Origin of the sequence: Lysinibacillus fusiformis (assembly GCF_002845985.1) — a bacterium.
GTDB lineage: Bacteria > Bacillota > Bacilli > Bacillales_A > Planococcaceae > Lysinibacillus > Lysinibacillus fusiformis_D.
In genome coordinates this window covers 1-57,671 of the sequence record NZ_PDFK01000007.1, presented here as the reverse complement: position 1 = coordinate 57,671, position 57,671 = coordinate 1, and the positions used below count along the sequence as shown (strand labels likewise).

General features: G+C 38.6%; 54 protein-coding genes, 1 rRNA gene and 1 riboswitch (1 of these 56 running past the window's edge). Of the genes, 8 read left to right on the top strand and 47 right to left on the bottom strand.

Annotated features, from left to right (window positions below; translation table 11 throughout):
• Nucleotides 1-192, top strand: the 3' end of a protein-coding gene (locus CRI88_RS18380; protein ID WP_101966923.1) for a ribonuclease J. The gene continues 1,482 nt to the left of window position 1, outside the view; only the last 192 of its 1,674 coding nucleotides appear in the window; its start codon lies off the left edge, out of view; its stop codon occupies nt 190-192.
• A gap of 55 nt (nt 193-247) precedes the next feature.
• Here CRI88_RS18380 and CRI88_RS18375 read toward each other — a convergent pair whose 3' ends face one another.
• Nucleotides 248-922, bottom strand: coding sequence for a restriction endonuclease subunit S domain-containing protein (locus CRI88_RS18375; RefSeq protein WP_257982956.1), 675 nt, complete (start codon nt 920-922; stop codon nt 248-250).
• Nucleotides 923-1,108: 186 nt separating this feature from the next.
• On the opposite strand from CRI88_RS18375, the gene CRI88_RS18370 reads away from it, so the two are divergent.
• Nucleotides 1,109-1,498 carry a helix-turn-helix domain-containing protein gene (locus CRI88_RS18370; protein ID WP_004225641.1) on the top strand — a complete coding sequence of 130 codons (390 nt, stop codon included), beginning with the start codon at nt 1,109-1,111 and terminating at the stop codon, nt 1,496-1,498.
• Nucleotides 1,499-1,528: 30 nt separating this feature from the next.
• On the opposite strand, the gene CRI88_RS18365 is transcribed toward CRI88_RS18370, so the two are convergent.
• Nucleotides 1,529-2,404 carry a radical SAM/SPASM domain-containing protein gene (locus CRI88_RS18365; protein WP_058844185.1) on the bottom strand — a complete coding sequence of 292 codons (876 nt, stop codon included), beginning with the start codon at nt 2,402-2,404 and terminating at the stop codon, nt 1,529-1,531.
• Nucleotides 2,405-2,599: 195 nt separating this feature from the next.
• Here CRI88_RS18365 and CRI88_RS18360 point away from each other — a divergent pair, with 195 nt between their 5' ends.
• Nucleotides 2,600-3,019, top strand: a complete 420-nt coding sequence (locus CRI88_RS18360) for a hypothetical protein (protein ID WP_101966921.1) — start codon at nt 2,600-2,602, stop codon at nt 3,017-3,019.
• A 55-nt stretch (nt 3,020-3,074) separates the two neighbouring features.
• Here the strand turns inward: CRI88_RS18360 and CRI88_RS18355 are convergent, their stop codons facing one another.
• The 3 genes from CRI88_RS18355 to CRI88_RS18345 all read right to left on the bottom strand — a co-directional run bounded on the left by CRI88_RS18355 (nt 3,075) and on the right by CRI88_RS18345 (nt 7,751).
• On the bottom strand, nt 3,075-4,478 hold the full coding sequence (locus CRI88_RS18355; protein ID WP_036123402.1) for a SpoVR family protein: 1,404 nt from the start codon (nt 4,476-4,478) through the stop codon (nt 3,075-3,077).
• 33 nt (nt 4,479-4,511) lie between these two features.
• A complete protein-coding gene (gene yhbH, locus CRI88_RS18350; protein ID WP_036123405.1) occupies nt 4,512-5,669 on the bottom strand; it encodes a sporulation protein YhbH in 1,158 nt (385 codons plus the stop codon).
• A gap of 186 nt (nt 5,670-5,855) precedes the next feature.
• Nucleotides 5,856-7,751, bottom strand: coding sequence for a PrkA family serine protein kinase (locus tag CRI88_RS18345; protein ID WP_036123495.1), 1,896 nt, complete (start codon nt 7,749-7,751; stop codon nt 5,856-5,858).
• A 202-nt stretch (nt 7,752-7,953) separates the two neighbouring features.
• Between CRI88_RS18345 and CRI88_RS18340 the strand changes: the two genes are divergently transcribed.
• Nucleotides 7,954-8,949 (top strand): M23 family metallopeptidase, encoded by a 996-nt coding sequence (locus tag CRI88_RS18340; RefSeq protein WP_089934616.1) that lies wholly within the window; start codon nt 7,954-7,956, stop codon nt 8,947-8,949.
• Nucleotides 8,950-9,214: 265 nt separating this feature from the next.
• On the top strand, nt 9,215-10,909 hold the full coding sequence (locus CRI88_RS18335; RefSeq protein WP_101966920.1) for a methyl-accepting chemotaxis protein: 1,695 nt from the start codon (nt 9,215-9,217) through the stop codon (nt 10,907-10,909).
• Nucleotides 10,910-10,965: 56 nt separating this feature from the next.
• Here CRI88_RS18335 and CRI88_RS18330 read toward each other — a convergent pair whose 3' ends face one another.
• The 4 genes from CRI88_RS18330 to CRI88_RS18320 all read right to left on the bottom strand — a co-directional run bounded on the left by CRI88_RS18330 (nt 10,966) and on the right by CRI88_RS18320 (nt 12,971).
• Nucleotides 10,966-11,640 carry a hypothetical protein gene (locus CRI88_RS18330; RefSeq protein WP_089934622.1) on the bottom strand — a complete coding sequence of 225 codons (675 nt, stop codon included), beginning with the start codon at nt 11,638-11,640 and terminating at the stop codon, nt 10,966-10,968.
• Between the two features lie 84 nt (nt 11,641-11,724).
• Entirely contained in the window at nt 11,725-11,859 is a 135-nt protein-coding gene (locus CRI88_RS23035; RefSeq protein ID WP_257982955.1) for a hypothetical protein, read from the bottom strand.
• A 281-nt stretch (nt 11,860-12,140) separates the two neighbouring features.
• The gene (locus CRI88_RS18325) at nt 12,141-12,335 is read right to left on the bottom strand and encodes a hypothetical protein (protein WP_036123412.1); all 195 of its coding nucleotides are present in this window, start codon (nt 12,333-12,335) and stop codon (nt 12,141-12,143) included.
• Between the two features lie 141 nt (nt 12,336-12,476).
• Nucleotides 12,477-12,971 carry a YehS family protein gene (locus tag CRI88_RS18320; protein ID WP_036123415.1) on the bottom strand — a complete coding sequence of 165 codons (495 nt, stop codon included), beginning with the start codon at nt 12,969-12,971 and terminating at the stop codon, nt 12,477-12,479.
• A 186-nt stretch (nt 12,972-13,157) separates the two neighbouring features.
• Between CRI88_RS18320 and CRI88_RS18315 the strand changes: the two genes are divergently transcribed.
• Nucleotides 13,158-13,361, top strand: a complete 204-nt coding sequence (locus CRI88_RS18315) for an alpha/beta-type small acid-soluble spore protein (protein ID WP_004225662.1) — start codon at nt 13,158-13,160, stop codon at nt 13,359-13,361.
• A 74-nt stretch (nt 13,362-13,435) separates the two neighbouring features.
• Here the strand turns inward: CRI88_RS18315 and CRI88_RS18310 are convergent, their stop codons facing one another.
• The 6 genes from CRI88_RS18310 to CRI88_RS18280 all read right to left on the bottom strand — a co-directional run bounded on the left by CRI88_RS18310 (nt 13,436) and on the right by CRI88_RS18280 (nt 21,490).
• On the bottom strand, nt 13,436-14,632 hold the full coding sequence (locus CRI88_RS18310; RefSeq protein WP_101966919.1) for an MFS transporter: 1,197 nt from the start codon (nt 14,630-14,632) through the stop codon (nt 13,436-13,438).
• Between the two features lie 302 nt (nt 14,633-14,934).
• Nucleotides 14,935-16,296, bottom strand: a complete 1,362-nt coding sequence (locus CRI88_RS18305; RefSeq protein ID WP_101966918.1) for a trypsin-like peptidase domain-containing protein — start codon at nt 16,294-16,296, stop codon at nt 14,935-14,937.
• A 443-nt stretch (nt 16,297-16,739) separates the two neighbouring features.
• Nucleotides 16,740-18,236 (bottom strand): glycerol kinase GlpK, encoded by a 1,497-nt coding sequence (gene glpK, locus CRI88_RS18295; RefSeq protein ID WP_101966917.1) that lies wholly within the window; start codon nt 18,234-18,236, stop codon nt 16,740-16,742.
• A gap of 19 nt (nt 18,237-18,255) precedes the next feature.
• Nucleotides 18,256-19,059 (bottom strand): MIP/aquaporin family protein, encoded by an 804-nt coding sequence (locus tag CRI88_RS18290; protein ID WP_036123422.1) that lies wholly within the window; start codon nt 19,057-19,059, stop codon nt 18,256-18,258.
• A gap of 162 nt (nt 19,060-19,221) precedes the next feature.
• Nucleotides 19,222-19,779, bottom strand: coding sequence for a glycerol-3-phosphate responsive antiterminator (locus CRI88_RS18285; RefSeq protein ID WP_036123424.1), 558 nt, complete (start codon nt 19,777-19,779; stop codon nt 19,222-19,224).
• A 67-nt stretch (nt 19,780-19,846) separates the two neighbouring features.
• Complete coding sequence (locus CRI88_RS18280; RefSeq protein ID WP_101966916.1) at nt 19,847-21,490, bottom strand: glycerol-3-phosphate dehydrogenase/oxidase; 1,644 nt, start codon at nt 21,488-21,490, stop codon at nt 19,847-19,849.
• Between the two features lie 332 nt (nt 21,491-21,822).
• Between CRI88_RS18280 and CRI88_RS18275 the strand changes: the two genes are divergently transcribed.
• Nucleotides 21,823-22,002 carry a hypothetical protein gene (locus CRI88_RS18275; protein WP_101966915.1) on the top strand — a complete coding sequence of 60 codons (180 nt, stop codon included), beginning with the start codon at nt 21,823-21,825 and terminating at the stop codon, nt 22,000-22,002.
• A 148-nt stretch (nt 22,003-22,150) separates the two neighbouring features.
• On the opposite strand, the gene CRI88_RS18270 is transcribed toward CRI88_RS18275, so the two are convergent.
• The 17 genes from CRI88_RS18270 to CRI88_RS18195 all read right to left on the bottom strand — a co-directional run bounded on the left by CRI88_RS18270 (nt 22,151) and on the right by CRI88_RS18195 (nt 42,533).
• Nucleotides 22,151-23,119, bottom strand: a complete 969-nt coding sequence (locus CRI88_RS18270) for a tRNA dihydrouridine synthase (protein WP_101966914.1) — start codon at nt 23,117-23,119, stop codon at nt 22,151-22,153.
• A 194-nt stretch (nt 23,120-23,313) separates the two neighbouring features.
• On the bottom strand, nt 23,314-24,681 hold the full coding sequence (gene rlmD, locus CRI88_RS18265) for a 23S rRNA (uracil(1939)-C(5))-methyltransferase RlmD (RefSeq protein WP_101966940.1): 1,368 nt from the start codon (nt 24,679-24,681) through the stop codon (nt 23,314-23,316).
• Nucleotides 24,682-24,790: 109 nt separating this feature from the next.
• On the bottom strand, nt 24,791-24,913 hold the full coding sequence (gene cydS / locus CRI88_RS23030; RefSeq protein ID WP_004225690.1) for a cytochrome bd oxidase small subunit CydS family protein: 123 nt from the start codon (nt 24,911-24,913) through the stop codon (nt 24,791-24,793).
• 14 nt (nt 24,914-24,927) lie between these two features.
• Nucleotides 24,928-25,953 carry a cytochrome d ubiquinol oxidase subunit II gene (locus CRI88_RS18260; RefSeq protein WP_036123446.1) on the bottom strand — a complete coding sequence of 342 codons (1,026 nt, stop codon included), beginning with the start codon at nt 25,951-25,953 and terminating at the stop codon, nt 24,928-24,930.
• On the bottom strand, nt 25,950-27,296 hold the full coding sequence (locus tag CRI88_RS18255) for a cytochrome ubiquinol oxidase subunit I (protein ID WP_101966913.1): 1,347 nt from the start codon (nt 27,294-27,296) through the stop codon (nt 25,950-25,952). Before CRI88_RS18255 ends, CRI88_RS18260 begins: the two co-directional genes overlap by 4 nt.
• Nucleotides 27,297-27,851: 555 nt before the next feature.
• Nucleotides 27,852-28,766, bottom strand: coding sequence for a diacylglycerol kinase (locus tag CRI88_RS18250; RefSeq protein ID WP_036123451.1), 915 nt, complete (start codon nt 28,764-28,766; stop codon nt 27,852-27,854).
• Nucleotides 28,767-28,839: 73 nt separating this feature from the next.
• Entirely contained in the window at nt 28,840-29,403 is a 564-nt protein-coding gene (locus tag CRI88_RS18245) for a thioredoxin family protein (RefSeq protein ID WP_036123452.1), read from the bottom strand.
• 157 nt (nt 29,404-29,560) lie between these two features.
• On the bottom strand, nt 29,561-30,988 hold the full coding sequence (gene gatB / locus CRI88_RS18240; protein WP_036123454.1) for an Asp-tRNA(Asn)/Glu-tRNA(Gln) amidotransferase subunit GatB: 1,428 nt from the start codon (nt 30,986-30,988) through the stop codon (nt 29,561-29,563).
• Between the two features lies 1 nt (nt 30,989).
• On the bottom strand, nt 30,990-32,453 hold the full coding sequence (gatA, locus tag CRI88_RS18235) for an Asp-tRNA(Asn)/Glu-tRNA(Gln) amidotransferase subunit GatA (RefSeq protein ID WP_058844195.1): 1,464 nt from the start codon (nt 32,451-32,453) through the stop codon (nt 30,990-30,992).
• Nucleotides 32,454-32,477: 24 nt separating this feature from the next.
• The gene (gatC, locus tag CRI88_RS18230) at nt 32,478-32,765 is read right to left on the bottom strand and encodes an Asp-tRNA(Asn)/Glu-tRNA(Gln) amidotransferase subunit GatC (protein WP_004225708.1); all 288 of its coding nucleotides are present in this window, start codon (nt 32,763-32,765) and stop codon (nt 32,478-32,480) included.
• A gap of 232 nt (nt 32,766-32,997) precedes the next feature.
• Nucleotides 32,998-34,137 carry a CamS family sex pheromone protein gene (locus tag CRI88_RS18225; RefSeq protein WP_036123459.1) on the bottom strand — a complete coding sequence of 380 codons (1,140 nt, stop codon included), beginning with the start codon at nt 34,135-34,137 and terminating at the stop codon, nt 32,998-33,000.
• A 110-nt stretch (nt 34,138-34,247) separates the two neighbouring features.
• The gene (gene ligA, locus CRI88_RS18220) at nt 34,248-36,251 is read right to left on the bottom strand and encodes an NAD-dependent DNA ligase LigA (protein WP_101966912.1); all 2,004 of its coding nucleotides are present in this window, start codon (nt 36,249-36,251) and stop codon (nt 34,248-34,250) included.
• 14 nt (nt 36,252-36,265) lie between these two features.
• A complete protein-coding gene (pcrA, locus tag CRI88_RS18215; protein WP_036123463.1) occupies nt 36,266-38,518 on the bottom strand; it encodes a DNA helicase PcrA in 2,253 nt (750 codons plus the stop codon).
• 32 nt (nt 38,519-38,550) lie between these two features.
• Nucleotides 38,551-39,240 carry a heptaprenylglyceryl phosphate synthase gene (locus CRI88_RS18210; protein ID WP_101966911.1) on the bottom strand — a complete coding sequence of 230 codons (690 nt, stop codon included), beginning with the start codon at nt 39,238-39,240 and terminating at the stop codon, nt 38,551-38,553.
• A 110-nt stretch (nt 39,241-39,350) separates the two neighbouring features.
• Nucleotides 39,351-39,671, bottom strand: coding sequence for a YerC/YecD family TrpR-related protein (locus CRI88_RS18205; protein ID WP_004225717.1), 321 nt, complete (start codon nt 39,669-39,671; stop codon nt 39,351-39,353).
• 15 nt (nt 39,672-39,686) lie between these two features.
• On the bottom strand, nt 39,687-40,742 hold the full coding sequence (locus CRI88_RS18200) for a DUF3048 domain-containing protein (RefSeq protein WP_101966910.1): 1,056 nt from the start codon (nt 40,740-40,742) through the stop codon (nt 39,687-39,689).
• A gap of 69 nt (nt 40,743-40,811) precedes the next feature.
• Nucleotides 40,812-42,533 carry an adenine deaminase C-terminal domain-containing protein gene (locus tag CRI88_RS18195; RefSeq protein WP_036123472.1) on the bottom strand — a complete coding sequence of 574 codons (1,722 nt, stop codon included), beginning with the start codon at nt 42,531-42,533 and terminating at the stop codon, nt 40,812-40,814.
• 196 nt (nt 42,534-42,729) lie between these two features.
• Here CRI88_RS18195 and CRI88_RS18190 point away from each other — a divergent pair, with 196 nt between their 5' ends.
• Nucleotides 42,730-43,158 carry a YgaP-like transmembrane domain gene (locus CRI88_RS18190; protein ID WP_249663929.1) on the top strand — a complete coding sequence of 143 codons (429 nt, stop codon included), beginning with the start codon at nt 42,730-42,732 and terminating at the stop codon, nt 43,156-43,158.
• 113 nt (nt 43,159-43,271) lie between these two features.
• Here the strand turns inward: CRI88_RS18190 and purD are convergent, their stop codons facing one another.
• The 15 genes from purD to rrf all read right to left on the bottom strand — a co-directional run bounded on the left by purD (nt 43,272) and on the right by rrf (nt 57,530).
• Complete coding sequence (gene purD / locus CRI88_RS18185; RefSeq protein WP_036123475.1) at nt 43,272-44,528, bottom strand: phosphoribosylamine--glycine ligase; 1,257 nt, start codon at nt 44,526-44,528, stop codon at nt 43,272-43,274.
• A gap of 81 nt (nt 44,529-44,609) precedes the next feature.
• On the bottom strand, nt 44,610-46,136 hold the full coding sequence (gene purH / locus CRI88_RS18180) for a bifunctional phosphoribosylaminoimidazolecarboxamide formyltransferase/IMP cyclohydrolase (RefSeq protein ID WP_036123476.1): 1,527 nt from the start codon (nt 46,134-46,136) through the stop codon (nt 44,610-44,612).
• A gap of 113 nt (nt 46,137-46,249) precedes the next feature.
• Complete coding sequence (gene purN / locus CRI88_RS18175; protein ID WP_101966909.1) at nt 46,250-46,819, bottom strand: phosphoribosylglycinamide formyltransferase; 570 nt, start codon at nt 46,817-46,819, stop codon at nt 46,250-46,252.
• Nucleotides 46,819-47,874 carry a phosphoribosylformylglycinamidine cyclo-ligase gene (gene purM / locus CRI88_RS18170; protein WP_036123480.1) on the bottom strand — a complete coding sequence of 352 codons (1,056 nt, stop codon included), beginning with the start codon at nt 47,872-47,874 and terminating at the stop codon, nt 46,819-46,821. Before purM ends, purN begins: the two co-directional genes overlap by 1 nt.
• Nucleotides 47,875-47,966: 92 nt before the next feature.
• Nucleotides 47,967-49,391: an amidophosphoribosyltransferase gene (purF, locus tag CRI88_RS18165; protein ID WP_058844201.1), complete on the bottom strand. Its 1,425-nt coding sequence runs from the start codon at nt 49,389-49,391 to the stop codon at nt 47,967-47,969.
• The gene (purL, locus tag CRI88_RS18160) at nt 49,367-51,601 is read right to left on the bottom strand and encodes a phosphoribosylformylglycinamidine synthase subunit PurL (protein ID WP_101966908.1); all 2,235 of its coding nucleotides are present in this window, start codon (nt 51,599-51,601) and stop codon (nt 49,367-49,369) included. Before purL ends, purF begins: the two co-directional genes overlap by 25 nt.
• Nucleotides 51,588-52,271: a phosphoribosylformylglycinamidine synthase subunit PurQ gene (gene purQ / locus CRI88_RS18155; RefSeq protein ID WP_054611985.1), complete on the bottom strand. Its 684-nt coding sequence runs from the start codon at nt 52,269-52,271 to the stop codon at nt 51,588-51,590. The genes purL and purQ overlap by 14 nt, the downstream gene beginning before the upstream one ends.
• A 2-nt stretch (nt 52,272-52,273) precedes the next feature.
• Nucleotides 52,274-52,522 carry a phosphoribosylformylglycinamidine synthase subunit PurS gene (gene purS / locus CRI88_RS18150; protein WP_036124064.1) on the bottom strand — a complete coding sequence of 83 codons (249 nt, stop codon included), beginning with the start codon at nt 52,520-52,522 and terminating at the stop codon, nt 52,274-52,276.
• Nucleotides 52,523-52,524: 2 nt separating this feature from the next.
• Nucleotides 52,525-53,235 (bottom strand): phosphoribosylaminoimidazolesuccinocarboxamide synthase, encoded by a 711-nt coding sequence (gene purC, locus CRI88_RS18145; protein WP_089934996.1) that lies wholly within the window; start codon nt 53,233-53,235, stop codon nt 52,525-52,527.
• 130 nt (nt 53,236-53,365) lie between these two features.
• Entirely contained in the window at nt 53,366-54,661 is a 1,296-nt protein-coding gene (gene purB, locus CRI88_RS18140) for an adenylosuccinate lyase (RefSeq protein WP_089934994.1), read from the bottom strand.
• Between the two features lie 13 nt (nt 54,662-54,674).
• Nucleotides 54,675-55,799 carry a 5-(carboxyamino)imidazole ribonucleotide synthase gene (purK, locus tag CRI88_RS18135; RefSeq protein WP_036124076.1) on the bottom strand — a complete coding sequence of 375 codons (1,125 nt, stop codon included), beginning with the start codon at nt 55,797-55,799 and terminating at the stop codon, nt 54,675-54,677.
• Nucleotides 55,796-56,284: a 5-(carboxyamino)imidazole ribonucleotide mutase gene (purE, locus tag CRI88_RS18130; protein ID WP_089934991.1), complete on the bottom strand. Its 489-nt coding sequence runs from the start codon at nt 56,282-56,284 to the stop codon at nt 55,796-55,798. The genes purK and purE overlap by 4 nt, the downstream gene beginning before the upstream one ends.
• A gap of 209 nt (nt 56,285-56,493) precedes the next feature.
• Nucleotides 56,494-56,592: riboswitch (purine riboswitch) on the bottom strand.
• A 93-nt stretch (nt 56,593-56,685) separates the two neighbouring features.
• Nucleotides 56,686-56,880: an NETI motif-containing protein gene (locus tag CRI88_RS18125; protein WP_089934989.1), complete on the bottom strand. Its 195-nt coding sequence runs from the start codon at nt 56,878-56,880 to the stop codon at nt 56,686-56,688.
• Between the two features lie 142 nt (nt 56,881-57,022).
• Nucleotides 57,023-57,298: a hypothetical protein gene (locus tag CRI88_RS18120; RefSeq protein WP_101966907.1), complete on the bottom strand. Its 276-nt coding sequence runs from the start codon at nt 57,296-57,298 to the stop codon at nt 57,023-57,025.
• Nucleotides 57,299-57,414: 116 nt separating this feature from the next.
• Nucleotides 57,415-57,530, bottom strand: a 5S ribosomal RNA gene (rrf, locus tag CRI88_RS18115).
• Nucleotides 57,531-57,671 lie beyond the last annotated feature (141 nt).

The window sequence follows — 57,671 nt, the reverse complement described above, 5'->3', positions numbered from 1 at the left end:
TATGCGAAGGATTTCGAGGAGCTGTTGAATAAGGTCAATGTGCTTACCAAAGAAATCGTTGTAGAACTACAAGAAGAAAACAGACAGCAAATCCATGTTCTACGACGTGAAATCAAAAGAGCAGTAGGACAATATTTATTTAACCAAACTAAACGAAAGCCTATGGTTTTACCAATTATTATTGAAATATAACTGATCGGTGCAAGGATTGAACAATCCATCTTGCACCGATTTCTGTTTTGTTCAATCACTTAACACTAAAAGGATCATTCAAAAAATCACCATTAAAAAATATATGTAACATATCAATATATTGCCGTTGGAGCTGTTCAAAGCCATAATGTATGTCATTTGAATGCTGTTTTACTTGCTTTGAAATATCATTAAAATACTGTGGGAGTCCCTCTATCGCCGTTACTAAAGAATCTTTATTAACTAATAAATATTGGATAGCGTTTAATAGCTGTGCTATGTGAAGCTGAATATCAATCGGTGGTAATTCAATCATTATATGATAGACATTACACACGTTATTATTTACTTGATACCATTTTAAAAAATGCAATAAATAATCACTGACAATTATCGATTCATTAGGAATGATGGCAATAATATCCTGACCAATACATACAGCCTTTTTACACTGATAAATTGAGGATTCTTTCAAATTGATTTTGTTAAGAAGGATACTTTTAGCAGGCACTTGTGACATAGTCAGCGAATCCATTGTATGATCAACTCTCGGTACTTGACTAAAATCATCTTCTATTATTAATTTCATTAGCGTTTTTTCGGATATGAAAGGAGTGCCTTCTCTCGCAAAACTTGTATCATTCATCATGCTATTACCCACTTGGATTTTTGCTACTTCTTCTATAAAAAACTGCTTCACCATGTTTGATCCTCCAATCCCCTGTCCCATTTTATACCCTTAAAGCAACCTTCACTAACGCCTTTTACCTAGTAACTTATTTAGGCTATTTGTCTAATAAAAGATTTCTCATTAAACATTGTACCATTTTAACGGTACATTTTCTCTATTATACCACTATAATAGTATAGTCATTTCCACTATTTTTCACTAGCTTTTAACATAGAGGTGAATCATATGTCAGATTTTTTAAAGCTAGTAGGTGAACAACTCCGTATTATTAGATTATCCAAAGGGCTAAGCCAAGAAGAAGTGGCTGAAAGAACAGGGAAGTTAGGTTTCAGTAAAGGACGCGTTTCCAATATCGAACACGGACAATCTAATATTACCCTTAGTACATTGGAAACAATTATGAAGGCATTGGATATTACCCCTGAGGAGCTTTTTAATTTTCAAAAATTATCTGGCGTTACTGATATTGAGGAAAAGAACCTCATGCTAGACATTCATCGATCATTATTAAGAGAACGTAACTTAGACGAGGTAAAATACGTAGTTCGTATTACGAAGGATTTTTTAGATACGATTGATTCCCAATCGAAGAAAAACAGCTCCAATGGTCAATGACACATCGGAGCTGCTTCTTTTCAATAATAGCTACATACCAAACTTTTGACGATAGCCACATTTTCTGCATAGTTCCTCAACAGCCTCTCTTCGTGAGAAACCATCTACAATCTTATTGGCACGTTCTCCCTCCACAATTTCTGAGAAGGATTTCTCATGGACATTTCCTAAATTAATGACACCTTCTCCATCTAAGCAGCAAGGTACAACTGTTCCATCCACAAGAATAGCTGCTTGACTACGCAATGCATGACAAAAACCTTTACCCTCGTCCTCTTGCTCAAGCAAGCTCGGCCATTTAAATTCATGATCCTGATTCAAATAAACATGAGGAGCAATTTTTACCCCTTTACCAGGCTCTACTCTTTCTTCAATGTGATAGTCAAGATTATACTCGTTTTCTAATATTTCTAATGTCTCACGATTTCGACGTGCTGCAACATCCGAAACATGATCCTGTTGTAAATTCCATAAACGATAGGAAATGATGGTCTTATATTCTCTAGCGTCCCGCACAAAATCCAAAATATCCCCCAAATACTTTTCACGGTTTTCAGAACCTTCATGCCCATCAAAACTATGCAATGAGAAATTAATTTGACGTAATGCCGGTTTTCCTAATATTTTTTCCCGATTCTTTTTGATAAGTGTCCCATTTGTTGTGATATTGACTTTAAATCCCTTTGCATGGGCGGCATCTAATAGCTGGTCGATCCTTGGATGTAAAAGTGGCTCTCCTTTGACATGCAAATAAATATATTTGGTATGTGGGCGAATTTCGTCTAATATTTTATTAAATTGTTCGACTTTTATAAGTCCTTTTGCACGAGCTGTAGGTGGACAAAAACTACATGCTAAATTACAAACACTCGTTATTTCTATATAAACCTTTTTAAATGTTCTCAACGTTGCTTCTCCGTTCCCATTCACTAAATAATCAAATCTCATTCATTTTAACAAATTTATTGGATAGATAGCAAAAATCGTTGAGCTTACCTCTGGACACTCCTACCTTTTCTCTAGATAACATGGCTACACGTACAAGTGGGTTTACGAAGCGCTAATATGTTAATAGTATATTAAACGAAAGGAGGAGAAATAATGTCTGGTTTTAGTTCTAAAAATTTTTTTGGACCTGACGAACCTGAGCGGGAATCCTCTAATAAGCAAGGGAAAAATCATATAACGATTAATTTTACATTCAATATAGGAAATACAGACTTTCACTTTGAACAGCGAGCAGAAGGTGGAGGTCAAATCAATCATGATGTAGGTACAAATGCCAACCAAGGTGGACAAAATGCTAGTAACGGTAGTCATACACGCAATGTTCATTCTCAATTTGCTGATGGAAATGGCAGAAGTGGTATAGCTGGTAATCATAATGACGAGGCAGGTGGCCAGCAAGGAATAAAAGTACGGGATAGCTTAGTAATTGATAGCGATATCCATTCATCTTCAAATCATAGTGAAAGTAATGAAGAGGACATCGATGTGTTAACTGAAGATAGTGAGCAGTAGGATCTAAAAAACTTCTATCTGTTTGAGCAAGCTGTCAACAGATAGAAGTTTTTTATTAGACATTACGTTTATAATTTTTTGTACCATCATATGAATAGAGCATTGGCTTATTATCCACGTATGTTTCTAAATGTACCGGGCGACCCCATAGTTGATAAATATAAGGTAATACATTTTCTAAATACTGCGGATCTAACTCCATCCCTTCGTAACCATGTACTAAGTAGAGCTCACCATTACGTAAATAATCGCCATTTTTCACCACAATATATGGGAAGCCGCCGTTTACACGCATCGATACAAGCTGATCTCGTACCATCTCATGATCTTTATCAGTGATACGATATTCATTTCCTTTCTTTTGGAACAAATATAAATCTTCTCGCTTTGCCAAATCTTTGGTTAGGTAGTTTCGAATAAAGGAAATATCTGATTCTATCTCTCTTACTTCAAAGATTTTTTCACGTCCGGTGTTTGGCTGCACACCTAACCGCTTCATTTCCTCTGTAGGGTTATTATAACGATTTTCAATATCCTCAAAAATCTTTATCCCAAGGTAATATGGATTAATTGATGTTTTGGACGGCTGGACAACCCCTGCATTTAACTTGGCGAATTCGATTGTCTCAGCGGTTGTTAATTTTAATTCTCGCATGATTCGTTGATGCCAGAAGGAAGCCCATCCCTCATTCATTATTTTCGTTTCCAATTGTGGCCAAAAATAAAGCATTTCCTCCCGCATCATTGTTAATATATCTCGTTGCCAGTCTTCCAACTCACGGCTATACTCCTCTAGGAATAACAGGATATCCTTTTCTGGCTTTGGTGGAAATTGCTTTAATCTTCGTCTAATAGGTTTATACACTTTTTCTTTTTCTTCAATGCTCCACAAATCATCGTATGGTGATTTTGCTGGTGTTTTTTCATCTTCAAGCTCCTCATCCTCACTCCAAGATAGCTTAGGACGTATAATGGAGGGATCAATATGCTCTTGAATAGCTAACACTGCATCTAAAAACTGCTCAACCTCATCCTTGCCATATTCTCTTTCATAGCCAGCTATTCGTTCGGCCGTTGCCGTCATGCTCTCTACCATATCTTTTCTAGTGTTGGAAAAACGCACATTATTTTTAAAGAAATCACAGTGTGCTAATACGTGAGCGATAATCAATTTATTTTGAGTTAACGTATTGGTATCCAATAAAAATGCATAGCATGGATTAGAATTGATCACAAGCTCATAAATCTGACTAAGCCCTAAGTCATATTGAAGCTTCATTTTATGAAATTGTTTTCCAAAGCTCCAATGGGAAAAACGCGTAGGCATACCATAGGCGCCAAATGTATAAATAATATCTGCTGGACAAATTTCATAACGCATTGGATAGAAATCTAAGCCAAAGCTTGAGGCAATTTCGGTAATTTCATCTATTGCTCGGTGAAGCTCTTTCGTGTCCATTTTACGCCGCCTCCTTTGAACGTTGTGCTGAGCTCACTCTTCATTTTTTTTGAAAAAGCTCTTTAAGGCATCGTATACATCGCCCTTTTTTCTCAAAACATGATATCTAAATTTGGGATCATCAATTTTCTTATAAGTATACATAAGTGTTGAAAAACGGTTATGTTGATTCACCTCACCATAGCCAAACATACTGGAGACATCCATTAACTCTCCCACCAGTTTCAAGCACTTTTCATTATCCATTGAAATATTTTCACCATCTGAGAAATGTACAGGATAAATATTATAGCGAGAAGGATGGTATTTACCCTCAATCAATTCCAGTGCCTTTTTATAAGCTGACGAACAAATAGTTCCTCCACTTTCTCCCTTTGTGAAAAATTCCTCCTCCGTGACCACCTTCGCCTCTGTATGATGGGCAATGAATTCTATTTCCACTGTTTCATACTTGGAGCGTAAAAACTTCGTCATCCAAAAGAAGAAGCTCCGTGCACAATATTTTTCAAAAGCTCCCATCGAGCCACTCGTATCCATCATGGCAAGTACTACTGCTTTGGATTCGGGCTTTTCAATCTCATCCCACGTCTTGAAACGTAAATCATCATTATGAATTGGCGTAATTTCAGCTTTCCCTTTCATGGCATTGCGCTTTATTGCATTTAAAATCGTACGTTTTTTATCAACATTGCCCATTAGCCCTTTTTTTCGAATATCATTAAACTCTATTTTTTCGGTTTTAATATCTGCTTTTTCTTTTTGTTGTAAATTAGGTAACTCAAGTTCATGAAATAAGACGTTCTGAATTTCCTCAATACTGACTTCCGCTTCATAATAATCTTGGCCAGGCTTGTCACCCGCCTCTTTTCCTTTACCTTGAGCCTGATTTGCTTTACTGCCATCTCGAGCTACTACATCTCCAACACTACTATCCCCTTGTCCTTGCCCTACATGCTTCGAGTTATCATAGTTATATCGAATTTTATATTCATCAAGTGAACGAATCGGTATTTTAATAACCTCGCGACCATTAGACATCACAATACTCTCTTCACTAACTAAATCGGGTAAATTATTTTTAATCGCATCCTTCACTTTTTCCATATGGCGTTGCTGGTCCTGGTGCCCTTTACGATGGAGAGACCAATTTTCCTGAGAGATGACAAAGCGTTTATTTTCGTGTTCAGTCATTTTTATCCTCACCCATCTATCAAATTCGCTTTTTCTATACTATGCTTGTGAGCCAAATTCTTGAACTTTTTTCGTAAAATGAATTGTGCATCTATATTAATCCCTTGTCCTGATAGTAAAAGGAGTGCCCTAAAAATGGGACACTCCTATCTGACTTGTAACAATCCAAATCAAGGTGAAAATTAATTACCGATTGAGTAGACTTCCTACATATTGCAGCAGCTCATTTGCCGATGTTGTGTTATAGCCATGTTCATCAACTAGTCTTGCAACAACCTCATTAATTTTCTTCAGTTGAGATTCATCTGGCATTTTAGAAGAAGTAGTAATTTTCACAACATCTTTCAAGTCTGCAAATAATTTCTTTTGAATCGCTTCTCGCAATCTTTCATGAGAGTTGTAGTCAAATCGTTTACCTTTTCGTGCATAAGCAGAAATACGAATGAGAATTTCCTCACGAAATGCCTTTTTAGCATTTTCTGAAATACCAATTTGCTCTTCAATCGAGCGCATTAATTTTTCGTCAGGATTCATTTCCTCACCAGTTAGTCGATCGTATAGCTTATTTTTATTACAAAATGCCTCTACATTATCAAGGTAATTGTTCATCAATGATTTTGCCGATTCTTCATAAGAGTACACAAAAGCCTTTTGTACTTCATTTTTAGCAATTTCATCATATTCCTTACGTGCAACCGCAATGTAATTCATATACTTTTCGCGATCCTCTTGAGAAATAGAAGCATGCTGATCTAATCCATCCTTCAGTGCTCGTAAAACATCTAATGCATTAATCGATGGCACCTCTTTGCGAATAATAGCAGAAGAAATACGGTTAATGATATAGCGTGGATCAATACCGTTCATCCCTTCGCTCGGAAACTCTTTTTTCAGCTCCTCCAAGTCAACGGAATTAAATCCCTCCACATTTTCTCCGTCGTACAAGCGCATTTTCTTAATCAGATCCACACCTTGTTTTTTCGGCACTTCTAATCTAGTGAGAACCGAAAAGATTGCTGCGGCCTTTAAAGCATGCGGTGCAATATGGACGTGGGACATATCACTCTCTTTTATCATCTTTTGATATATATGCTCTTCCTGACTAACTTTTAAGTTATACGGTATCGGCATAACGATAATTCGAGAATGTAAAGCCTCATTCTTCTTGTTCGAAATAAAAGATCGATACTCCGTTTCGTTTGTATGAGCAACGATTAATTCATCTGCACTAATTAAAGCGAATCTCCCGGCTTTGAAATTTCCTTCCTGTGTTAGAGATAATAAGTTCCACAAGAATTTTTCATCGAGTTTCAGCATCTCCTGGAATTCCATCATACCCCTATTGGCTTTATTGAGTTCCCCGTCGAAGCGATATGCTCGGGGATCTGATTCTGAACCAAACTCACCAATGGTAGAAAAATCAATACTTCCTGTTAAATCAGCAATATCCTGTGATTTAGGATCAGATGGTGTAAATGTTCCGATGCCCACACGTTTATCTTCTGAAAAGGTAATACGTTCAATCATCACGTTTTCAATACGCCCATCGTATTCCTTTTCAAGACGCATCGTATTTAAAGGCGATAAACTTCCTTCAATTCTTATACCATACTCTTCAAAAAATTCATTACGCAAATGATGTGGAATTAAATGTAATGGATCTTCATGCATAGGACATCCCTTAATTGCGTAAACCGCGCCCTCATCTGTGCGCGAATATTGTTCTAATCCACGCTTCAGTAAAGTAACGATTGTTGATTTACCACCACTAACAGGTCCCATTAATAATAAAATACGTTTTCTAACATCTAACCTGCGCGCTGCTGGATGGAAATATTCCTCCACCAGTCTTTCAATTGCTGTTTCAAGCCCAAAAATTTCTTGTCCGAAAAATTTGTACATTTTTTGCCCATCGCGTTCCTCTACACCAGAACTTTTTATCATATTGTAGACGCGTGAATGGGCTGTTTGAGCAACTTCAGGTCTTTCCCTAATGATGTTTAAATAATCTGCAAATGTCCCTTCCCACTTCAGCCTATTTTCTTCTTCGCGATAGTTTTTCACTTTATCTAAAATGTTAATAGCCTTCCCTCCATTCAGGGCTTGATTTATAACATAGTATGAAGTTAATCGCATGATGATACCCATTACTTTTTCTTTGACGACGTTTCTTCTTATTATTTCTTTTTTAGGGATAAAAAGATTGCGGATTTATTGGCTGTTTAAGCTTACTGAATGAAGATAAAAATTTCGGTTATTCTAACGTTAGAAAGGAGGTCCATCATTGCATCGCCATTTTATTTTTCTTTTCACATTTTTATTTTTAGGAATGATGCTGTACCCTACTGCCTCTTTTGCAAAAGAGGAGCTAGCAGAAGAAGAAGCTTTACAACAGCGTATGTCCTATTATGTACAATTTGATGAATTACTCATTCCTTGGCATTTTTTAGCGGCTATCGATCAGTATGAAAGAAATCTCCAATCTGTTCGTAAAGATATCCCTAAACGAGAAGGCTATTTGGCTATCCAATTTTCTGATGAATATTGGTCAGGCGCATTAAATCCTGTAAAGGAAGATACCTCACCTGAAACGATTAGCTATTTCGGTGGTATGGGCCTTGATGGGAATCATGATGGAATCGCTAGTCCAAAGGATGATGAGGATGTCATTTTTTCAATGGCTAGTTATTTAGGAAAATTCGGCACGACTGATGAGGATTTTAAATTAGCATTATGGGAATATTATGGAAGTGAAGAAGCAGTCAATCAAATTTTTACGATTTCCACACTGTACAGACATTTTAAAACAATTGAACTGGATGCACATACCTTCCCACTCAATATTCGCTCGAATTACAGTTACAGGGGTACTTGGGGTGCCAATAGAGGCTGGGGTGGACGTCGGATTCATGAAGGAACCGATATTTTTGCAAGTTATGGAACCCCTGTCTTATCTACCTCCTATGGAATTGTTGAGGTAAAAGGCTGGAATCAATTTGGTGGCTGGCGTATTGGTATTCGTGATAATCATAACTCCTATCACTATTATGCCCACCTTGGTAGCTATCATAAGGACATTGAGGTAGGCTCCGTTGTAGAGCCTGGCACGGTGCTTGGCTATGTGGGAAGCTCTGGATATGGGAAAGAAGGTACATCAGGAAAATTCCCTCCACATCTTCATTATGGTATTTACAAATTTAATGGAAGAACCGAATGGGCTTTTGATCCATACCCCTCCTTATTGCAATGGGAGCGGCAAGCAAAAAAACAAAAACAATAGATCTTTTATAATACATGGCACTTGAAGCATTTTGCTACAGGTGCTTTTTTCTTATTATATAGGAAAATTATACGTAAATATATTCATTAGTTGTTAGACATCTATATATATTTAACTACAGGCAACCCAGAACCCATTATACGGTTGTACTAAAAAACTATTTTTAACTATTTTTACCGAAAGCCTTATTAATCTACACAAATAGTTATAAAATAATAATTATGATTGAATAAAATTCTCAATGAGATAGTAAAGGGATGGGGAAATGAAAGGCATTTTACAGTTTAAAACACTTAAAGCTCGAATTTTAAGTGCATTTATTTTTTTGTTAGTTTTAGTAGTGAGCTTTACAACCTATACTTACAATTCCAATACAAATATGGAGAGACAGGCAAAAGATTTAGTAAAGGAAGATTTAGTTGTTTTAAATGCCAGTAAAAATTTAGCATTATCTATGAGTGTGCGACTGTCAGCTGCTTTAAACTATGTAATGACTGGTGATGAAAAATATAAGGAAACGTTTAATGAATATCGTCAAATGGCTGAGGAAAACAATGCTATTCTAGACGAATATGAAACATCAAATGAACGTACTCTGCTAGTAGAAATAGCACGTGATTGGAGTAATCTTGTCAACACTGAGGTGTTTGATATCTACGAAAAGGGCAATAAAGAGTTAGCTTTAGAAAATTTAATGGATACACATGGCCTCGTGACAAAAGTACGCAATGGTTATGAGGAACTTGCGGATGAACGTGCCGATGCGATTACGTCCGTTGGTAATGATGTTGTTTCAACAAGCTCTCAAAATCGAACAATCGGGATTGCTTTCAGTTTAATTTTAACTATAGCTGGTATTCTAATTGCTATTATTACAGCTAGTACCATTTCCAGACCGGTTAAAGTTGTAGCGAATCGTATGAAGGAATTAGCAGATGGTAATTTGCAACTGGAGCCATTAGCAGTTAAAACACGAGATGAAATCGGCACGTTAATGCTTGCTGCTAATGAAATGAACAATAAATTAAAACAAACGATTCATTCCATCTACAGCGTTTCAGAAACAGTGGCCGCAAGTAGTGAAGAGCTGGCTCAATCATCGAATGAAGTACAAGCAGGTACAGAGCAAATTACAGTAACCATGCAAGAGCTTGCTTCAGGTACAGAAACACAAGCGTCCACAACGGGTGATTTAGCAGAAACAATGACAGCCTTTAAGCGCAGTATTCACGACACAACACAAGAAGGCATTGAATTAAAAGAACATTCTAGCCATGTCCAAAATTTAACGGTTTCTGGTAAAGGCTTAATGGTTCAATCGACTAAACAAATGGCTGCGATTAATGACATTATGCTAGATTCCGTGAAAAAGGTTGAAAGTTTGAATGTACAGTCCGCCGAAATTTCCAAGCTTGTGTCAGTTATAGACGAGATTTCAAATCAAACAAATTTACTCGCACTCAATGCAGCGATTGAAGCAGCACGAGCAGGTGAACACGGAAAAGGCTTTGCCGTTGTCGCAGATGAAGTCCGCAAGCTCGCTGAACAAGTGCAATTCTCTGTCACGGATATTTCAACAATCGTCCATCGTATTCAAGGTGAGACAGGCAATGTCACTTCTGCCCTACAATCAGGCTATGAAGAAGTTAAAAGGGGAACCGCACAGCTTGATCAAACAAACGAAACATTTGATCAAATATCAAATGCAGTAGAGGATATGATCGAGAATATTACGACCATTTCTACTAATTTACATCATCTTGCTCAAAATTCAGAAACCATTAATGTCTCTATAGATGACATGGCTTCTATTTCACAGGAATCCGCCGCCGGTGTTGAACAAACAACAGCAACTGTAGAGGAAACCGCCGCTACAATGGATGAAATCGCTAGAAGTGCAAATCAACTCGCAGGAATGGCTGAAGAACTAAACACCCAACTACAGCAATTTAAAATTTAACGAACTACACAACAAAAGCTATCTCAAATTTTTCTAATTCGAGATAGCTTTTTCGATTATTGCCAATGATTGATCGGAACTCTTTCCAATTCATGACGTTTGATAATTACGCTTATCTTTTGAAACCATTTCTCACAAAGCTCCATAGCTTCCTTGTAGTCCTCTTCCTCTTTTGAAATTAGCTCTTCACCATTATCCATAAACATATATTCTTGAATTGGCTCTGATAAATGATCCACTACTAATTTTAAAGAAAGCTGTGAAATGGTATCTTCCTCCACCTCCACTTCCTCTATTTCATCCGCTTCCCCAAGTAAAGACCCACTCATAAGGTGATTCTTTGTTCTAATCATAAACTCTTCGTCTTCCATGATGGCCACTTCATATATTTTGTTAAATGGAATCTCTATTATTGTCAACTCTTCATCTAGCGATTCTCTTCGTGCAAAAATAAGCGTATTTGTCTGTTCATTTAACAATAAAGCATTTAAAGCATCATTGGATAATGTACATTGGGTATGAGGAATAGCCATTATCTCTTCTTCACTAGCTTCCGTCATTTGTACCAAAGTTTGTGCAGCAATATAACGTTCTTTTATATATCGAATGCTACCAATACTGACTAAAGCAAGTCCTATTAAAAAAAATAATGGCTTAATGATGGCTAATTCAATTGCATTTGCTAGAAAAAGATAGACAATCCCTAATAAAATGAAGAAAATATTTTTCATTCAGACCCCGCCTTTATCAAGATAATTGCTAGAAAAAATAGGTTGATGTACTAGCAATTTTATTCTCGACTCTAGCTTTTCATTCTAATAAAAAACACGAATCCATTGAAATTCAATGACCTCGTGCTCTCCATAGTTTAATTTTTCTTTACTGCTTGCACCAAGGACATGTTGTGATGGTAGTACAAGTAAGCTCACCACGACAATTGTGATACCCATTATAAATTGACTTGAAAGCTTCCCCTAACATTCCCGGAATCCGGCTAATCCCAATAACAATAATCATACTGCTTATTTTAGACTATTGAATGCATCTTTAATTAGTGTTTATTTACTTGAGAATACATCATTGTGAAGTTTTCATTCACCATGTCATTTATTGAACCCTTCCATTTCGGTATAAAATCATTTTGTCATATCAACATAAAAAAACAGCTACGACCTCAATGCGAGTTGTAGCTGCCTATTTCATTCCACTTACCCCTAAGTGTTTGATTGCATTATACGTTTTGTGTGACAAGTAAAACGGATGGTATAAACGATAGTGCAAACATAGCGATATACCATAATGAAGTACGACGTAATGAAAAACGAACTTTTTTTCGTTCTGCATAAAAAATATCTAACATAACTGCAACAATAAAAGGCATTGTAACGCATGCAATAGCTACTAATAAGATGTCAAAATAAATCATACAAGCACCCCTTTGTTTGTGAACATTTTTCATCTTTTTTGTGAACAATTTGTGATAAATTTATTGTACACAATTTCGTCACAAATTGTCAACGAATTTTAAAGAAAAAAATGGTACTTTATGATTTAAAACATCTGTCTGTTACCCTCTATATTTATATGTTAAGCCCCTTAAAAAATTACGTACGAACGAATCACCGCACTCTTTATAATTACGGTGACTTGGATTTCTTAAAATGGCACCTAATTCACCTTTTGTCACCTTAATTCCACCATCATATAAAATTTCAAGCATCTCCTCAGTTGTTAAGGATAAGGCAATTTTCACTTTCTTTAATAGCATATTGTTCGGACTTTCTTTTCCAGACACAGGTAGTGGTCCCTCAGCCTGTCCTTCCTTTGGCTTCTGTGGCCCACGTTTAAAGGTAATGAGTCCATTTAAAAAAGCTTCCAACATTTTATTATTACAACTAATGTATGTTTCTGGTGCTTCTTCCTCATCATTAATCTTAATGAGCATATTTAATACTTCTTCTTTCGTATAGTTCATACCACCTAGCTTAAAAATTTCTACCATATCTACATTTTTTATATCGAATGCATAGCGTAAACGAATTAAAATATCATTATTCGTCATTCTGTTGTTCCTCCTTTAATCAACCTTCTATAGTAAAGAGCCAGGCTTAATTATAACAGAGAGTTTGCTGATTATTGCTGGCTTTCCACAAGTTGTTGTTATTAGCATTTAGCGTGTGCGTTTCCTTCTTTTTAAATGTATGAAAAGTTGGTAAGCAACCATTCTAAGCTCAAGGAGGTGAGAACAATGGCTAACAATAACCGTAGTTCAAATAAGCTTCTAGTACCTGGCGTACACGAAGCTGTCAATCAAATGAAATATGAAATTGCACAAGAATTTGGCGTTCAGCTTGGGCCAGAAGCATCTTCTCGCGCAAATGGTTCCGTTGGAGGAGAAATTACAAAACGCCTTGTTGAAATCGCTGAGAAACGTTCAAAAGGTTTATTATAATTAAATAAAAACTAATAAAAAAAGAACGAATCCCATTTGAAGAAGTGGAATTCGTTCTTTCGTGATGTATAGGATTAAGCCGTTTGCAAACCCTTGCCTGTTCCCTGAAGTGTCAGCATGACGATAAAGGAAATGCAATACAATGCTGCTAAGTAAATCATAACGACTGTCATATCGTAACTTTGTAAAATATAGCCGACAAAGATTGGTGAAAATCCTCCTATTGCTCGACCAAAGTTAAAAATAGTATTTGTTGCTGTACTGCGAATTTGGACTGGATAGAAGCTACTAATTAATGCACCATACCCTGCAAACATTCCGTTAGAGAAAAATCCTACAACTGCACCGCCTAATAATATGGCTATTGCACCTGTTGCAAAGGAATAAAGGAATACTGCACAGGCTGAGGCTAATAAAAAGATACCGAATGTACGCTTTGCACCAAAACGATCCATAAATCTACCAAATGTCAGCATTCCAATAATCATGCCGACAGCGGTACTAATTGTCCACAAGGCTGAGCTGGAAACTGATAATCCTTGCGATTTTTGTAGCATAGATGGTAGCCAGATCATGAGGCCATTATAGCCTGCGATTTGAACAGTAGCCATTAAAATCAGCGAAAGAGTCGTCATCGTGATTCGTGGTGAAGCAAATAATTGGGCCAGTTTCCCTTTCTCTTGCTTATTGTTTTGTTTATTCTGTGACGCCACCCATTCTGGTGATTCATCAAGATTTTTACGTACGATAAAGGCAAAAATGACTGGTAATAAACCGACGAAGAATAAAGCTCTCCATCCTAAAGTTGGTAAAATGATGGCACTTAGTAATGCCGCTAAGATCACCCCATACTGTGCCCCTACACTTACATACGAAGAAGCTCTTCCTTGTTTATTCTTCGGCCAAGCCTCCGCCACAAGTGCCATACCAATACCATATTCCCCACCAGCTCCTAAGCCAGCGATAAATCTATAAACATAAACTTGCTCAATACTTGTTGCTACGCCTGTTAAGGCTGTTCCGATGGCAAATAATATGACGGTATACGTAAACACTTTTACGCGACCATATTTGTCGGCCAACACACCAAAAATAATACCACCCATTAGCATTCCAATATTCGTGATGGATGAAATCAATCCACCAGTTGCAAGATCAATATTAAATTCTGCAATAATCATTGTCATAGCAAAAGAAATAAACATAATGTCCATTCCCTCTAGCGTTAACCCTGCCACTGAAGCGACCACGGTTTTTTTACGATAATCCATTCTTTGTAGCCTCCAATTTTCTAGTTGTCGATCTCTTTTAGTGAATGGATTATAGCTGTCTTGTCCATTCTCTTTTGAAGCCTCACGGGACTTCCTTTAAAAGAGGAGTATGGAACAATAATAAAAGCCCTTCCGTCACAGAGGACAAAAGGGCATGACAAAGCAAAGATATTAGCTTAAAAATATCACATAGCCCTTTTCAGCCTCTCTGGACCGTATTAAAGGATTTATATATCGTTCATTTATACCGTTCTACATTCTATAAGATTACGAATGAAAAAGCAATGGTTGAATAGTGGAAATTAGCCTGATACTTCAATAAAGTTTTGGGCAAATTGATAAATCAAATGAGCTGGTACAGCTAAGTTCAGATTCTGACCATCATCAAAGCCTGCTGTTATCAAACCGACCAATCGTCCATGCATATCCAATAAAGCACCACCAGAACTGCCATTGGAAATAGCAGCCGTAAATTGAATCATGGACATTTTTCGAAGATCTCGAAAGCCTGAAACAATTCCATCAGAAACTGAATTAAATAATCCTAAGGGACTGCCAATCGCCACAATTTTTTGCCCGCGAACTAATTGACCCTCTATTTTAACAGGCAAAGGTAGACTTGTTCTGTCTACCTTCAAAATAGCCAAATCATGCATGTCATGATATTTCACAAATTGATGGGTAATATATTCGTTTGGATCATTTTCATATAGCACTGAATAATAGTTCCCACCACCTACAACATGCAAGTTCGTCAAAATATAGCCATCGCGATGGAGAACAACTCCAGAACCAAAACATAACGCCTTACCATCTGCACCAAATGTCTTTATCATCACAACAGATGTCGCTAAAGAAGCCAACTGTTCATAACTACACTCTTCTGTAGTAACCATGCTAGTACTATGAACTGGGAGAATCGTCGGTTGTTGTGGTGGTATGCTTTTCATCGAGAGCATTTTAGGGATTATGAATTCTTTTTCATAGCAATTACGACAACTCTGCAAAGTAGATGATGCTGCTATGATAGGATACAAATTAGTGATATCCCCTTTAGGGTTCATATAACATATATCGCAGCCAAGTGTCGATAAAAAATATAAGAATAATGATTCATGCTGCGTAATGTCTCCTATAAAAACAATTTTAAAGGATGCTTGATTTTCCTTAGAAAAAATTTGTGGTAAATAATAATCCATCCAATATAAAAATTTAACTGCAAAGTTTTTTAGTAACGTGTCATTAGCATGCGGCTGATGTTCTTTAAAAAGATGGAGAATTTTTTTAAAGCTAAGCTTTTTTGTCCATTCAAGTTGATCATTCGGTAATTTACCGCATAAAGATGTCTCATACAGTAACTGCATACTATCAGCAGCAGCCTGCCAATCTCCCCAAAGCTCCGACAGTCTATCTGCATCTTTCTTATTATTGATGACCTCAAGCCTATGTAGTCGTAAATAAAATACGCTTTGCTTTGTGAAATACTCATCCATTTTTAAAATATCTTCTTTATAAAGATCTACAGAATCAGGTATACCAATATAACGTAGAAAGACCACTTCCTTCGTAAGGGCATTATTGTGAGGATTGATCTGCATAAACTCCTGAAAAGGATTGGCTAACTTTTTATACTTAATTTTTAACGGTCTCGTTGTCACAACCATCTTCATACAACTCCTATAAAACGTCATTACATATAATGGTACTTATATACAATTCTCTGATTTCTCTCTAAATCCTCTATTCCTTACGAACAAAAAAGCCCAACTCTATAAAGAATTGGACGTTTTCTTCACCTTTCTCAAATAAAAATCGACAGAAATATGACTAATGGTAGGGCTTGTCTAAAACAAGAACCCTGCCACCAGCATCTATAGCTAGAGCACCAATAGCTCATGCAAATGGCAAAACAGACTTAAAAAAGAAATCATATAAGAAAATGAAAAGCAATTAGCATTGAAAGACCTCGCTCAAATGATCGAAAATTTGAGCACTCATTGGACATTCGTTACGAGCTATCTGGAGACAACATAAAAAATAGAGAAATCCGAATTCGGATTTCTCATTAATTGAAGCTAGTTATACCCCAGCCTCTCAAATGGTTTGCTTACTTAAATACTTGCGCTGCGGCAACAGCCTTTTTCCAGCCTGCATAAATATTGTCACGATACTCGTCACTCATATTTGGTGTAAATTGACGATCTAAATTCCAATACTTTCCGATCTCCTCTGTTGAATGCCAATAGCCAACTGCTAGGCCTGCTAAATAAGCTGCTCCTAAAGCTGTTGTTTCATTGATAACTGGGCGATCAACAGGAACATTTAATAAATCTGCTTGGAATTGCATTAAGAAATTATTTGCCACAGCTCCGCCATCCACACGCAATTTTGCTAACGGAATATTAGCATCTGCTTCCATCGCTGCTAATACATCCTTTGTTTGATAAGCTAATGATTCTAGTGTCGCACGTACAAAATGTTCTTTCGATGTCCCACGTGTTAAGCCAAAGACAGCTCCACGTACATCAGAATCCCAATACGGTGTGCCTAAGCCAACAAATGCTGGGACAATATAAACTCCATCTGTTGATTCCACACGCGTCGCATATTGCTCTGATTCACTCGCATTACGGAACATACGCAAACCATCACGTAGCCATTGAATCGCTGAGCCTGCTACAAAAATACTTCCCTCTAAAGCATACGTTACTTTACCATCTAAGCCCCAAGCTAATGTTGTCAATAATCCATTATTTGACTTCACTGCCTTTTCGCCTGTGTTCATTAACATAAAGCAGCCTGTGCCATATGTGTTCTTGACCATTCCTTCTTCAAAACATGCCTGACCGAATAATGCTGCTTGTTGGTCACCAGCAGCACCCGCAATTGGGACAGCAGAGCCAAAGAATAAAGCCTCCTCTGTATAGCCATAAATTTCAGAAGAAGGACGTACTTCTGGCAGCATAGAGGCAGGAACAGTTAAAATTTCTAAAAGTTCTTCATCCCACTGTAACTCATGGATATTATACATCAATGTACGAGAAGCATTTGAATAATCTGTTACATGTACTTTCCCACCCGATAACTTCCAAATTAGCCATGTATCAATTGTACCGAATAGCAACTCTCCTGCCTCAGCTTTTTCACGTGCTCCCTCAACATGATCTAAAATCCACTTCACTTTTGTGCCAGAGAAGTAAGCATCGATTAATAAGCCTGTTTTATCACGGAATAAATCATTGTAACCGCTTTCCTTTAACTGCTCACAAATTTCATTCGTTTGACGTGATTGCCAAACAATTGCGTTATAAACAGGTTTGCCAGTATGTTTATCCCACACTACGGTTGTTTCGCGTTGGTTTGTAATCCCAATCCCTGCAATTTGGCTTGAATCCACACCTTTTTCTGATAACACGGTTGCAATACAAGATAGGATAGATGACCAAATTTCCTCTGCATGATGCTCTACCCAGCCTGCTTGTGGAAAATGTTGTTGGAATTCTTGTTGAGCAGTGTGTACAATTTTACCCTTTTCATCAAATAGAATAGCTCTTGAACTTGTTGTGCCTTGGTCTAACGCTAAAATATATTTTTTTTCTGACATAGAAATCCCTCCAAATAAATTAGTCTTCAACTTGAACATTCTTGACAGTTAATTGTGCCCCTATGAAAATAGTAACAACAATCACTGCAACAATCCAAAATGCTATACTATTTTTCCCTTCAAATATTTGTTGGAAAAACAATGCACCAAATGTACCACCAATAATTGGACCTACAACTGGTATCCATGCATATCCCCAACCAGAATCACCTTTTCCTGAAATCGGCAAAATAAAATGGGCGATACGTGGACCCAAATCGCGGGCAGGGTTAATCGCATAGCCTGTTGGGCCACCTAAAGCCATCCCAATCACAATAATTAACAGACCAACTAAAAATGGATTTAAACCATCTGTAATCGTATTTGTACCTAACGCTAAAATGCCTAATACTAAAATAAATGTTCCTATCATTTCAGATAGTAGATTTGATAAAGGATGCTTAATAGCTGGCATTGTGGAAAATGGCGCTAATTTTGTATCTGCATCTGCTGTTGCCTGCCAATGTGGTAAATACATAAAGTAAACAAGCGTTGCTCCTAAAAATGCACCAATCATTTGTGCTGCAATATATGCTGGTACATCTCCCCATGGAAAATTGCCAATCGTGGCAAGAGCAATGGTTAGTGCAGGATTTAGATGAGCACCGCTAATTCCCCCTACTGCATAGGCTGCCATTGCAACAGCAAGTCCCCATGCAAAGGTAATAACAATCCATCCACCACCAAAGCCTTTCGATTTGTTTAGCACAGTACCAGCTACAACGCCGCCACCAAATAAAATAAGAATCATTGTGCCGACCAGCTCAGCTGTAAACGTAGACATAGTGAAGTCCCCCTTTGTGATAATAGCCCATAGAAAACAAAAAGGAACCCACATTTAATCAAACTACATTAAAACATGTAGATGAACAAATGTGGGTTCCTTTTCCTAACCACGCGCTTATGAACTTAAGTTCATTTTAGAGAAAAAAACATACAGAGTCAACTATTTATTGAAATTTTCCCATAATTTCTTATTAGATGTTGTAACGGCGATAGCGCCCCCAGTTAACGCTTCTTCAATATTGTCCACTGTACGCACTAAGCCACCTGTAATAACAGGGATTTGTGTCCGCTCATAGATTTCTTGAATCATAGACGGAATAATGCCTGGTAATAGCTCAATATAATCAGGCTGTGCTGTTTCAATCATCGAATAACTTTTTTCAAGAGCAATCGTATCAATCAAAAACACACGTTGAATAGCCATAATTCCACGAGCTTTGGCTTTCATTAGCATATTGGAACGAGTTGAAATAATACCAGCGGGACGAACATCATTACATAAAAAGTCCGCTGCAAAATTATCCGTTTTTAAGCCATGAATTAAATCAGCATGAATAATTAATTTTTTTCCATGCCGATGTGCCTCACGCTTTAAAGACATCAATAAGCTAATATGCACCTCCAAGAGGACAATATAAGTGAATGGACTTGCTATTATTTCGTCAAACTGCTTAACAGTACGCGCTGCAGGAATTACCTGTTGATTATCAAAATGCATACCATTCTCTCCTTCCCTTATAATACAGGGTAAATGCTCACCTTATATTATGAGAGTAACTACCTCATTATAGCGCAGTTGTCGCTCGTTTTATTTCTTTCTTAACATCTTCTTCATATTGTGTACGTTGCTGTGCTGTCCAGTTGAGTTGCTTAGCCATTTCATCTAAAATAGCCTCTTTATATTGTTTAACAATGGCCATTTGGAAGAACATATATCCTGTACGGCGAACCATAAAGTCATTCGGATGAACGACCAATTCATGATGAATACCATACATTAATTGTGCATACAGCCATGATGGTAAAACTGGATGTCCTTCCTTAACATAGTTAAAGACAATATCTACATTGCTACCATAATGCTGTGTTAAAAATTTAGCCTCTTCTTCGGATAAGCCTAATTTTTTGCCTAATCTTGTATGGTCATGTAAGAAGGCATATAATTTCTTTGAACCGCCAATATCACCACCAGAAATTGGTATTTTCTTTGTTGTACATGGAGAAGATTGAATGCCAAATTGTTGCTCTAGTTCCTGTGCAATCGTATTTAATACCGTTTCAGCCATTTTACGGTAGCCTGTTAATTTCCCACCTGCAATTGTTACAAGTCCTGATGGTGATACCCACACTTCATCCTTACGAGAAATTTCAGACGGATTTTTTCCGTCCTCATGAATCAACGGACGCACACCTGCCCAGCTTGATTCAATATCCGCATCTGTCACCTTTACATTTGGGAACATATAACGAATCGCGTTCATTATATAATCGCGATCCTCTTGATAAATATCCATATTACGAGCATCGCCCTCATAAAATGTATCTGTTGTTCCTACATAGGTCTTACCTTGACGAGGAATGGCAAATACCATACGACCATCAGGTGTATCAAAATAAACAGCTTGTTTTAATGGGAATTTTGATTCATCAAAAACAATATGCACACCTTTTGATAAAATTAAATGCTTCCCTGCCTGCTTCCCTTCAATTGTGCGCACATCATCCACCCATGGACCAGCAGCATTAACCACTGCCTTTGCACGAATATCGATTGTACGATCTGTTATTATATCCTTTGCTACAATGCCATTGATTTTTCGCTGTTCATTATATAAGAAGTTTTCGGCTTTCATATAATTAATTAATGTTGCACCTTTTTCAATCGCTGCCTTCGCTACCTCAATCGTTAAACGAGCATCATCCGTACGGTATTCCACATACATACCACCACCAAGTAATCCCTTTGTCTTCACTAATGGCTCCTTCTCAACGGTTTCAACTGCATTTAACATATAACGACGCTCAGCACGTCTGACTCCTGCTAAAAAATCATAGACACGCAAGCCAAGATTTGTAGAGTATTTTCCAAATGTCCCGCCCTTATGAAAAGGTAACAGCATCCAAACAGGTGTTGTCACATGTGGACCATTTTCATAAACAATGGCACGTTCCTTTCCTAACTCTGCTACCTCTTTTATTTCAAATTGCTTTAAATAGCGTAAACCACCATGTACTAATTTTGTCGAACGGCTAGAGGTACCTGCTGCAAAATCCTGCATTTCCACTAATGCTACAGAAAGACCGCGAGCAATAGCATCTAGTGCAATACCACATCCTGTAATGCCCCCACCAATTACTAATAAATCATACTCCCTGCCTTGTAGTTCCTCCATTGTTTGTTGTCGTTGTATCGCAGAAGCTGTACTCATATTTTATTTCCTCCCTCATCATTTTAAAGATAAAAAAAGACCATCAAAAGCATATGTACGCTAGGTACATACGTTTTCAATGGTCTCTCAGTTACTCAAACCTGCTATTAACTTACTTTTTATTGTAATATGCACATTCGAAAAAGGCAAGTTTATGTTTTAGCAGTATACTGTTATGTGAAGAAATATGCGCTACGAAAGTAGCTACACATGCCTAAACAAAAACGTTTTTTAGCAAAAGATGATAGCCTCTACTGTTCATTTGAAACTTAATAAACATTTGATCGTAAATATATTAAAAAATTGTAACGGTTAAAAAGGATTGAGAATTTATGAAGGATTGGTGGCAAAGAAGAAAAGGCAAGAAGTACCACAGCGGTTATACATTTTTAGATTTCATTTTTGATATACTCGTTTGGATACCTGAACTCATTCTCTTGCCTTTTAGAGTCCTTTTCTGGTTACTTAGAGGCATAGGGAGATTGATTGGTGATGTATTTGATTTTGTCTAAAAATGCTGTTTGCTTATAAAGGTTAAAATAAATAGGAAGATTCATTTGTAGCCTTTATACCAGAAAAAAAGCAAGAGTAAGGAGTGGATATTGCTTACTCCTGCCCTTGCTTTTTATGAATTATGCTCCATTCTTACCAGCTAACAGGTCACTCCATATTATTTGCTTCAAAGTTATCTAGCAATGCACGCACTTCATCTGTTGATTTCGTGTTCATCAATTGGCTTCTTAATTCACCAGCTCCACGGAATCCTTTGACATAAATTTTGAAAAAGCGGTGAAGCCCTGTGATGGAACGTGGTAGTACTTCCGCATATTGATCTTGCAGATCGAGCTGCAGTCTTAAAAGATCAAGATACTCTTTACTGCTATGCTCTTTTGGCTCTTTTTCAAAAGCAAACGGATTTTTAAAAATACCTCGCCCAATCATCACGCCATCAATACCATATTGTTCAGCTAGCTGCAGTCCCGTTTGACGGTCAGGAATATCTCCATTGATTGTTAGTAGCGTATTTGGTGCAATACGGTCACGTAATTTTTTGATTTCCGGAATAAGCTCCCAATGCGCATCTACTAAGCTCATTTCCTTTCTTGTTCGTAGATGAATCGAAAGGTTCGCTATATCTTGTTGTAAAATATGTGTTAGCCACTCCTCCCACTCATTTATCTCCTTATAGCCAAGACGGGTTTTCACACTGACAGGCAATCCACCCGCTTTTGCTGCTTGAATCAATTCTGCCGCGACATCTGGACGGAGAATAAGGCCACTCCCTTTTCCTCTTGATGCCACATTCGGTACAGGGCAACCCATATTAATATCAATGCCTTTAAAACCGAGCTCTGCCATACCAATACTCATTTGACGGAAATAGTCGGGATTATCCCCCCAAATATGTGCCACCATTGGCTGCTCATCTTCTGTAAAAGTCAAACGGCCACGTACACTTTTCTGTCCCTCTGGATGACAATAGCTATCCGAATTTGTAAACTCTGTAAAAAATACATCCGGCCGACCCGCTTCATTTACTACATGTCGAAAAACAACATCTGTCACATCTTCCATTGGTGCCAGCACAAAAAATGGTCGTGGTAAATCACGCCAAAAATTATCTATCATGTTAAACCCAAATCCTCTCACTATGAATAAAACTCTATACTTTCAGTCCAAAATATAAAGCTCAATTTTACATTTATATCATGCCCAATAACTTTTTGAAAATCAGTCACATTTATTATATCGAAAATGTTCTTAAATGGTAATTGTCTAAATAGAAAGCAGATAGTATAGATTTCTCTACACCATCTGCTTTTCTACTCTACTAACGTTAGCCAAGCAACCGCTTCACAATGCGTCGAATGCGGGAACATGTCTACTGGCTGAATTTCCTGTGTTTGATAGCCGCCATCCTCCAAAATGCGAAGGTCACGTGCTAGTGTAGCTGGGTTACAGGATACATAGACCACTCGTTTTGGTCGTTGCTCTAAAATGGTAGTTAGAAGTGCTGCGTCGCAGCCTTTGCGTGGTGGATCGACTACTAGTACGTCTGCTTCCTTGCCCTCCTTATACCATCTCGGTATAACTTCCTCTGCTGGGCCAGCCTCAAAATAAGTATTGGTAAAACCATTGAGTACTGCGTTGCGTTTAGCATCTTCAATTGCTTGTGGGACAATCTCCACGCCCATGACTGCCTTTGCTTTTTGTGCCAGGAATAAAGAGATGGTACCAATGCCACAATACGCATCAATGACGCGTTCATCCCCCTGCAAGTCAGCATAATCCAATGCTTGTTTATAGAGGACCTCTGTTTGCTCTGGGTTGACTTGATAGAAGGAACGAGCTGAAATCTCAAAACGTACATCGCCAATTGTATCAATAATGATGTCCTTGCCCCAAAGATTGATGGTATCATCACCAAAAATCACATTGGTTTTTTCATTATTCACATTTTGCATAATCGACGTAACGTTCGGAACTAATCTTTGAATCACTGCAACGGCTGCCTCTTTTTGTGGGAACTTTTTCTTTTTTGTTACAAGGACAACCATGACCTCACCTGTTGCTCGTGCTTTACGAATGACAACGTGTCGCAGCATTCCTTCGTGTGTATGCTCATTGTAAGGGCGAATTCCTATCGCCGTTAATTCCTTTTTCAAGCCTGCAAGAATGGCGTCCGCTTCTCCTGTTTGAATTAAGCAACGATCCATATCTACAATGCTATGCGTTTTTGTTTTATAAAAACCTGCAATCGCTTGTCCTTCTTCATTTACAGAGAAGGGGATTTGCGCTTTATTACGGTAATGCCAAGGCTCTTCCATTCCTTTTACAGGAAGAACAGGTGCATTAATTTTACCAATGCGCTGCATCACATTGCGCACCATATTTTCTTTCCATTTTAACTGCCCCTCATAGGATAAATGCTGTAATTGACAGCCGCCACATTGCTTGAAATAATCACAGGGTGCTGCTACTCGATCTGAAGATGGCTTAATAATATCTACTACTTTTGCAAAGCCATAATTTTTTAAGGTTTTCATCACATGTATTTCAGCTGTTTCGTTTGGAAGTGCGCCTTGTATAAATAATGGGTAGCCATCAACCTTTGCGACGCCATTGCCATCATGTGTTAAATCTTCTATATAAACTGAAAGTCGATCATTTTTTTTCACGGGTGCTGACATTCGTACATCCTCCATTTCAATCTCCTTATTGTAGCATGTGTTGGCGAATGAAAAAAGAACAAGACTTGCCCGTTATATTGTTCTCCTCACTAACTTGAAAAAAGAGCCGCTATTCGCGACTCTTTTCTTGCTCTTTTGTAATATGATAATCCCTTGGTGCCCACCAAAATGCACACAAGATCCCAAGAATGACGACAATAAAAGGTGCATAAAAAATTAAGAAACTTTGCATACCTTGATTTCCTCCTATGCGTGATTGTCTTCTTTTCCTGTCACATAGTTTTTATTGAACAAGAATAGTTTCATCAATAAATAGAGTGAAGGAAGAAGAAGGCACAGCCCTAAAATAAATGCGATGACTAAAGCAACCGCCATTTGTGTGCTTGTAAAACTATCATAAATTGTTAAATACGGATACAGTAAGTATGGATATTGTGCTATCCCATATGCAAAGAAGGCTACAGCAAATTGAGCAATAAGAAGCCCAACTGCAAGTCCGTACTTTTTACGCATGGCAATGAGCATGACTGTAATAATAAATAAGACAGCTGAAATCGCAAACATCCACCATAAATTCACCATGTGACTATAACTTTCTGGGTTAATGGATTTCATTTCATACATAATGCCCAGTGCACTAATCATTAACGGTGCTGCCCAAACAAGTGCATATTTTCGCATCAGTTTAGTCGCTTCTACGTCATTTGCTTTATGAGCATACCACGTTAAAAATACGGCTGAAATATACAGCACAGCAGCGATGCTCAGTACCACAATGCTCCAAGCAAATGGACTTGTATATAAAGTCCAGTAGTTTAGCACAGGTTGCCCATCAATCAGATCAACATAGCCTCCACCAGCAATGGCAAAAACAACAGATAAGGAAGCGGGAATTAATAAACCTGCCACACCGTATGTCAGCGTATACCCTATATGTCCTCGCGTGCCGTACGATTCAAAGGCATAGTAGGAGCCACGAATTGCTAACAGTACAAGCGAAATACTGACTGGCACAAGTAAAATCGTTCCGTAATAAAAAGCAGTTTGTGGGAAAAATCCAACGATCCCTACGAAGAAGAATACTAAAAAGACATTGGTTACTTCCCAGACAGGCGATAAATAACGTTTGATAATATTTGTTAAAATATGATTTTTACCAATTAGTAGGCTATAAGCGTTGAAGAAGCCTGCACCAAAATCAATGGATGCGACAATGACATAGCCAAATAGAAAAATCCATAATACGGAAATACCTAATACCTCTAACGTCATAGGATGTCACCGCCTTTTTCAGAGTGGCGATCTTCAATTTCACGCTCGATTGGATTCTTTTTAAACATTCGAACCAAGACGACAATACTTCCTACTGCTAAAACTGCATAAACACCTGCGAACAATAGCATCATTAAATCCACATGGTCACTCGTAGTAGCTCCCTCCGGTGTGCGCATTAGACCATACAGTATCCATGGTTGACGTCCAACTTCCGCAAGCCACCAACCTGCTTCGATGGCAATGATTGACAGAGGTCCTCCCGCAACAATAATCCATCTATACCATCGCGAATGAATAAATTGCCAGCCCCGTGCTTTCCCTACAACATAAAGTAATGAAACTAGCACCATAAACATACCAATGGACACCATAATATCAAAGAGATAATGAATATAGAGTGGTGGTAAATCCTCCTCCGCAAATTGATCTAAGCCAATTACCTCTGCGTTAGGATTAAAATGTGCAAGAATGCTCAAAGCATACGGAATTTTAATGGCGTATTTTACTTCTTCTCCATCTAATACACCAAATAATACAAGCGATGCTTTACCCTCTGTTTCAAAATGCCATTCTGCAGCGGCTAGTTTTTCGGGTTGATATTCAGCTAAGTATTTTCCTGAAAAATCTCCAATTACAGCAGCAGCTATGGAGAAAATTAAGCCAATTTTCATAAGTAAAAGCAAGGATTTTTTATGGTATACATGCTTAGAGCCTTTTAACATTCTGTATCCCGCAATAGCTGCTAGTACAAATGCTGATGTCATATACGCTGTCACAAGTACATGCGCTACCTTTGTCGGCATGGCTGGGTTAAACATCGCTAAAAAAGGTTGAATATTGACAAGTTCTCCGTCTACAATATCAAATCCTTGTGGTGCATTCATAAAAGCATTAACAATTGTAATGAAGACCGCTGACATCGACGCTCCAACAGCGACAGGAATTAATAGTAGCATATGTTTTTTCTGACTATCAAAGCGGTCCCATGTATATAAATAGATCCCTAAAAATATAGCTTCAAAGAAAAATGCAAACGTTTCCATAAACAATGGTAATGCAATCGTTTGACCAGCAAGTTGCATAAAGTTAGGCCACAATAATGAAAGCTGTAAGCCAATGGCAGTTCCTGTTACAACACCTACGGCCACAGTAATAACAAAACCACGCGCCCAACGTCTCGCCATTAAGATATAATGCTCATCATTCTTTTTATACCCAGTCCATTGAGCAATCATAATCATCAACGGGACACCTACACCAATCGTTGCATAAATAATATGGAACGATAATGTTAACTCCGTTAATGCTCGACTCCAAAAGACTGCTGATTCATTAATCATCTCATTGCCCCCCTAACTTCCAAATATTCTTCCAAGAATGGAAAGTAGCATAATAATTGCAACACCAAAACTTATCCATATAAGTTTCTTTTCTTGTGACTTATACAAAGGCAACACTTCCTTTCCCTTATCCATACCCCCATTTTCCACTATTACAACGAATAAAACCTTAATAACGGACCGAAATTTCAGGCTATTATTAAGGTTTCAAATTTTGTTCAACTAATATACGCACATTTGCCAAACATTTTTCTAAATTCATTCACAATCTAAGTTCTAAAGATGAAATTGTATAATTTAGTCCATTCCAATTTAATAAAGCAAGCAATCGGATTAAGTAGGTTTTCAGAGATTCTTATGTGGCACAGTTCTGGTTTTCGGCTTCTATTGGGAAGGTTAACTTTGGGAGTGTGGGGGGGGTAGATATTTTTGGGAGTGGTGAAGCTTTTCTCTTTAGGGGACTTCCTAATATGCAGATCCCTTACTTTTATAAGTACGATCAGATAGAATCCAAAAAGCTCATCCAACTAAAATAGGATGAGCTTTTTGGATTGATTAAATACGGTCTTCTTCTCGAATATCTGCAAGTGGGACAAAGATTTCAATGTGACGCTTCAGATTTTCAAATGTAGCCGGTGCGTCTCCGCCATATTCGCCATCTAGGTTAAGATGGACTTCGTTTTCAGTCGTGACTTTGACAACGCTGGCTTTTTTATAAATGACACGATCGTCATTTAAATGTTCGCCTCGTAATGCCATAGCAGCTAGTTGAATAAACTCTGGAAGGCTTACTTTTTTCAGTACTATTACTGTAAAGTAACCATCATTAATACTCGCATCAGGGGCAAGTTTTTCAAAGCCACCTACTGAATTCGTTAAACCACATAGGAACATCATGGCGTCCCCATCAAATACTTCGCCATCATATTCAATACGCATATGGGAAGCTTTGATGGATGGAATCATTTCTACTGCCTTTACATAATAGGCTAACTGACCAAGCATTGTTTTCATTTTACTTGGTACTTCATAAGTGAGTTCTGTAATGCGTCCCCCAGCAGCAATATTAATGAAATAGCGTTCGCCATTTAAGAGACCCACGTCCACTGGTAATGTGTCGCCTTGAATTATAATGTCTACAGCCTCATCAATATTTCGAGGAATATGCACAGCACGGGCAAAATCATTTGTAGTGCCCATCGGAATTAGACCAACTTTCGGACGGTTTTCAAATGGACTTACACCTGAAACAACTTCATTTAATGTGCCATCTCCACCAACTGCGATGATGATATCAAAACCACGCTCTACCGCATTTTTTGCTGCAAGCGTTGCATCTCCCTCACATGTTGTTGCATGACAGGATGTCTCATAGCCTGCTACCTCTAGTTTTTCCAACACCTCTGGTAGATGTTTCTTAAATACTTCGCGTCCAGATGTAGGATTATAAATGATTCTTGCTCGTTTCATAACATACCTTCCTGCTTCATAAGATTCTATTTCATTCAACGAAATTCTACGTTGAAATGTTGCAATGCTCTTGTTATTTTTGTAATGCGTTTGTTACCTGTTTTTTAAAGTCCTCATAGACATACGTCCAGTAAGTTGAGTTCGAGATATTTTCCTCTCGAATTTCTGCATAAAGAGCTTTTTGAGCTTCTTCAAATGTTGGATCTTCTTTATCTGGTAAACTCGCTCGTTTCGTTACGACTAACTCTTGTAATTCAGGCGCACGTGGTCCCCATTTTCCTACAACCTCACCTGCATCATCTAACAACAGATAAATCGGGATAGCACGACCACCGTTTGTTAAATAACGATCAATTAACTCTGTATCAGCATCGCGAAAAACGGTACGCATTTCTAACCCTGCCGCTTCAGCAACACGACGAATAATAGGGTTGTTTAACATAGCGTCTCCGCACCAATCTTCTGTAATAGTTAAAATTTTTGGCTGCTTATCTTTTAGTAATTCGATGAAGCCATCGTTTGTTGGCACTTCAAAACCATCATAAATACGGAAGCTCTCTTCTTTCAACGTCGTCATGTTCTCCATATATTGTTGTATCGAAATAGCTTCTTGAAAATATTGTTGTTCAGTTTTCATTGGCTCGTCCCCCTTATTATTGTCTATTCTATATTTTGCTATGAATACTCTTTTTAAACAACTATTAAGTGTTATAAATTGCAAATTAGTTACATTTTTGAAAATTAATAGCCGAGGGAGCAATAAAGCTCTCTCGGCTATTATGTTACAACGAGTATTATCGTTTGGCAATTTCTTGTTGTAATAATTTATTAACCATTGGAGGGTTGGCTTGACCTTTTGTTGCCTTCATAATTTGACCAACTAAGAAGCCAATCGCACGATCTTTACCATTTTTAAAGTCTTCGATAGATTGTGCATTGTTATCTAAAACTTCTGTTACGATGGCTAGTAGTGCACCTTCATCGGAAATTTGAACTAAACCTTTCGCCTTCACAATATCCTGTGCAGAACCACCGTTTTCTACTAATTCAGCAAATACTTTTTTACCGATCTTAGAAGAAATTGTTCCGTCAGTGATTAATTTCACCATCTCAGCAAGGTTTTCTGGTGTTAGTGCAGTATCTTTAAGGTCTTTTTGTTCCGCATTTAAGTAAGCTGAAACATCACCCATTAGCCAGTTAGCAGAAAGTTTCGCATCTGCACCGTTCACAATCATTGCCTCGAAGAAGTCTGAGATTTCTTTAGAAATAACAAGAACTCCTGCATCATATGGTGTTAAGCCTAATTCTTCTACATAACGTTTTTTACGAGCATCTGGAAGCTCAGGAATTTCTGATTTCACTCTCTCTAGCCATGCATCATCAATCGAAAGACGAACTAAGTCTGGCTCTGGGAAGTAACGGTAATCATCTGTTCCCTCTTTCACACGCATTAAAATTGTTTTACCTGTTTTTTCATCGAAACGACGTGTTTCTTGCTCAATAATACCGCCTGATAATAATACATCTGCTTGACGTAATTCCTCATGCTCTAAACCACGACGAACATAGTTGAAGGAGTTCAGGTTTTTAAGCTCCGTTTTTGTGCCAAATTCTTCTTGACCATACGGACGAAGAGAAATGTTGGCATCACAACGTAATGAGCCTTCTTCCATCTTACAATCAGATACGTCTGTATATTGAATAATTGATTTTAATTTTTCTAGGTAAGCATATGCTTCGTTTGGTGTACGAATGTCTGGCTCAGAAACAATCTCAACAAGTGGTGTACCTTGACGGTTAAAGTCAACTAATGAGTGATCCCCAGCATGTGAAAGTTTACCAGCATCTTCTTCCATATGAAGACGTGTAATACCGATACGTTTTGTATAGCCGTCTACTTCAATATCGATCCAGCCGTTTTTACCGATTGGTTTATCAAATTGTGAAATTTGATAAGCTTTCGGATTATCTGGATAGAAGTAGTTTTTACGGTCAAATTTTGTTTCTTGTTCGATTTCCATATTAAGTGCAAGTGCAGCACGCATTGCGAAATCTACTACATTTTTGTTAAGGACTGGTAGGACACCAGGGTACCCTAAATCAATTACTGTTGTATTTGTATTTGGTTCAGCACCAAAATGAGCTGGTGCTGGTGAGAAGATTTTTGAGTTTGTTTTCAACTCAACGTGTACTTCTAAACCAATGACTGTTTCAAAGTTCATGTTATTTTCCCTCCCACATTTGAGGAACTTGTTTATGGAACTCTGTTGCTTGTTCAAAAGCATGAGCTACACGGTAAATAGTTGCTTCATCGAAGTATTTACCAATAATTTGTAAACCAAGTGGTAGTCCGTTTTCAAAGCCACATGGAATTGAAATAGCAGGTACTCCAGCTAAGTTCATCGGGATTGTTAAAATATCGTTCGCATACATTGTCATCGGATCATCGACGTTTTCACCAATTTTAAATGCTGGTGTTGGGGATGTAGGCCCAATGATAACATCAAAGTCTTCAAATACTTTGTCGTAGTCTGCTTTGATAAGTGTACGTGCTTGTTGCGCTTTTTTATAATACGCATCATACGTGCCGGCACTTAGTGAGTAAGTTCCAAGCATGATGCGGCGTTTTACTTCATCACCAAAACCTTGTGCACGTGTTTCTTTATAAAGGTCCATCAAATTTGTAACATTTTCTGCACGGAAACCATAACGGATACCATCGAAACGAGATAAGTTAGAAGACGCTTCAGATGAAGAAAGGATATAGTATGCAGCAAGTGCATATTTTGAATGAGGAAGTGATACTTCTTCTACAGTAGCACCTAGGCCTTTTAATACCTCTAATGCAGTAAGCACTGATTGACGTGCTGCCTCGCCAACACCTTCACCAAGGAATTCCTTTGGTACAGCAATACGTAAGCCTTTTACATCACCAGTAAGCGCTGCAGCGTAATTTGGTACCTCTACGTTTGCCGATGTAGAATCATTTGGATCTAAGCCTGCGATGGCTTCTAATAATAGCGCATTATCTTCAACGTTGCGTGTAATTGGTCCAATTTGATCTAAAGAAGAGGCAAATGCAACTAGACCAAAACGAGATACACGACCATATGTAGGCTTCATCCCTACAACACCACAGTAAGCTGCTGGTTGACGGATTGAACCACCTGTATCTGAACCAAGAGAGAATGGTACTTCACCTGCTGCTACTGCTGCTGCAGATGCACCTGAAGATCCCCCTGGTACGTGGTTTAAGTTCCATGGATTTTTTGTTGTTTTATAGTATGAGTTTTCGTTAGAAGAACCCATTGCAAACTCGTCCATGTTTAATTTACCCACTGTAATCATGCCAGCTTCACGTAACTTATTGACAACAGTGGCATCATAAATTGGCATAAAGCCTTCTAGAATTTTAGAGGCACAAGTTGTTTCTAAACCTTCTGTTACGATGTTGTCTTTCACACCGATTGGAAGACCAAACAGTGGTCCACGCTCTTCAAATGGGACTTTATCCATTTCAGCAGCTTGTGCAGTTGCTTTTTCTTCGTTTGAAGCAAGGAATGCTTGTACATCACTGTCAAGCTTTGCAATACGCTCGTATGCTTCTTTCGTTAAGTCAGCGATTGATAAGTTACCTGCTTTCATTTCCGCTTGTAACTCCTTAGCTGAACGTTCAAATAACGTCATGAGGAATCCTCCTATGTTTTAGTATTACATGATAGCTGGTACTTTTACTTGACCATCTTCTTGTTCTTTTACGTTTAACATCATTACTTCACGGTCTAAACCTTTTACAGCTACGTCTTCACGCATTACATTCACTAGTGGTAAAACGTGAGTTGTTGGTTCAACATTCGTTGTATCTAGCTCATTTAACTGCTCCGCAAAGTCTGTAATTTTTCCAAGCTGTTCAGCAAATTTCTCTGCTTCTTCTTCTGTAATAGCAAGACGTGCTAAATTTGCCACGTGCTTTACTTCTTCTTTTGTTAATTTAGCCATTTTTCACACCTCCGAATACTGGTTCAATTCATTGTTTTTATTGATAACAATAGGGTTGAATAAAGTTAACCATGCCAATAATCATAACATTTTTCATATTAAAAATCACAACTTTCACTAAAAATATAGAAACTTTCACTACTATAACAAAGTGTTGTCTCTATCTACCTATTGTGTCCCTCTAATTCTAGCCATCTACATAAAAATATAGCCAGCACAAAGGCTGACTATATTAATCATAGACATGCACGTAAGGGTCCTTATCATTGGCCTTCTTAATGATTAATGCCTCTGGGCCATTTATAGAAGTAACGCTCACCTCAACATGAATATTATCAAATTGATTGATTAGAATACCCGTCAAATATTGCGTAAAGCCTATTATTTCTGCTTTACCGAAAAATTGGATTGGAATTTCAATCGAAAGATTTTGTATTTGCTTATTACGATAGAAGCCTGTTCCGATCACACTTGTATAATTCGAGAAATATTTATCAACGTCTTGCTTAAAAATTTTGAAGTTATTGCTGACATCTCGGTAAACATCCTGTGAATCATCAGTTGGGAACAAGACATAATTTTCATCGATACCTTCCCACTCTGCAATACTGTTCTGTCCAGCTTTTGCTATACCATAGCTAAAATATGACCCTGGAATAATTTGATTGCGAGCTTGCTGCTTAAACAAACCAACAACAATTGGTACATCTTTTAACTCTTCACGTGTACGTAAACGGGAAACAATTTCAGCGGCCATTTTTTTGCCTTGCTCAACAAGTTCAGCTTCTGAAATTGGTTTTTCGTAATATTCGCCATACTGTTCTTTTTGGTAATAATAAATAGAGTTTAAGGCAAGACCTATTGAAATTCCGCCTAATTTCACTTTATTATCATTCGTTTTTGTTAAGTAATTTTGCTCTACAATGTGGGATAAATAAACGGGAGCCTTCGTTGCCCGTTCTTCTGGTGTCATTGTGTCTGTGGTCGGCGGATTTAAACCATCTTCTGTTTGTGAACTACGGGCAAGCCAAGAGCTCACCGTACTTTCAGCTAAATATTGACCTTCTTGGAAGTAATAGTTTTCCGTGTCAAACTCATTTTGAGATAGACGCATTAAACCAGATTCAACTTCCTTCATATCATATTTCGTATAAATATTAGACACAACAAGACCTCTGCTTGCACTCTCTTTATAAGGAATAAGCGTCTTATAATAGGATTCATCAATTTGTATGCTTGGGATAATTGTTGTTTCAGCTTTTTCTTTCTGTTGCGTTTCCTGTGTAAGCTCTGTTTCCTTCTTGTCAGAAGGTACACAGCCGACTAGCATTGCAGCAGCTACAATTGCTGGAATGAGTCGAAAAGACTTCATTATTTAGTGCTCCTTTACTAATAGTCAGTTTTAGGTCGAAGAATCACTCAACGCCATGATGTAATCGTTTCGCATTCTCCCTGTGAGAAAGATATGCTGTCATGCACTTATTAGATGAGGTTAAGTTGTTCAATTAAGTTGTCTTCATTCCAAACTTCGATACCTAATTGCTCAGCCTTTGTCAGTTTAGAGCCTGCATCTGCTCCTGCGATCACAAGGTCTGTTTTTTTGCTGACACTGCCTGTGACAGTACCACCTAACTCTTCTATTTTCGCCTTTGCTTCGTTGCGTGTCAATTGCTCAAGTTTACCAGTTAAAACAATTGTTTTACCTGCAAAGGGACTATCACCTATAGCCACTTCTACTTTTTTACCTTTATACGTCATATTCACGCCTGCCTCAGCAAGACGCTCAATGACTGCACGTGCATCTTCATTGGAGAAATACTCTACTAACGAAGAAGCCATTTTATCGCCAATTTCATAAATCGCTACTAGCTGTTCCTCTGTTGCTGCCATTACTGCTTCCATCGAACCAAATTGCTCTGATACGATTTTAGCTGCCTTTTCACCAACATGACGTATACCTAAACCTATTAATAAACGTTCAATTGAGTTTTCCTTTGAGGCTTGAATGGCATTCACTAAATTGGTTGCAGATTTTTCGCCCATACGTTCTAGTTCTACAAGTTGCTCAACTGTTAAATGATATAAATCAGATACATCATGTATTAAATCTGCACGCAATAATTGCTCTACTACTTTATCTCCAAGTCCATCAATATTCATCGCATTGCGCGAAACAAAGTATTTTATGCTTTCCGCAATTTGAGCAAAGCAGGCAGGATTTACACAGCGTAGAGCTACTTCACCTTCAATACGAATCAATTCACTATCACAAACAGGGCAATTTTTTGGCATGACAAAAGGGACTGAGTCCTCTGGACGTTGCTCTATTAGCACACCTACCACTTGAGGAATGATATCACCAGCTTTTCGAATAATGACTGTATCTCCAAGGCGAATATCCTTCTCTCGAATTAAATCTTCATTGTGCAACGATGCACGTTGTACCGTCGTCCCTGCTACTTGTACTGGCGTTAAAATAGCCGTTGGTGTTACTACACCTGTACGTCCTACTGTTAAATCAATAGTAAGTAATGTTGTGACAACTTCCTCTGCTGGAAATTTGTAGGCAATGGCCCAGCGTGGACTTTTGGCAGTGTAGCCTAGCTCATCTTGTTGAGCATACCGATCTACTTTGATAACGATACCATCAATTTCGTAAGCTAAATTCGGACGGTTTTCTGTCCAATGCTCTATAAAGGCCATGACCTCTTCAATTGTCGAGCAACGCTGACGCTCTTTGTTCGAAGGGAAACCAAGACCCTCTAAATAATCAAGCATTTCCGCATGCCCATCAATACCATATAACTCACCATCTCCACCAATAGCATAGATAAAAGTTGATAATTGACGACTTGCCGCAATTTTTGGGTCTAACTGACGTAGTGAGCCAGCAGCCGCATTACGCGGGTTAGCAAATAATTCTTCTCCATTGTCAGCACGGTGCGTATTTAATTTTTCAAATGATTTTTTTGGCATGTACGCCTCACCACGTACTTCGATTGTCACAGGATCTTTTAAACGTAGTGGGATCGCTCGGATTGTCTTTAAATTGGCTGTAATATCTTCGCCTACAACACCATCTCCTCTTGTTGCCCCTTGTACAAACACGCCATTTTCATATTTCAATGAAATAGCCAAACCATCTATTTTCAGCTCACATACATAAGAAAATTGGTCTCCAATTGCCTGACGTACTTTACGATCGAACTCTCGTAAATCTGCTTCATTAAAAGCATTTGAAAGACTAAGCATTGGATAATCATGTGTTACTTTTTTAAAGCCCTCAACCACTGCTCCACCAACACGCTGTGTAGGAGAATCGGGATAAATGAGTGATGGATTCGCTTCCTCTAATGCGATCAGTTCATGTAATAATTGATCGTATACACTATCAGCTACAACAGGATTATCTAACACATAATAGGCGTGACCATATTCATGCAATATTTTATTTAACTCCGCTACACGCTGTTCTATTTCGTTCATTTATGTTCCTCCGCTTACGCTTTTTCAATCGGTGCAAATTGAGCTAGTAATCGTTTTATGCCAATTGGTTGTGGAAAGGCGATATCAAGCTCTGTACTATCACCTTCACCTTTTACACTGACTACCATACCCGTTCCCCATTTTTTATGAATCGCCTTATCTCCAGCCTTCCAGCCAAATTGATCTCCACCCGTTGCTTGTAAACGAGCTGTAGCAGGCTGTGTTTGTTGAATAGCACCAAGCGTGCGCTTTTGATAGCCAGCTGTTGAACGATTATTAGTGGCAAACGGTAGCTTTGATTCTGCACCTGCCTTAGAAATGGACTCTGTAATGTCTTCTGAAATTTCACCTAAGAATCGGGAGGCGTTATTAAAGCTTGAACGACCAAAAATTGTTCGGCTTTGTGCACATGTTAAATAGAGACGTTCCTCAGCTCGTGTCACGCCAACATACATAAGACGGCGTTCCTCTTCCATCTCATCTTGATCGTCTAAAGAGCGTGAATGTGGGAATATATTTTCCTCCATACCGATAATAAAGACAATAGGGAATTCTAAGCCTTTAGCGGCATGCATCGTCATTAAAATAATATTGCCCTTAGAAGCATCTTCTTTATCTAGTGCATCAATATCAGCAATAAGAGCTAAATCTGTTAAAAAAGCAATTAAGCTTTTATCATCACTGCGCTCCTCAAAAGCCTTTGTGACAGATAAAAACTCTTCAATATTCTCTAGACGACTTTCTGCTTCAATTGTTTTTTCATTTTGCAGCATTGTACGGTAGCCTGATTTATCGATGACTTGCTCCACAATTTCAGTAACAGATAAATAATCCTGCATCTCTGTAAAGCCTTTAATCATTGCATAAAATTGCTCAGCTGAATTTGCTGCTTTCCCAGTTAGACCCATGAATACAAGATCATTCATCGCATCAAAAATGGAACGATCCTGATCAATCGCATAGCGTGCCATTTTTTCAAAGGATGTAGCTCCAATACTACGCTTCGGCTCATTAATAATACGTGCCAGTGATAAATCATCATCATTATTGGCAATCAGTCGTAAATAAGCTAGTAAGTCTTTAATCTCTTTTCGATCATAGAACTTTGTTCCGCCCACTATTTGATAGGCCATATTGGATTTAACAAGTACTTCCTCCATCACACGTGATTGAGCATTCGTACGATATAAAATAGCAAAGTCATCAAATGAACGATTTTCTTTTTCAATTAATTGCTGAATCGTTTGTACAACAAATTGCGCTTCTTCTTGCTCATTATAAGCTTTATATAAGGCAATTTTTTCACCCTCTGCATTTTCTGTGCGCAGTTCTTTTGGGTAACGTGTTGTATTATTTTGAATGACGTCATTTGCCGCCTGTAGGATGCGTTTAGTAGAACGATAATTCTGCTCAAGCATTATGACCTTGGCGTTAGGATAATCCTTTTCAAAAGATAGGATATTGCCAATGTCAGCACCACGCCATCGATAGATGGACTGATCGGAGTCCCCTACAACACAAATATTTTTAAATTTCTTTGCCAGTAACTGTACAAGTAAATATTGAGATTTATTCGTATCTTGGTACTCATCTACATGAATATATTGAAATTTATTTTGATAGTATTCGAGCACTTCAGGCACACGTTTAAACAATGTAATCGTCGTCATAATCAAATCATCAAAATCGAGCGATTGATTGCGGCGTAGTCTTTTTTCATAGCCTTTATAGACACGTGCAACGGTTTGTTCATAAGGGTTTTTATCGTTCATTTGTCCAGCGTAATCGTCAGCAGTAATACATTCATTTTTCGCTGCACTAATCGCATTTAAAATCGCTCGTGGCTCAAAACGTTTAGGGTCAATATTCTCATCCTTCATCACATTTTTGATGACTGATAGCTGATCAGTGGAATCTAAAATGGAGAAATTACGAGATATGCCTAGTTGATCGATATTACGACGTAAAATTCTTACACACATTGAGTGGAAAGTAGAAACCCACATACTATCGCCGGTACCATTCCCTAGAACGCCATCAATACGCTCGCGCATTTCTCGTGCTGCTTTATTCGTAAACGTAATCGCCAAAATCTTTGATGGATATACTTCCTTTTCGATCACTAAATAAGCAATACGATGTGTTAAAACACGTGTTTTTCCTGACCCAGCACCTGCCATAATAAGTAACGGTCCATCAGTTGTTTTGACCGCTCTTTCCTGTTCAGGATTCATTCCTGCTAGTAAATTTTTTGTTAACTGTTCCATTTTGCACCGCCTTACAAACATTTGTTCTAAAATTATAACGTATTTTTAACAGCCTTAACAGTCGCAAGTGCAGCTTTTAAATCATCATATATAATATTTCCAACTACTACCGTATCTGCAAACTGTGCCATTTCCTCCGCTTGCTTTGCAGATGTTATGCCTCCACCATAAAAGAGCTTCGTATGTTTCAGCTCGTTTTTCACTGCGCGAACTACCTCTAGATCCCCATACATCCCGCTGTACTCGACATAAAATACAGGCAATTTAAAGAAATTTTCCGCCATGCGTGCATAGGCCACTACATCGTCAATCGTTAAATCCGTTTTCGCACCTGTTACTTGTGCTACTTTACAATCAGGATTTAAAATACAATATCCTTCTGCTACCAACTCTTCCCACACCATGATATCTCCGTACTCTTTTATGGCCTCATGATGTAAATTTTTAATCCATTTTGGATCATCACTATTTAATACCGTTGGAATAAAATAATAATCATATCCTGGAGTTACCGCATCAATTGTAGAAATTTCAAGCGCTATTGGTACCTCAAAACGACGTACACGAACAAGCAAATCTAATACGCCATCTAATGTCACATCATCCGTACCACCTACTAAAATGACATCTGTGCCTGACTCACAAATTTTTTCTAGTGCCTCATCTGAGATGTCCTTAGCTGGATCTAGCTTGAACACATGTCTCCATTCTAAATAATCCATTTAATTGACCACCTATCATTTTCTATCTATTCGTTTACAAGTATAGCTTATGATTCACGACAAAAAAATGAAAAAGACTGAGCAGAACTTCTACCCAGCCTCTTTCCCTACTATTCTTTTGGTGCTTGAAACGGTTTTTCATCAGGATACAAACGACCTAACATTTCATCATATGTATCATTCCCATAATCGAAGCAGCGACGCACACGTGAAATAGTTGCTGTACTTGCTCCTGTTTCCTTTTTAATGGATTCATAGGTTTTCTTCAAACGCAATAAATGTGCAACCTCAAAGCGTTGTGCCAACGATTGAATTTCACTAATCGTACATAAATCATCAAAAAACTTATAGCATTCTTCGATGTCTTTCAACTCTAACACGGCTTTAAATAATTGATCTGTTTGATGCCCCCGAATTTTTTCGATTTGCATGCAATTTTCCTCCCTTTAAGGCTGCGTTTTCACCATTGCTTGTAACCCTGGTGAAGATGGTACGAAATGAACCCACGACTTTCCTGGTACAAGCTTTACAGGCTCCCCTGATTGCTCTACAGCCATTGGTATTCCATTAACGTTCGTCCATTCGACTTCCCTCAAATAGCCATTTTGAAATACATACGCATTTCCACCAGACGTTAAATCAATTGCTTGGCGACCAACATCATCAATGGTTTGATGGTCCATTTCAAAAAATAGTACATTTGCCAATGATACTGTTTCGCCTGTTAACATATCCTTTGTGTCCACGCCAGCCGATTGTCGTTCATAGTGATTACTTTGATGATCATACACATACGAGTTGTGGAAATCTTCATTCTTTCCATAGTAAATATCAACTTGACTTGTTTCAATGCCTATTTTACCACGTTCATCGGGTTCATAAAAAGTCTGAAGTACTTTTTCACTGTAATTCATTGAAGCGCCTACCATTTCAGCACCTTTTAGGATGTTTTTGGATGTAATATATGAATTATGCGGAGCCACACGGTCCCTGGAACGACTAAAAAGTATACCATCATAAGCCATTCCATTGATATGATCGACGATACGATGATCGAGCATCGTTTTTGCCTCTGGACTATAGCCATGTGCTACATAAAAAGCATCAAATCCCTTTGCCATATCAATGAAATAGGAGCGTGCACTTCGAACTGGACCAATATTTTCAGGTAGCTCACTTTGGTATATTGCTAAAAAGCGTGTCACATTGCCTTCCGCAAGCATTTCATAAATGACATCTGCATCAGCCAATCCAGATTGTGGACGTGCTGCTGGATGATTATTAATTGTGACCATAATAGGCCGCTGTGTAATTTCTTCTAGCACAGCCTCCCCAGTGAGTGGAGCCACGAATTTGGGTTGTTGAACAGGCTCCTCCCCAACCGTTTCTTCCTCCACTATAGAGTCATCGTCTTCTTTGACTTTTGGTGTATCCTTTGAACATCCACCGATCAACAAAGCACTAAATGCCATTGCAATCCATAATTTCTTTGATTTGAACACAAGCATACCTCTCCTTTGAACACTTACACATGACGGCAATTGTTTAAACAGCTGAAACACTTTCATTAATTAGCGCATAACAGCAGGTAATAATAACTTATTCTTCATCACATCGAAAATCCCTTTTGGTGTTATACGAATATATGGTAAATGAGTGGATTGTAAAAATAATAACGTGTAAATAGCATCTCCTAATTGATAACCTCGATCTGCTAAAGCTTGTTTTAAAGCATTTTCTTTCTCCGTTAATGCAAGTACGTCTCCATCATATAAAAGTCCACCGATTGTTAATGGGATGTCCGCTATCACTTCTCCTTTTTCGACTAGGACAATGCCACCATTTCTAGCCTTCATTTCTTCGAAAGCTTTGATCATATCTTCTTTGTTTTTTCCAATTAGCAAAATATCGCCTGTGTTTGAATAGGAGGATGCAAAGCCTTGAACATCTGTCGCAAATCCTTTAATCATCGTATTCACATGCCAGTTACCTTCCCGGTTAAGGAGCATTAAATAGCACTCGTCATGATTCGCCAGTTGCCCTTCTCTAGTTATGAAAGAGTTATAAGGCTTTGTAATAACATCATTGACTAACTGAATACCAAAGGGCATTGAAAACTGAAAATCTTGTGAATCTAATGAAAAATCTAAATCTAATGCTGGGATTGCAGAATAATCAACTGATGCAAATTTATGCACACGTTCTCCATCACGCTTCAACCAAACACCCTTCGATAAGACACTTTCAGGAACAGGATGATATTCATCTTGTAAAATATTCAGGGAAGCGAAGCGACCTGTCGCGATAAACCCATGTAAATTAGACATATTATAATAGCGTGCCACATTATAAGAAGCCATTTGATAGGCATCGATTGGGGATACTCCTGCATCTAAGGCTGCCTGAATACATTTATCCATCACACCATCCTCATGGAATGAAGGTGGTGAGCCATCTGTTGTCATCATTAAATGATCAAAAATAGGAAGTTCTTTTTCTACTATTCCTTTTAGCAGATGTGGTAAATCTGGACGAATGGAAGAATAACGTAATGTTACTGCATAGCCCTGCATAATGCGACGCTCTACTTCCTCCACTGTCATTGCCTCATGGTCCCCATCAGCACCAAGCAGTTTCATGCGTGCTAAAGTTCTTTCTGAAGCTCCTGGGAAATGTCCTTCAATTTTTTTCCCAAGCCCCTTTGCCATTTGCATACGATAAAGCATTTGATCGTCGCCATGCAGCAGCTTAGGCCAGCCTGTCAACTCTCCACCAAGCAAGACATCACTTCGCTCTAGCCATTCCAATATGGACGTATTAGAGAAAACTTCTTCCTCTTGCTCCAGTTCAGTTTGTGAATCAAAGCGAGTCCACCAATAAAAAGAAAACGGTAGCTTTTTCAAGTTATCCAAAATTGAAAACGCTTTCTTATTTTCTAAATTTAAAACAAAACTTAAATTATCGGAAATAAAAGCTGTTGTTCCAAGCTGACCACAAAAATCTGCAAATGACTGTGGATGATAAAGCTGGAACGGATGGACGTGTGGTTCAATATAGCCTGGTACAATTGTTTTCCCTGTACAATCCACCACTTCTGTTCCTTCTAATAAAGGAGGCATTCTGTCACCAGCATAGACAATGCGATCTCCTAAAATCCAAATGTTTCCTACTACAAATTGTTTCAGCATACTATGCAAATAACGTGCATTTTTCAACACGATATCTGGTGCCTTTTTCCCATCGATTACTGCTAATTGCTGTCGTAACTTTGTTATTTTCCATACTGGATCCATGCTATTCGCTCCTTCCTAATTTACGTAATTTTTCATTGTGTAAATCCAACTTGAAATCACATACTACTACTGCATAATCGCATACTTTCATAAAAATTATGCTTTATGCAATCATCTTGTTTCAATCGTAACACAGCACTTTCATAAAGCAAAGTGCACCTCGCTTAATTTTTCCACAATGACTAAAGGAGGAAGTATGATGATGCAGCAAGCAAATTTAAGCGAAAAAAATGCATTTTGTCGTTTTGCAATGGGTACAAGTTTGACAGCATTTGGTATCGCTAAAGTTTCTAGAGATCCTAATTGTACAAAAGGTCGATTAATGATTGCATTAGGTGCCATGAAAATGGCTGAGGGACTCTTTAAATATTGTCCAACAAAGGCGCTCTTAAGCTCCAATATGCAAAATGCCATGAACACCTCTATGCAAAGTATGTTCAGCGGGCAAAATTCTATGTCTTCTGAACAAATCGATAAACTCATGAAGGATTTTTCCTCTGCTATATCTGGTAATTCTTCAGGTTCACAAGCTACCGCTTCAAAACAATCTGACACCAGCACTTCAACTCAAAATTCCTCAAATAGTAGCGATTCTTCAACGAATAAAGCTCAAAATCCTTCTTAGTCAAAGGAGCCGTCCCAATCTATTATTGAGACGGCTCTTACCTCTTACGTTTGAAACAACAAGAGGTTTCAAAAGATGATTAAAAATATTTTAAAATTTAGTGAAAATAACAATTACTTAAATGTACGCCAGCCAATATCTTGACGGAAGAAAAAGTGATCCCATGTTTCTGTAGCAATTCCAGCGTATACCTTTTCCTGTGCTTCCTGCAAAGTAGGAGCTTTGGCAGCAACTAACAGGACACGGCCACCATTACCAACAAATTGGCCATCCACTAATTTTGTACCTGCATGGAATACTGCATGGGATGTGGAAAGTGCCTCTAAATTCGGTAATGCTTTGCCTTTTTCAACGTCACCAGGATAGCCTTCTGCTGCAATGACAACACCAAGCATCGCTTCTTCTGACCATTGTAAATCAAATGGCTGTTCATCCATTAAAGCCATCATAAATGCCCCAAAATCAGAAACCATACGCGGTAACACTACTTGCGTTTCTGGATCACCAAAACGAGCATTAAATTCTATAACCTGAGGACCTTTCTTTGTTAAAATTAACCCAGCATATAAAATACCTGTAAAGGAAGCACCATCAGCATCCATCCCTCTAACAGTAGGTTCTACAATTGTATGATATGCAAGATCAACTACTTCTTGAGAGATTTGTGGTACAGGCGAGTATGCACCCATGCCTCCAGTGTTTGGTCCTTTATCACCGTCATAGGCACGTTTATGGTCTTGTGCAATAACCATTGGATAAATTTGTCCTTTATGTACAAAGGACATAAAGGAGAACTCTTCTCCGTCTAAAAATTCTTCAATGACAACACGTGAAGAGGAATCACCAAAGCGTTGATTGCCAATCATATCCTCGACAGCTTCAATTGCTTCTTCCTCTGTCATGGCCACAACAACACCCTTACCAGCCGCTAAACCATCTGCTTTAATGACAATAGGCGCCCCTTGTTCTTGAATATAAGCGATCGCTTTTTCTGCTTCAGTAAACGTTTCATGTGAGGCTGTAGGAATATTATATTTATTCATCATTTCTTTCGCATAGGATTTGCTACTTTCGATTTGAGCTGCAACCTTTGAAGGGCCAAAAATACGTAAACCTCTAGCTGTAAAGAAATCAACAATGCCTTCAGCAAGTGGCTGTTCTGGGCCAACAAATGTTAACGCAATATCATTTTCCTTGGCAAATTGAGCAAGACCTGCGAAATCCATTGTATCAATAGCTACAACTTCTATTTCGCCTCCCATTCCATCATTGCCTGGCGCTACAAATACTTTGTGAACCGATGGAGAAATGCTAAATTGTTTAGCGATTGCATGCTCACGACCGCCGCTTCCGATTACTAATACATTCATTTTAGAGAATCCTCCTATTTGTAAGTAAGACCGAGATGAACCAGCATCTCGGTCTGTTTTGTTTCTTATATGTTTTATTAATTAGTGTTTAAAATGGCGTACGCCTGTGAATACCATAGCAATTCCATATTCATTTGCTTTATCAATGGAATCTTGATCTTTAATCGAGCCACCTGGTTGAATAATAGCAGTAATTCCTGCCGCTGCTGCTGCTTCAACAGTATCACTCATTGGGAAAAATGCGTCTGATGCTAGTGCAGCACCTTTTGCTTTTTCTCCAGCTTGCTCAAAGGCAATTTTAGCAGCACCTACGCGGTTCATTTGACCTGCACCAACACCAAGTGTCATTTGGGAATCTGTTACAACAATCGCATTCGATTTAACATGTTTGACAACTGACCAACCAAGCTGTAATGCTTCCCATTCCTGTTTTGTTGGTTCACGATCTGTCACTACTTTAATATCTGCATTGCCAAAACCATAGCGATCCGGCTCTTGTACAAGAAGGCCACCTTCAACAGATACTACGTTGAATTGATCTTGTTTTGCTTGCTCAAATGGAATAGTTAGTAAGCGAATATTTTTCTTTTGCGTTAAAATGTCTAACGCTTCTTGTGAGAATGCAGGTGCAATAATGATTTCTAAGAAAATGTGACTTAACTTTTCAGCAGTTGCTGCATCTACTTCCATATTTAACGCGATAATACCACCAAAAATAGATGTTGAATCTGCTTCATAAGCTTTATCGAATGCTGCCTCTAATGTAATACCTGTACCAACGCCACATGGATTCATATGCTTTACTGCTACAGCAGCTGGCATTTCAAATTCTTTGACGATTTGTAGTGCTGCATTACCATCTTGAATATTGTTGTAGGATAACTCTTTCCCATGTAATTGTGTAGCATAGGCCAATGAGAAGTCTGAGCCAAGACGTTTTTGGTAGAAAGCCGCTTTTTGGTGTGGGTTTTCTCCATAGCGTAAATTTTGCTTTAACTCATATGTCATCGTTAAGCTCTCTGGGAATTCTTCTTCTGTCAGGTAGTTCGAAATATAAGAATCATAAGCGGCTGTGTGACGGAAAACTTTCGCAGCTAATTGACGACGTGTTTCAATTGTAGTTGCGCCGTTTGCTTTTAGTTCTTCTAATACTGTTGCATAGTCATTGCTATCCACGATTACTGTTACATATTGATGGTTTTTTGCAGCAGAGCGTAACATTGTTGGGCCACCGATATCAATGTTTTCAATTGCATCATCCCATGTTACATTAGGCTTTGAAATTGTTTCAACAAATGGATATAGATTAACACAAACAATCTCAATTGGCTCAATTCCATGCTCGTTCATTTGTGCTTGATGAGAAGCATCGTCAAACTTTCCTAATAGACCACCGTGGATCATTGGATTTAATGTTTTCACACGACCATCTAAAATTTCTGGGAACTTCGTTACTTCATCTACTGCCGTTACAGCCACCGCATTATCCTGTAACATTTTTTTCGTACCGCCAGTTGATAAAATTTCATAACCTAATGCTACTAATTCCTTTGCAAATTCTAAAATACCATCTTTATTGGAAACACTGATTAATGCACGTTTTGTCACAACAATATCCTCCTAATTTTTATCGTGCTTACCACGAACTGACTTGCTTCTATAAGATTAATAGAGTTAGGTCTTACTTGTTGAGTAAGGTTCTCGACCTAACTCCTCTTCAGTTATTGTAATAATTGCTGTAAAGCCTTTGTATATAATAGATGCTCTTGCTTATGAATTTCAGCTTCTGTTGCCTCTCGATTTCCTTCAATGACAGGTACAGCAGCCTGCGCGATAATCGGACCAGTATCCATTCCTTCATCAACAAAATGCACCGTTACCCCTGTAATCTTTACACCATGATTGATTGCCTGACCAATGGCGTCCTTCCCGGGGAATGCTGGCAATAAGGAAGGATGGATATTAACAATTCGTTGCGGAAAGGCTGCTAATAATACGTCACTAATTAAACGCATATACCCTGCAAGCACAATCCATTTCACATCGCATTCATGTAAAGCATCGATAATGGCTGTCTCATAAGCTGCTTTTGATGCAAACTCTTTTGGATTTAATGCTAACACTGGAATCCCCAAATTTTCAGCACGTGTCACTACAAACGCACCGGGCTTATCTGTCACCACTAGTTCAATCTTTGCATGCAGTTCTCCACTTCCGATCGCCTCTTGAATGGCTTGAAAATTACTCCCGCTGCCTGATGCGAACACGGCGATTTTTGTTGGTGCAGTCATTACACTAAACTCCCATCATGTGAGCCATTAAACACTACTCCGTCGCCTTTGATAACACGTCCGATTGGATAAGCCTTTTCACCATTTGCTTCTACTGCTGCCATTACTTTCTCAGCTTCAGCTACTGGCACAGCTATTACAAAACCAATCCCCATGTTAAAGACATTATATAGATCTTTATCTTCTAACTGGCCTTTATCTTTTAGGAATTCAAAGATACGTAATACTGGCCAAGAACCTAAGTCGATTTCCGTTGCTAATCCTTCTGGCATCATACGCGGTAGATTTTCATAGAAACCTCCACCAGTAACATGAGCACAACCATGTACATCTGCTGCCTTTAAAGCTGCTAATACTGGCTTAGCATATAGCTTTGTTGGCACGAGAAGAGCCTCCCCGATCGGTCCTAAATCTTCATAGCCTTCAACAATGGCATCCACCGCATATTGCTGATCTGCAAAAACAATTTTTCGCACTAAAGAATAACCGTTTGAATGTACACCACTTGATGCAATCCCAATAAGCACATCGCCTTCAACGATTTTTTCACCTGTCACAATGGCAGACTTTTCACAAGCACCTACTGCAAACCCTGCTAAATCATATTCGTCTTCTTCATAAAGACCAGGCATTTCCGCAGTTTCGCCACCAATTAGTGCTGCACCAGATTGCACACAGCCATCTGCAACACCTTTAACAATTTGTTCAATTTTTGCAGGCTCTGCTTTTCCAAGCGCTACGTAATCTAAAAAGTACAGTGGCTCTGCTCCTTGAGCAACAATATCATTGACACACATTGCTACACAATCCACACCAATTGTATCGTGCTTATCTACCATGAACGCTAGTTTTAGCTTTGTTCCAACACCATCTGTCCCTGAAATAAGAACAGGTTCTTTAAGATTTAGTTTTGACAAGTCAAACATGCCACCAAAGCCACCGAACGTTCCCATTACACCTAAACGGTTCGTACGTTCAACATGAGACTTCATTCGTTTTACAGCTTCATAACCCGCTTCAATATTTACACCTGCTTGTTCATATGCCTTTGACACGCAGAGTTCCTCCTTATCATCCAAATCGCCTCAGTACCCTAGAAGTCTTTGTATAGCCTTCTACCGATCACCAATCCGTTGCGATGTTTTTCTTAACGTAATAGTTCTTTTTCATGTGGTAAGATGGTATCCGGGAAAATCTCTGTTGGATATTTGCCTGTAAAGCATGCTAAGCATAGCCCACGATTGTCATCTTCATATGGTCGTGCAATTGTCTCTACCATGCCCTCAACAGAAAGGAACGTAAGAGAATCTGCACCGATTGCATCACGAATTTCATCTACTTTATGACTAGAGGCAATCAGCTCTTCATGTGTGGAAGTATCAATGCCATAATAACAAGGATTTGTCATTGGCGGTGAAGAGATCACAACATGAACTTCTGCTGCACCAGCATCTTTTAACATTTTGACAATACGACGTGATGTTGTACCACGCACAATTGAATCGTCCACCATTACTACACGTTTACCCTTTACAACTTGAACAACTGGTGACAGTTTCATTTTTACACCACGTTCGCGTAATTCCTGTGTTGGCTGAATAAACGTACGACCAACATAGCGGTTTTTAATAAGACCTAATTCATAAGGGATGCCGCTTTCTTCTGCAAAACCAATCGCTGCTGAAATACTTGAATCAGGTACACCCGTTACAACATCAGCCTCAATATGCGCACATTCACGGGCAAGTTGTTTCCCCATACGCTTACGCGCCATATGAACATTAATGCCATCAATATCTGAATCAGGGCGAGCTAAATAAACATATTCCATCGCACACATCGAACGCTTTTCCATGTCAGCAAAGCGATCCGATTTTACACCCTCATCATTAATAATGATGAGCTCTCCTGGCTCCACAGAACGAACGAATTCTGCACCAATTAAATCAAATGCACAAGTTTCAGAAGCTACCACCCAGCCATCTCCAAGCTTTCCAAGAGATAATGGACGTAAACCATGTGGATCACGTGCAACAAGCATTTCATCCTTTGTCATAATTAAGAAAGAATACGCACCCTTTAATAGAGAAAGGGCATTTTTCACCTTTGCACGGAATGGTGAATGCGAGCTTTTCTTAATAAGATGCGCCAGCACTTCTGTATCAGAGCTAGAATGGAAAATACTTCCTTGTCGCTCTAGATACTGTTTTAAATGTGTCGCATTGACTAAGTTACCGTTATGGGCAATTGAAAGGCTACCAGTTGAGGAGTGGAATAATAGTGGCTGTACGTTTTCAATACCGCCGCCACCAGCAGTCGTGTAACGAACATGAGCAATAGCCGCTTTGCCGTTGACTGCTTTTAATTTATCTTCGTTGAAAACATCATTAACTAGTCCTTCGCCTTTCACCGCGCGAAGATGCTGTCCATCTGAAACGACAATTCCAGCCCCTTCTTGTCCACGGTGTTGAAGAGCATGTAGCCCGTAATAGCTAAGGTGTGCTGGACTTGGGTTACCCCAAATACCAAACACCCCACATTCTTCGTTTAAGCCTCTGAGTTCAGCAAGCATGGGATTGCTCCTTTCCAATTAGAACGGAATTCCTCCACTGTACCTTCTACAAGCACACCTTTGTCCCCGTTGATTTTAACAAGTGCATCATTTGTTACGACACCAATTTGGTGAGCATCTTTGATGATTTCTACAAATGCAGCAGCATTTTCTTCTTTGACAGTTACAACAAAACGAGATTGACTTTCGCTGAATAATGCAGTTGTAGCAGATCCTGCTAATGTTACTTCAACACCAAGACCGTTTGCACCGAATGTTGTCTCAGTAATAGCGACTGCAAGACCACCCTCTGCAACGTCATGGGCAGATTGTACAAGACCAGCTTTAATCGCCTTTAATAAAGCTTGCTGACGTACCGCTTCCACTTCTAAATCTATAGCTGGCGCTTTTCCTGAAATAACGCCATTATTTAATAGTTTTTGTAGCTCTGAACCACCGAATTCAGTTTTTGTCTCACCAATGACAAAGACAAGATCTCCTGCAGCTTTTACATCCTGTGTAGTTACATGAGCTAAATCTTCGATAAGACCAACCATACCAATTGTTGGTGTTGGATAAACAGCTTCACCTGAACGCTCATTATAAAGAGAAACGTTACCACCGATTACTGGAGCATTTAATGCCGTACAAGCAGCCGAAATACCATCCGCAGATTTTTCAATTTGCCAGAAGATTTCTGGTTTCTCTGGATTACCAAAGTTTAAGCAGTCTGTAATCGCAAGTGGCGTACCACCCGTTGCCACGATATTACGTGCTGCTTCAGCTACTGCGATAGCTCCACCCACTTCTGGATCTAAATAGATATAGCGAGAGTTACAGTCCGTTGTCATCGCTAAACCTTTATTTGTCCCACGTACACGAATAACAGCAGCGTCAGACCCAGGCTTCACAACTGTCGATGTACGTACTTGATAATCGTATTGATCGTACACCCACTCTTTAGAAGCAATTGTTGGTGCTTGTAATAAAGCATTTAAAGTTTCTTTATAATCCGTCACAACTGGTTCTGCGTTCTCGATTGCTTGGAACTCAGCATAGTATGCAGGTTCAGCAGATGGTTTATGATAAACAGGAGCATCTTCTGCTAACGCATCAGCAGGTACTTCTGCCACTACTTGTCCTTTGTGTAAAAGGCGAAGCATTTTATCATCCGTTACTCGGCCGATTGCTACAGCATCTAAATCATATTTATCAAAGATCGCTTTAATTTCATCTTCACGACCTTTTTTCACCACTAATAACATACGTTCTTGAGACTCAGATAACATCATTTCGTACGCTGTCATACCTGTCTCACGTTGAGGCACTAAGTCTAAATTCATTTCTACACCAGAGCCTGCTTTTGAAGCCATTTCTGCTGATGAAGAAGTAAGACCAGCTGCACCCATATCTTGAATACCAACTAGAGCATCAGATTTTACAACTTCTAAACATGCTTCAAGTAAAAGTTTCTCCATGAATGGGTCCCCTACTTGTACTGCTGGACGTTGGTTATCTGATTCCTCTGTTAATTCCTCAGAGGCAAATGTTGCACCATGAATTCCGTCACGACCTGTTTTCGCACCTACATACATAACTGTATTGCCGACACCCGCAGCAATACCACGTTGAATATCTTGATGGTCAATTAAACCGACACACATTGCATTAACAAGTGGATTACCTTCATAGCAAGGATCAAATTGAATCTCGCCACCAACGGTCGGAATTCCGATGCAGTTACCATAACCTGCGATACCCGCAACAACTTCTTCAAAAAGATATTTACCACGTGCTGATTTTAATTCACCAAAACGTAATGAATTTAGCATGGCAATTGGACGTGCACCCATGGAGAAAACGTCACGGATAATACCGCCAACACCTGTTGCAGCTCCTTGATAAGGTTCGATTGCAGATGGATGGTTATGTGATTCCATTTTAAATACTACTGCCTGTTCATCACCAATATCGACAATACCCGCACCTTCACCTGGACCTTGTAATACTTGTGGCCCTTTTGTCGGGAACTTACGTAGTACTGGCTTTGAATTTTTGTAAGAGCAGTGCTCAGACCACATTACTGAGAAAAGACCTGTCTCTGTCCAGTTAGGTAGACGTCCTAAAATACCTTCTACCATTGCAAATTCTTCGTCTGACATCCCCATACCAGCGTATAGCTTTTCATCCTTAATTTGCTGTGCTGTTGGCTCAAACTTAGTTGTTGACATGATTTTCCCTCCACTGCTTCACAATTGATTTGAATACTGCTAGACCGTCTGCGCCGCCCACCAATGCATCAACAGCTCGCTCTGGGTGTGGCATCATCCCTAGTACATTGCCGCGCTCGTTTATAATCCCTGCGATATCTTCTAAAGAACCGTTTGGATTGTCACCTGAGTATGTGAATACGATTTGATTATTATCTTTTAGTGATTGTAAAGTTTCCTCGTCACAGTAGTAATTACCTTCACCATGTGCGATTGGAATATTGATGATTTGACCTTGCTCATATTGATTTGTGAATAATGTATTGTTGTTTTCCACTTTTAGCTGTACTGTACGGCACATAAATTTTAAGTTTTTATTGCGTAGTAAAGCCCCTGGTAATAAACCAGCTTCCGTCAGAATTTGGAAGCCATTACATACACCTAATACAGGTTTACCAGCATCTGCTGCTTTCTTAACCTCTGCCATAATGTTAGATTGATTAGCCATTGCACCACAACGAAGGTAGTCCCCATAGGAGAATCCTCCAGGTACTAATACGCCATCAAAGCCACTTAGATCTGTTGCTGTATGCCATACATATTCTACTTCTTCACCTAGCTCGTCTTTAATCGCATGATACATATCGATGTCACAGTTTGACCCAGGGAATACGAGTACTGCGAATTTCATGATTAGTTAGCCTCCTCGACTTCAAAACGGTAGTCTTCAATTACAACGTTCGTTAAAACCTTTTCACACATTTCTTTTACTAGAGTATCAATGTCACGTTCTGAGTCTTTAAGAGTTAGCTCAAGATATTTACCGATACGTAAATCTTCTACCTCACCGTAGCCCATTTTAGCTAAAGAACCTTGTACTGCAGAGCCTTGTGGATCAAGAATGCTCTCACGTAATGTTACATAGATTTTTACTTTTTTCATTGTTATTTGCCTCCGAGTCTAGAAAGTATAATAGTATAAACTTCAGTTAAATTACCAAGGTCTCGACGAAAAACATCTTTGTCTAACTTTTGCTTTGTAGTTGCATCCCAAAGTCTGCATGTGTCTGGTGAAATTTCATCTGCCAATAATACATTGCCATCCATATCACGGCCAAACTCTAATTTAAAATCAATTAATGTTACATTGATATCTGCAAAGATTGGCTGTAGAACTTTGTTAACAGCTAGTGCTCCATCATAAATGGCTGTTACTTCAGTAGGTGTCGCAAGATCCAGAACGTCAATATGTTCTGTCGTAATGAGTGGGTCGCCTAACGCATCGTCTTTATAGTAAAATTCTACGATTGGTCGTTTTAAGGCTGTTCCCTCTTCAAGACCAAGACGTTTTGCTAAACTTCCTGCGGCAATATTACGAACAACAACTTCAATCGGAATAATTTCTACTTTTTTTACAAGTTGTTGTGTATCTGATAATTGTTTTACGAAATGTGACGCAATTCCGTTTGCTTGTAATTTTTCGAAAATTAATGAAGTAATGCGATTATTTAAAATGCCCTTGCCGTCAATTTCTTCTTTTTTTTCGCCATTGAATGCTGTTGCACTATCCTTGTACTCAACTAGTAGCACATTTGGCTCCTCTGTTGTGAACAATTTTTTTGCTTTACCTTCATACAAAAGTTGACCTTTAGTCATGTCGTTTTTCCCCCTGATATTATGAGATACGCTTGTTATGAATGATCAGAATTGAACCGTGTCTCCACGATTCAACTCTGAAACATTTACTGGTGGCTCTAACATTTACTTTTAGATGGCTAAATAAATATTAGTTAAGTCCTAGTCGTTCAAAAATCATATCAACATGCTGTAAGTGGTAGTTATAATCAAAGCACTCATCCAGCTCTTCTTTTGTTAAATAAGATGTGATTTTTTCACTTGCATCGACCAATGTACGGAACTGAACTTGCTCGTCCCATGCCTGCATTGCTAAAGGTTGTACTGTATCATAAGCTTCCTCACGTACTAATCCCTTATCGATTAATGCTAATAAGATGCGTTGAGAATAAATAAGACCATATGTGCGTTCCATGTTACGTTTCATGTTCTCAGGGAATACTGTTAAGTTTTTCACAATATTACCGAAGCGATTAAGCATATAGTTAAGAGTAATTGTTGCATCCGGTAAAATAACGCGCTCTGCAGATGAATGAGAAATATCACGTTCATGCCATAAAGCTACATTTTCATAAGCTGTCACCATGTATCCACGCATTAAACGAGACATCCCAACCATGTTTTCAGAACCGATTGGATTACGTTTATGTGGCATTGCGGATGAGCCCTTTTGCCCTTTTGCAAAAGCTTCTTCTACTTCACGCGTTTCAGATTTCTGTAAGCCGCGAATTTCTGTTGCGAATTTTTCAATTGATGTAGCAACTAAAGCTAATGCACCTAAATACTGCGCATGGCGATCACGCTGTAAAGTTTGTGTTGAAATCGGTGATGCAGCAAGACCTAGTTGATCACAAACATATTGCTCAACACGAGGATCGATATTGGCATATGTTCCAACAGCTCCAGACATTTTTCCTGTTTCAATTACTTTGGCTGCTGCTTCAAAACGTTCAAGGTTACGCTTCATTTCCTCATACCATAAACCAAGTTTTAAACCAAAAGTTGTTGGTTCTGCATGAACACCATGTGTACGTCCCATCATCACCGTATGTTTATGCTCTTTTGCCTTAGCCGCAATAATATCAATGAAATTCACGATGTCCTTGCGCAAAATATCATTTGCTTGTTTGATTAAATAAGAAAGTGCTGTGTCTACTACGTCTGTAGAAGTTAAACCATAATGTACCCATTTACGCTCTTCCCCAAGTGTTTCCGAAACGGCACGCGTAAAGGCTACAACGTCATGACGTGTTTCTTGTTCAATTTCTAAAATGCGATTCACATCAAATGAAGCATTTTCACGAATTTTAGCAACATCCTCTTTTGGAATATCGCCTATCTCTGCCCAAGCCTCACATGCTAAAATTTCAACCTCTAGCCAAGCTTGGTACTTATTTTGTTCTGTCCAAATTGCGCCCATTTCGGGTCTTGTGTAACGTTCAATCATCGCGTTTCTCCTTCTATTCTGACCAAATGCCAGAACTCTCGATTTGTTGTAGTGTTTCCTCTAAGCTTTTTGTCATAATCGTTACATGGCCCATTTTACGGTTTACCTTAGCTTCAGCTTTCCCATAAAGATGGATGGACCATTCAGGATATTTAGCAATTGAGTTACTGAGTGGCACGACATGCTGCCCTAATACATTGACCATAATGGATGGCGCCCAAAGTTCTGGCTTACGTAATGGCCAACCACAAACAGCACGAATATGCTGATGGAATTGTGAAACATTACACGCTTCTATTGAATAATGACCAGAATTATGAGGTCTTGGTGCTAATTCATTAATAACAATGCTACCATCTTCTAACACAAACATTTCTACTGCTAGCGTTCCTACTAAATGTAAGTAATCTGCAATTTTTAAAGCTTCTCGTTCCGCAGCTTGAGCTGTGCTTTCAGATATGCGAGCAGGCACAATTGTTTCATGCAGAATATGATGAACATGAATGTTCTCTCCAACTGGCTGACAATACGATTCACCATGACCATTTCTTTGAACAATGACCGATACTTCCTTTAGGAAAGGAACAAAACCTTCTGCAATACATTGAGAATGTGTGAATAGTTCTTTCGCTAAAGGTAAATCTTCAGTTGACTTTAAAAGCTGCTGTCCCTTGCCATCATAACCACCTCTTGCTGTTTTGACTATACAAGGATAACCAATCGAATCAATATTGGCTACTAATTCTTCATAAGTTTTTGCAACAATATATGGTGCTACTGGGCAACTAGCCTTCACAATAGCGTCTTTCTCTGTTATACGGTTTTGTGTAATACGTACCAACTCTGCTCCTTGAGGAACATAAGCCATTTGTGATAAGCGCTTTAAGCCTTCATAATCAATATTTTCAAATTCATAAGTGATAACATCACTTACTTCTGCAAGTTCTTCTAAAGCAGCTTCATCATCATATGGAGCTACAATACGAATATCAGCTACCTGCCCACACGGCGAGTCCATTGCAGGTTCAAGAACAGCCACTTTAAAACCTGACTCCTTTGCAGCAAGCGCCATCATTCGACCAAGTTGTCCTCCGCCTATAATACCTATCGTTTGTCCAGGATAAATAATCTTCGTCACACTAAGTCACCTGTGCTTTCTAATACTTGCTGCTTCGTTGCTTCACGTCTAGCATCTAATTTATTAGCAAGTACAGCATCTGTTGTTGACAAAATTTGAGCTGCTAGTAATCCTGCGTTTGTTGCTCCCGCTTTGCCAATCGCTACAGTTGCTACAGGTACACCACCAGGCATTTGAACGATAGATAATAATGAATCGAGTCCGTTAAGTGCACGTGATTGAACTGGTACACCAATGACAGGTAATGTTGTTTTAGCTGCTACCATTCCAGGTAAATGTGCAGCTCCACCTGCCCCAGCGATAATTACTTGTAGTCCTCGCTCACGAGCTGTCTCTGCATAGTCAAACATTAAATCAGGTGTACGATGTGCAGATACAACCTTTTTTTCATACGGTACTTGTAATTCATCTAAAATATCACATGCATGTTTCATTGTTTCCCAGTCACTTGAACTACCCATAATGACACCGATTTTCGGATTCATAAATTGTCGCTCCTTTTAAACGATAGAAAAATGATCAATTATTGTGCAAGCCTCTATTATTAATAGCTCCTGCAATTTTTATCTATTTACAAAGAAAATCCCCAAATAAACTACTCTCTACTATTACACGTGAAAGCAGTTTACTTGAGGACTTAGTAAGACAAGAATATCTCCATGTACATAACTGCACAAGGATCTTCTCGTAATATGCCAAAAGTGCTTTCCCGCATAGTCCAGCATTTACGGTGCCGGGTAGAGACACTAGAGCCAATCCTCTAGCATATATGTGGGATTTATTTGTTTTTCCTTATCACATTTTAACAAGGGATTGCCTTATCGTCAATGCAAAAATGCGAACGTTTTTTATAAGTGTAAAAAAAACGTTCGGTTTTTGGTCAAATTTATTCAGTATCTTGAGTAGGTATAGCTTTAAATTGAATTTTTTGACGCAAAAAGGCTGGTTCACCATCTACTATATGAAAAAGCGGCTCTTCTTTTCGCCCTATGGCCATGAAACCATCCTGCTGCATTCTTGCTAAACAATCCTCGATCGACTCATTTTCTTGTACCTCATACCAAATTTGCTTTTTCCCCAACTTTTTCTTCCTCTCCACTTCACGTTTTACATATTTACTACTTGTATTACATTATACCTTTTGTTGCTTAAAGAAGTATGTAAGAACATATAATGAAGTTCTTTCAATAGAAAAAACTGCAGATTCATATCCGCAGTTTCAATTAAGGTTCATTAAATCCATAAAAAGCTTTAAAATAGATACCTAAAAATAATAATAGTAGGAATGAATGAAGGACAACAAGAACCGTGCGATAGCCTTTAATGCCTAAGAGAGCACTAACAATGCCTAAACCACCTAAAATAAAGGGCATAAACATATTGACTTGATAGAGAAATGTAAAAAAGCCTCCATACCATTTCGTTGAATCATAACCAAACAGAAAGAATATAAGTAGTAGACTCAAGATCGAAATAGCCGTAAAAAGGTTACGCCTCATTTTGATTCCTCCTGTGAATCAAGATCAATCAATATGTACATAATTTATTATAGCATTTTATGAATATTTCATAAAACAAAAAAAAGCCATGGGATATATCCATGACTTTTTAAATTGCCTAGCGACGTCCTACTCTCACAGGGGGAAGCCCCCAACTACCATCGGCGCTAAAGAGCTTAACTTCCGTGTTCGGTATGGGAACGGGTGTGACCTCTTTGCCATCATCACTAGACTATGATCGGCTTTCAATATACATCGCATTTCTTCGTCAGCTTCTGTCGTTCAGTCAGTCACGTACTTGAGTACGCTCCTTCCCTCTCTCCATTGCTTCCTCGAACTACTTGTATCTTGAAACCCTTCATAAAAGAAATTA

Bases quoted from the DNA above. Each gene is read 5' to 3' on its own strand.
- CRI88_RS18375 (WP_257982956.1), bottom strand. From the start codon at position 922: ATGGGACAGGGGATTGGAGGATCAAACATGGTGAAGCAGTTTTTTATA.
- CRI88_RS18370 (WP_004225641.1), top strand. From the start codon at position 1,109: ATGTCAGATTTTTTAAAGCTAGTAGGTGAACAACTCCGTATTATTAGA.
- CRI88_RS18360 (WP_101966921.1), top strand. From the start codon at position 2,600: ATGTCTGGTTTTAGTTCTAAAAATTTTTTTGGACCTGACGAACCTGAG.
- CRI88_RS18355 (WP_036123402.1), bottom strand. From the start codon at position 4,478: ATGGACACGAAAGAGCTTCACCGAGCAATAGATGAAATTACCGAAATT.
- yhbH (WP_036123405.1), bottom strand. From the start codon at position 5,669: ATGACTGAACACGAAAATAAACGCTTTGTCATCTCTCAGGAAAATTGG.
- CRI88_RS18335 (WP_101966920.1), top strand. From the start codon at position 9,215: ATGAAAGGCATTTTACAGTTTAAAACACTTAAAGCTCGAATTTTAAGT.
- CRI88_RS18330 (WP_089934622.1), bottom strand. From the start codon at position 11,640: ATGAAAAATATTTTCTTCATTTTATTAGGGATTGTCTATCTTTTTCTA.
- CRI88_RS23035 (WP_257982955.1), bottom strand. From the start codon at position 11,859: ATGGGTATCACAATTGTCGTGGTGAGCTTACTTGTACTACCATCACAA.
- CRI88_RS18325 (WP_036123412.1), bottom strand. From the start codon at position 12,335: ATGATTTATTTTGACATCTTATTAGTAGCTATTGCATGCGTTACAATG.
- CRI88_RS18320 (WP_036123415.1), bottom strand. From the start codon at position 12,971: ATGACGAATAATGATATTTTAATTCGTTTACGCTATGCATTCGATATA.
- CRI88_RS18315 (WP_004225662.1), top strand. From the start codon at position 13,158: ATGGCTAACAATAACCGTAGTTCAAATAAGCTTCTAGTACCTGGCGTA.
- CRI88_RS18310 (WP_101966919.1), bottom strand. From the start codon at position 14,632: ATGGATTATCGTAAAAAAACCGTGGTCGCTTCAGTGGCAGGGTTAACG.
- CRI88_RS18305 (WP_101966918.1), bottom strand. From the start codon at position 16,296: ATGGTTGTGACAACGAGACCGTTAAAAATTAAGTATAAAAAGTTAGCC.
- glpK (WP_101966917.1), bottom strand. From the start codon at position 18,236: ATGTCAGAAAAAAAATATATTTTAGCGTTAGACCAAGGCACAACAAGT.
- CRI88_RS18290 (WP_036123422.1), bottom strand. From the start codon at position 19,059: ATGTCTACGTTTACAGCTGAGCTGGTCGGCACAATGATTCTTATTTTA.
- CRI88_RS18285 (WP_036123424.1), bottom strand. From the start codon at position 19,779: ATGCATTTTGATAATCAACAGGTAATTCCTGCAGCGCGTACTGTTAAG.
- CRI88_RS18280 (WP_101966916.1), bottom strand. From the start codon at position 21,490: ATGAGTACAGCTTCTGCGATACAACGACAACAAACAATGGAGGAACTA.
- CRI88_RS18275 (WP_101966915.1), top strand. From the start codon at position 21,823: ATGAAGGATTGGTGGCAAAGAAGAAAAGGCAAGAAGTACCACAGCGGT.
- CRI88_RS18270 (WP_101966914.1), bottom strand. From the start codon at position 23,119: ATGATAGATAATTTTTGGCGTGATTTACCACGACCATTTTTTGTGCTG.
- rlmD (WP_101966940.1), bottom strand. From the start codon at position 24,681: ATGTCAGCACCCGTGAAAAAAAATGATCGACTTTCAGTTTATATAGAA.
- cydS (WP_004225690.1), bottom strand. From the start codon at position 24,913: ATGCAAAGTTTCTTAATTTTTTATGCACCTTTTATTGTCGTCATTCTT.
- CRI88_RS18260 (WP_036123446.1), bottom strand. From the start codon at position 25,953: ATGACGTTAGAGGTATTAGGTATTTCCGTATTATGGATTTTTCTATTT.
- CRI88_RS18255 (WP_101966913.1), bottom strand. From the start codon at position 27,296: ATGATTAATGAATCAGCAGTCTTTTGGAGTCGAGCATTAACGGAGTTA.
- CRI88_RS18250 (WP_036123451.1), bottom strand. From the start codon at position 28,766: ATGAAACGAGCAAGAATCATTTATAATCCTACATCTGGACGCGAAGTA.
- CRI88_RS18245 (WP_036123452.1), bottom strand. From the start codon at position 29,403: ATGAAAACTGAACAACAATATTTTCAAGAAGCTATTTCGATACAACAA.
- gatB (WP_036123454.1), bottom strand. From the start codon at position 30,988: ATGAACTTTGAAACAGTCATTGGTTTAGAAGTACACGTTGAGTTGAAA.
- gatA (WP_058844195.1), bottom strand. From the start codon at position 32,453: ATGACGTTATTTGAACGTTCAGCTAAGGAGTTACAAGCGGAAATGAAA.
- gatC (WP_004225708.1), bottom strand. From the start codon at position 32,765: ATGGCTAAATTAACAAAAGAAGAAGTAAAGCACGTGGCAAATTTAGCA.
- CRI88_RS18225 (WP_036123459.1), bottom strand. From the start codon at position 34,137: ATGAAGTCTTTTCGACTCATTCCAGCAATTGTAGCTGCTGCAATGCTA.
- ligA (WP_101966912.1), bottom strand. From the start codon at position 36,251: ATGAACGAAATAGAACAGCGTGTAGCGGAGTTAAATAAAATATTGCAT.
- pcrA (WP_036123463.1), bottom strand. From the start codon at position 38,518: ATGGAACAGTTAACAAAAAATTTACTAGCAGGAATGAATCCTGAACAG.
- CRI88_RS18210 (WP_101966911.1), bottom strand. From the start codon at position 39,240: ATGGATTATTTAGAATGGAGACATGTGTTCAAGCTAGATCCAGCTAAG.
- CRI88_RS18205 (WP_004225717.1), bottom strand. From the start codon at position 39,671: ATGCAAATCGAAAAAATTCGGGGGCATCAAACAGATCAATTATTTAAA.
- CRI88_RS18195 (WP_036123472.1), bottom strand. From the start codon at position 42,533: ATGGATCCAGTATGGAAAATAACAAAGTTACGACAGCAATTAGCAGTA.
- CRI88_RS18190 (WP_249663929.1), top strand. From the start codon at position 42,730: ATGATGATGCAGCAAGCAAATTTAAGCGAAAAAAATGCATTTTGTCGT.
- purD (WP_036123475.1), bottom strand. From the start codon at position 44,528: ATGAATGTATTAGTAATCGGAAGCGGCGGTCGTGAGCATGCAATCGCT.
- purN (WP_101966909.1), bottom strand. From the start codon at position 46,819: ATGACTGCACCAACAAAAATCGCCGTGTTCGCATCAGGCAGCGGGAGT.
- purF (WP_058844201.1), bottom strand. From the start codon at position 49,391: ATGCTTGCTGAACTCAGAGGCTTAAACGAAGAATGTGGGGTGTTTGGT.
- purL (WP_101966908.1), bottom strand. From the start codon at position 51,601: ATGTCAACAACTAAGTTTGAGCCAACAGCACAGCAAATTAAGGATGAA.
- purQ (WP_054611985.1), bottom strand. From the start codon at position 52,271: ATGAAATTCGCAGTACTCGTATTCCCTGGGTCAAACTGTGACATCGAT.
- purS (WP_036124064.1), bottom strand. From the start codon at position 52,522: ATGAAAAAAGTAAAAATCTATGTAACATTACGTGAGAGCATTCTTGAT.
- purC (WP_089934996.1), bottom strand. From the start codon at position 53,235: ATGACTAAAGGTCAACTTTTGTATGAAGGTAAAGCAAAAAAATTGTTC.
- purB (WP_089934994.1), bottom strand. From the start codon at position 54,661: ATGATTGAACGTTACACAAGACCCGAAATGGGCGCAATTTGGACAGAA.
- purE (WP_089934991.1), bottom strand. From the start codon at position 56,284: ATGAATCCGAAAATCGGTGTCATTATGGGTAGTTCAAGTGACTGGGAA.
- CRI88_RS18120 (WP_101966907.1), bottom strand. From the start codon at position 57,298: ATGAGGCGTAACCTTTTTACGGCTATTTCGATCTTGAGTCTACTACTT.